Annotated in this window: 62 protein-coding genes (2 of these 62 only partly in view); 49 read left to right on the top strand and 13 right to left on the bottom strand. The window is 46.1% G+C overall.

Annotation, left to right across the window (positions count from 1 at the left end; translation table 11 throughout):
- Nucleotides 1–188 carry the 5' portion of an ABC transporter permease gene (locus OC538_RS09690; protein WP_251693140.1) on the bottom strand. 166 nt of this gene lie to the left of the window's left edge, so only the first 188 of its 354 coding nucleotides appear in the window; the start codon lies at nucleotides 186–188; its stop codon lies off the left edge, out of view.
- Nucleotides 189–388: 200 nt separating this feature from the next.
- Here OC538_RS09690 and OC538_RS09685 point away from each other — a divergent pair, with 200 nt between their 5' ends.
- From OC538_RS09685 to OC538_RS09635, 11 genes are all read left to right on the top strand, one after another.
- A complete protein-coding gene (locus OC538_RS09685) occupies nucleotides 389–1,537 on the top strand; it encodes a thiolase family protein (RefSeq protein ID WP_262174786.1) in 1,149 nt (382 codons plus the stop codon).
- Nucleotides 1,538–1,561: 24 nt separating this feature from the next.
- The gene (locus OC538_RS09680) at nucleotides 1,562–2,332 is read left to right on the top strand and encodes an SDR family NAD(P)-dependent oxidoreductase (RefSeq protein ID WP_262174782.1); all 771 of its coding nucleotides are present in this window, start codon (nucleotides 1,562–1,564) and stop codon (nucleotides 2,330–2,332) included.
- Nucleotides 2,333–2,344: 12 nt separating this feature from the next.
- Nucleotides 2,345–3,493 carry an acyl-CoA dehydrogenase family protein gene (locus OC538_RS09675; protein ID WP_262174780.1) on the top strand — a complete coding sequence of 383 codons (1,149 nt, stop codon included), beginning with the start codon at nucleotides 2,345–2,347 and terminating at the stop codon, nucleotides 3,491–3,493.
- 108 nt (nucleotides 3,494–3,601) lie between these two features.
- The gene (locus OC538_RS09670) at nucleotides 3,602–5,224 is read left to right on the top strand and encodes a long-chain fatty acid--CoA ligase (protein WP_262174777.1); all 1,623 of its coding nucleotides are present in this window, start codon (nucleotides 3,602–3,604) and stop codon (nucleotides 5,222–5,224) included.
- Between the two features lie 514 nt (nucleotides 5,225–5,738).
- The gene (locus tag OC538_RS09665) at nucleotides 5,739–7,022 is read left to right on the top strand and encodes a DUF4139 domain-containing protein (protein ID WP_262174776.1); all 1,284 of its coding nucleotides are present in this window, start codon (nucleotides 5,739–5,741) and stop codon (nucleotides 7,020–7,022) included.
- 322 nt (nucleotides 7,023–7,344) lie between these two features.
- Nucleotides 7,345–7,956, top strand: coding sequence for a DedA family protein (locus OC538_RS09660; RefSeq protein WP_262174774.1), 612 nt, complete (start codon nucleotides 7,345–7,347; stop codon nucleotides 7,954–7,956).
- Nucleotides 7,957–7,959: 3 nt separating this feature from the next.
- Nucleotides 7,960–8,787 (top strand): undecaprenyl-diphosphate phosphatase, encoded by an 828-nt coding sequence (locus OC538_RS09655; protein ID WP_251693153.1) that lies wholly within the window; start codon nucleotides 7,960–7,962, stop codon nucleotides 8,785–8,787.
- Nucleotides 8,788–8,874: 87 nt separating this feature from the next.
- On the top strand, nucleotides 8,875–9,576 hold the full coding sequence (locus OC538_RS09650; RefSeq protein ID WP_262174771.1) for a response regulator transcription factor: 702 nt from the start codon (nucleotides 8,875–8,877) through the stop codon (nucleotides 9,574–9,576).
- Nucleotides 9,566–10,930, top strand: coding sequence for a HAMP domain-containing histidine kinase (locus OC538_RS09645; protein ID WP_262174768.1), 1,365 nt, complete (start codon nucleotides 9,566–9,568; stop codon nucleotides 10,928–10,930). The genes OC538_RS09650 and OC538_RS09645 overlap by 11 nt, the downstream gene beginning before the upstream one ends.
- A 39-nt stretch (nucleotides 10,931–10,969) precedes the next feature.
- Nucleotides 10,970–11,683: a PepSY domain-containing protein gene (locus OC538_RS09640; protein ID WP_262174766.1), complete on the top strand. Its 714-nt coding sequence runs from the start codon at nucleotides 10,970–10,972 to the stop codon at nucleotides 11,681–11,683.
- A gap of 96 nt (nucleotides 11,684–11,779) precedes the next feature.
- On the top strand, nucleotides 11,780–12,598 hold the full coding sequence (locus OC538_RS09635; protein WP_262174764.1) for a PepSY domain-containing protein: 819 nt from the start codon (nucleotides 11,780–11,782) through the stop codon (nucleotides 12,596–12,598).
- 147 nt (nucleotides 12,599–12,745) lie between these two features.
- On the opposite strand, the gene OC538_RS09630 is transcribed toward OC538_RS09635, so the two are convergent.
- Nucleotides 12,746–13,762 carry an AI-2E family transporter gene (locus tag OC538_RS09630; RefSeq protein WP_262174761.1) on the bottom strand — a complete coding sequence of 339 codons (1,017 nt, stop codon included), beginning with the start codon at nucleotides 13,760–13,762 and terminating at the stop codon, nucleotides 12,746–12,748.
- A gap of 142 nt (nucleotides 13,763–13,904) precedes the next feature.
- On the bottom strand, nucleotides 13,905–14,639 hold the full coding sequence (locus OC538_RS09625) for an MBL fold metallo-hydrolase (protein ID WP_262174759.1): 735 nt from the start codon (nucleotides 14,637–14,639) through the stop codon (nucleotides 13,905–13,907).
- 95 nt (nucleotides 14,640–14,734) lie between these two features.
- On the opposite strand from OC538_RS09625, the gene OC538_RS09620 reads away from it, so the two are divergent.
- The 15 genes from OC538_RS09620 (at nucleotide 14,735) to OC538_RS09550 (ending at nucleotide 26,913) form a co-directional block, all read left to right on the top strand.
- A complete protein-coding gene (locus OC538_RS09620) occupies nucleotides 14,735–14,971 on the top strand; it encodes a glutaredoxin family protein (protein ID WP_251693168.1) in 237 nt (78 codons plus the stop codon).
- A gap of 441 nt (nucleotides 14,972–15,412) precedes the next feature.
- Nucleotides 15,413–16,750: a vWA domain-containing protein gene (locus tag OC538_RS09615; RefSeq protein WP_262174757.1), complete on the top strand. Its 1,338-nt coding sequence runs from the start codon at nucleotides 15,413–15,415 to the stop codon at nucleotides 16,748–16,750.
- Between the two features lie 6 nt (nucleotides 16,751–16,756).
- A complete protein-coding gene (locus OC538_RS09610; protein ID WP_251693171.1) occupies nucleotides 16,757–17,461 on the top strand; it encodes a hypothetical protein in 705 nt (234 codons plus the stop codon).
- Between the two features lie 24 nt (nucleotides 17,462–17,485).
- Nucleotides 17,486–18,244, top strand: coding sequence for a hypothetical protein (locus tag OC538_RS09605; RefSeq protein WP_262174755.1), 759 nt, complete (start codon nucleotides 17,486–17,488; stop codon nucleotides 18,242–18,244).
- A gap of 27 nt (nucleotides 18,245–18,271) precedes the next feature.
- Nucleotides 18,272–19,399 carry a CpaE family protein gene (locus OC538_RS09600; protein ID WP_262174753.1) on the top strand — a complete coding sequence of 376 codons (1,128 nt, stop codon included), beginning with the start codon at nucleotides 18,272–18,274 and terminating at the stop codon, nucleotides 19,397–19,399.
- Between the two features lie 5 nt (nucleotides 19,400–19,404).
- Nucleotides 19,405–20,730, top strand: coding sequence for a CpaF family protein (locus OC538_RS09595; protein WP_262174750.1), 1,326 nt, complete (start codon nucleotides 19,405–19,407; stop codon nucleotides 20,728–20,730).
- Entirely contained in the window at nucleotides 20,727–21,659 is a 933-nt protein-coding gene (locus tag OC538_RS09590) for a type II secretion system F family protein (RefSeq protein WP_262174747.1), read from the top strand. The genes OC538_RS09595 and OC538_RS09590 overlap by 4 nt, the downstream gene beginning before the upstream one ends.
- Before the next feature lie 3 nt (nucleotides 21,660–21,662).
- Entirely contained in the window at nucleotides 21,663–22,598 is a 936-nt protein-coding gene (locus OC538_RS09585; protein WP_262174745.1) for a type II secretion system F family protein, read from the top strand.
- A 27-nt stretch (nucleotides 22,599–22,625) separates the two neighbouring features.
- Nucleotides 22,626–22,832 (top strand): hypothetical protein, encoded by a 207-nt coding sequence (locus OC538_RS09580; protein ID WP_251693183.1) that lies wholly within the window; start codon nucleotides 22,626–22,628, stop codon nucleotides 22,830–22,832.
- 20 nt (nucleotides 22,833–22,852) lie between these two features.
- On the top strand, nucleotides 22,853–23,230 hold the full coding sequence (locus OC538_RS09575; RefSeq protein ID WP_262174743.1) for a TadE/TadG family type IV pilus assembly protein: 378 nt from the start codon (nucleotides 22,853–22,855) through the stop codon (nucleotides 23,228–23,230).
- Nucleotides 23,231–23,232: 2 nt separating this feature from the next.
- Nucleotides 23,233–23,952 (top strand): pilus assembly protein TadG-related protein, encoded by a 720-nt coding sequence (locus tag OC538_RS09570; protein ID WP_262174741.1) that lies wholly within the window; start codon nucleotides 23,233–23,235, stop codon nucleotides 23,950–23,952.
- A 78-nt stretch (nucleotides 23,953–24,030) separates the two neighbouring features.
- On the top strand, nucleotides 24,031–25,725 hold the full coding sequence (locus OC538_RS09565; protein WP_262174739.1) for a hypothetical protein: 1,695 nt from the start codon (nucleotides 24,031–24,033) through the stop codon (nucleotides 25,723–25,725).
- Nucleotides 25,726–25,743: 18 nt separating this feature from the next.
- A complete protein-coding gene (locus tag OC538_RS09560) occupies nucleotides 25,744–26,034 on the top strand; it encodes a hypothetical protein (RefSeq protein ID WP_251693191.1) in 291 nt (96 codons plus the stop codon).
- Between the two features lie 160 nt (nucleotides 26,035–26,194).
- Nucleotides 26,195–26,485, top strand: a complete 291-nt coding sequence (locus OC538_RS09555; protein ID WP_251693193.1) for a hypothetical protein — start codon at nucleotides 26,195–26,197, stop codon at nucleotides 26,483–26,485.
- Between the two features lie 149 nt (nucleotides 26,486–26,634).
- On the top strand, nucleotides 26,635–26,913 hold the full coding sequence (locus tag OC538_RS09550; RefSeq protein WP_262174735.1) for a hypothetical protein: 279 nt from the start codon (nucleotides 26,635–26,637) through the stop codon (nucleotides 26,911–26,913).
- Between the two features lie 278 nt (nucleotides 26,914–27,191).
- On the opposite strand, the gene OC538_RS09545 is transcribed toward OC538_RS09550, so the two are convergent.
- Nucleotides 27,192–28,274: a CdaR family transcriptional regulator gene (locus tag OC538_RS09545; RefSeq protein WP_262174733.1), complete on the bottom strand. Its 1,083-nt coding sequence runs from the start codon at nucleotides 28,272–28,274 to the stop codon at nucleotides 27,192–27,194.
- Between the two features lie 130 nt (nucleotides 28,275–28,404).
- Here OC538_RS09545 and OC538_RS09540 point away from each other — a divergent pair, with 130 nt between their 5' ends.
- From OC538_RS09540 to OC538_RS09480, 13 genes are all read left to right on the top strand, one after another.
- Complete coding sequence (locus tag OC538_RS09540; RefSeq protein ID WP_262174731.1) at nucleotides 28,405–29,541, top strand: glycerate kinase; 1,137 nt, start codon at nucleotides 28,405–28,407, stop codon at nucleotides 29,539–29,541.
- 3 nt (nucleotides 29,542–29,544) lie between these two features.
- Nucleotides 29,545–30,891, top strand: a complete 1,347-nt coding sequence (locus tag OC538_RS09535; protein WP_262174729.1) for a GntP family permease — start codon at nucleotides 29,545–29,547, stop codon at nucleotides 30,889–30,891.
- 279 nt (nucleotides 30,892–31,170) lie between these two features.
- Nucleotides 31,171–31,638, top strand: coding sequence for a flavin reductase family protein (locus tag OC538_RS09530; RefSeq protein ID WP_316044292.1), 468 nt, complete (start codon nucleotides 31,171–31,173; stop codon nucleotides 31,636–31,638).
- A 155-nt stretch (nucleotides 31,639–31,793) separates the two neighbouring features.
- Nucleotides 31,794–33,341, top strand: coding sequence for a 4-hydroxyphenylacetate 3-hydroxylase family protein (locus OC538_RS09525; RefSeq protein WP_262174727.1), 1,548 nt, complete (start codon nucleotides 31,794–31,796; stop codon nucleotides 33,339–33,341).
- Nucleotides 33,338–34,189, top strand: coding sequence for an alpha/beta fold hydrolase (locus tag OC538_RS09520; protein ID WP_262174724.1), 852 nt, complete (start codon nucleotides 33,338–33,340; stop codon nucleotides 34,187–34,189). The genes OC538_RS09525 and OC538_RS09520 overlap by 4 nt, the downstream gene beginning before the upstream one ends.
- The gene (locus tag OC538_RS09515; RefSeq protein ID WP_262174722.1) at nucleotides 34,182–34,907 is read left to right on the top strand and encodes a carboxymuconolactone decarboxylase family protein; all 726 of its coding nucleotides are present in this window, start codon (nucleotides 34,182–34,184) and stop codon (nucleotides 34,905–34,907) included. Before OC538_RS09520 ends, OC538_RS09515 begins: the two co-directional genes overlap by 8 nt.
- Nucleotides 34,891–35,616 carry a CoA transferase subunit A gene (locus tag OC538_RS09510; protein WP_262174719.1) on the top strand — a complete coding sequence of 242 codons (726 nt, stop codon included), beginning with the start codon at nucleotides 34,891–34,893 and terminating at the stop codon, nucleotides 35,614–35,616. Before OC538_RS09515 ends, OC538_RS09510 begins: the two co-directional genes overlap by 17 nt.
- On the top strand, nucleotides 35,570–36,205 hold the full coding sequence (locus tag OC538_RS09505) for a 3-oxoacid CoA-transferase subunit B (RefSeq protein WP_316044299.1): 636 nt from the start codon (nucleotides 35,570–35,572) through the stop codon (nucleotides 36,203–36,205). The genes OC538_RS09510 and OC538_RS09505 overlap by 47 nt, the downstream gene beginning before the upstream one ends.
- Nucleotides 36,202–37,317, top strand: a complete 1,116-nt coding sequence (locus tag OC538_RS09500) for a muconate/chloromuconate family cycloisomerase (protein WP_262174713.1) — start codon at nucleotides 36,202–36,204, stop codon at nucleotides 37,315–37,317. Before OC538_RS09505 ends, OC538_RS09500 begins: the two co-directional genes overlap by 4 nt.
- Before the next feature lie 27 nt (nucleotides 37,318–37,344).
- On the top strand, nucleotides 37,345–38,136 hold the full coding sequence (locus OC538_RS09495; RefSeq protein ID WP_262174710.1) for a dioxygenase: 792 nt from the start codon (nucleotides 37,345–37,347) through the stop codon (nucleotides 38,134–38,136).
- A 254-nt stretch (nucleotides 38,137–38,390) separates the two neighbouring features.
- A complete protein-coding gene (locus OC538_RS09490; RefSeq protein WP_262174707.1) occupies nucleotides 38,391–38,678 on the top strand; it encodes a YciI family protein in 288 nt (95 codons plus the stop codon).
- A gap of 88 nt (nucleotides 38,679–38,766) precedes the next feature.
- Entirely contained in the window at nucleotides 38,767–39,090 is a 324-nt protein-coding gene (locus tag OC538_RS09485; RefSeq protein WP_262174704.1) for an ArsR/SmtB family transcription factor, read from the top strand.
- Entirely contained in the window at nucleotides 39,074–39,784 is a 711-nt protein-coding gene (locus tag OC538_RS09480) for an SRPBCC domain-containing protein (protein ID WP_262174701.1), read from the top strand. Before OC538_RS09485 ends, OC538_RS09480 begins: the two co-directional genes overlap by 17 nt.
- A 556-nt stretch (nucleotides 39,785–40,340) precedes the next feature.
- On the opposite strand, the gene OC538_RS09475 is transcribed toward OC538_RS09480, so the two are convergent.
- The 4 genes from OC538_RS09475 to OC538_RS09460 all read right to left on the bottom strand — a co-directional run bounded on the left by OC538_RS09475 (nucleotide 40,341) and on the right by OC538_RS09460 (nucleotide 42,302).
- Nucleotides 40,341–40,706, bottom strand: a complete 366-nt coding sequence (locus OC538_RS09475; protein WP_262174698.1) for a hypothetical protein — start codon at nucleotides 40,704–40,706, stop codon at nucleotides 40,341–40,343.
- Nucleotides 40,707–40,845: 139 nt separating this feature from the next.
- The gene (locus OC538_RS09470) at nucleotides 40,846–41,025 is read right to left on the bottom strand and encodes a SoxR reducing system RseC family protein (protein WP_262174695.1); all 180 of its coding nucleotides are present in this window, start codon (nucleotides 41,023–41,025) and stop codon (nucleotides 40,846–40,848) included.
- A gap of 98 nt (nucleotides 41,026–41,123) precedes the next feature.
- Nucleotides 41,124–41,867 (bottom strand): class I SAM-dependent methyltransferase, encoded by a 744-nt coding sequence (locus OC538_RS09465; protein WP_251693230.1) that lies wholly within the window; start codon nucleotides 41,865–41,867, stop codon nucleotides 41,124–41,126.
- A 72-nt stretch (nucleotides 41,868–41,939) separates the two neighbouring features.
- Nucleotides 41,940–42,302 (bottom strand): hypothetical protein, encoded by a 363-nt coding sequence (locus tag OC538_RS09460; RefSeq protein ID WP_251693232.1) that lies wholly within the window; start codon nucleotides 42,300–42,302, stop codon nucleotides 41,940–41,942.
- Between the two features lie 634 nt (nucleotides 42,303–42,936).
- Here OC538_RS09460 and OC538_RS09450 point away from each other — a divergent pair.
- From OC538_RS09450 to OC538_RS09440, 3 genes are all read left to right on the top strand, one after another.
- Nucleotides 42,937–43,404 carry a GrpB family protein gene (locus tag OC538_RS09450; protein ID WP_262174692.1) on the top strand — a complete coding sequence of 156 codons (468 nt, stop codon included), beginning with the start codon at nucleotides 42,937–42,939 and terminating at the stop codon, nucleotides 43,402–43,404.
- Nucleotides 43,405–43,466: 62 nt separating this feature from the next.
- Entirely contained in the window at nucleotides 43,467–43,982 is a 516-nt protein-coding gene (locus tag OC538_RS09445) for a hypothetical protein (RefSeq protein ID WP_262174690.1), read from the top strand.
- Nucleotides 43,979–44,749, top strand: coding sequence for a class I SAM-dependent methyltransferase (locus OC538_RS09440; RefSeq protein ID WP_262174688.1), 771 nt, complete (start codon nucleotides 43,979–43,981; stop codon nucleotides 44,747–44,749). Before OC538_RS09445 ends, OC538_RS09440 begins: the two co-directional genes overlap by 4 nt.
- 359 nt (nucleotides 44,750–45,108) lie before the next feature.
- Here the strand turns inward: OC538_RS09440 and OC538_RS09435 are convergent, their stop codons facing one another.
- From OC538_RS09435 to OC538_RS09420, 4 genes are all read right to left on the bottom strand, one after another.
- On the bottom strand, nucleotides 45,109–45,285 hold the full coding sequence (locus OC538_RS09435) for a hypothetical protein (protein ID WP_251693241.1): 177 nt from the start codon (nucleotides 45,283–45,285) through the stop codon (nucleotides 45,109–45,111).
- 17 nt (nucleotides 45,286–45,302) lie between these two features.
- Complete coding sequence (locus OC538_RS09430) at nucleotides 45,303–45,809, bottom strand: SRPBCC family protein (protein ID WP_262174686.1); 507 nt, start codon at nucleotides 45,807–45,809, stop codon at nucleotides 45,303–45,305.
- 173 nt (nucleotides 45,810–45,982) lie between these two features.
- Nucleotides 45,983–47,503 (bottom strand): CoA-acylating methylmalonate-semialdehyde dehydrogenase, encoded by a 1,521-nt coding sequence (locus OC538_RS09425; protein WP_262174683.1) that lies wholly within the window; start codon nucleotides 47,501–47,503, stop codon nucleotides 45,983–45,985.
- Between the two features lie 4 nt (nucleotides 47,504–47,507).
- Nucleotides 47,508–48,875 carry an aspartate aminotransferase family protein gene (locus tag OC538_RS09420; protein ID WP_262174681.1) on the bottom strand — a complete coding sequence of 456 codons (1,368 nt, stop codon included), beginning with the start codon at nucleotides 48,873–48,875 and terminating at the stop codon, nucleotides 47,508–47,510.
- Between the two features lie 222 nt (nucleotides 48,876–49,097).
- Between OC538_RS09420 and OC538_RS09415 the strand changes: the two genes are divergently transcribed.
- The 6 genes from OC538_RS09415 (at nucleotide 49,098) to OC538_RS09390 (ending at nucleotide 56,251) form a co-directional block, all read left to right on the top strand.
- Nucleotides 49,098–50,336, top strand: coding sequence for a Zn-dependent hydrolase (locus OC538_RS09415; protein WP_262174678.1), 1,239 nt, complete (start codon nucleotides 49,098–49,100; stop codon nucleotides 50,334–50,336).
- 76 nt (nucleotides 50,337–50,412) lie between these two features.
- Complete coding sequence (gene hydA, locus OC538_RS09410) at nucleotides 50,413–51,816, top strand: dihydropyrimidinase (protein ID WP_262174675.1); 1,404 nt, start codon at nucleotides 50,413–50,415, stop codon at nucleotides 51,814–51,816.
- Between the two features lie 28 nt (nucleotides 51,817–51,844).
- Nucleotides 51,845–53,188 carry an NAD(P)-dependent oxidoreductase gene (locus tag OC538_RS09405; RefSeq protein ID WP_262174672.1) on the top strand — a complete coding sequence of 448 codons (1,344 nt, stop codon included), beginning with the start codon at nucleotides 51,845–51,847 and terminating at the stop codon, nucleotides 53,186–53,188.
- Nucleotides 53,189–53,200: 12 nt separating this feature from the next.
- On the top strand, nucleotides 53,201–54,463 hold the full coding sequence (preA, locus tag OC538_RS09400; RefSeq protein ID WP_262174670.1) for an NAD-dependent dihydropyrimidine dehydrogenase subunit PreA: 1,263 nt from the start codon (nucleotides 53,201–53,203) through the stop codon (nucleotides 54,461–54,463).
- 88 nt (nucleotides 54,464–54,551) lie between these two features.
- Entirely contained in the window at nucleotides 54,552–56,009 is a 1,458-nt protein-coding gene (locus OC538_RS09395; protein WP_262174666.1) for an NCS1 family transporter, read from the top strand.
- A 17-nt stretch (nucleotides 56,010–56,026) separates the two neighbouring features.
- Nucleotides 56,027–56,251, top strand: a complete 225-nt coding sequence (locus tag OC538_RS09390) for a hypothetical protein (protein WP_262174664.1) — start codon at nucleotides 56,027–56,029, stop codon at nucleotides 56,249–56,251.
- An 81-nt stretch (nucleotides 56,252–56,332) separates the two neighbouring features.
- Here the strand turns inward: OC538_RS09390 and OC538_RS09385 are convergent, their stop codons facing one another.
- Nucleotides 56,333–56,902: a uracil-DNA glycosylase gene (locus tag OC538_RS09385; RefSeq protein ID WP_262174660.1), complete on the bottom strand. Its 570-nt coding sequence runs from the start codon at nucleotides 56,900–56,902 to the stop codon at nucleotides 56,333–56,335.
- Nucleotides 56,903–57,058: 156 nt separating this feature from the next.
- Here OC538_RS09385 and OC538_RS09380 point away from each other — a divergent pair, with 156 nt between their 5' ends.
- Nucleotides 57,059–57,151 carry the start of an S-layer homology domain-containing protein gene (locus tag OC538_RS09380; RefSeq protein WP_262174657.1) on the top strand. Its footprint extends 1,533 nt past the window's final position, so 93 of the gene's 1,626 nt are visible here — the first part of the coding sequence; its start codon is at nucleotides 57,059–57,061; its stop codon lies off the right edge, out of view.

Genomic DNA, 57,151 nt, shown 5'->3' with positions numbered 1-57,151 from the left:
GTCACCAAACCGATGAGCAACACCATTCCCCAGAACAGCTTCAGGAATGTCGAATCACTCTTCCTGTAATAGTGGAACCCTGCAAAAGCGATCGCACCTGAAATGGCAAGTGCCAGAATCGACCCTAAGTTTGCGAGAACAACGATTGCCGCCACTATGCCGAGAATCGCAAGACCAAATTTTTTCATATTGTTGTTCCTCCTTTCGTTGTATCTACATCTTACAATGGGCACCGACTCTCCCAAACGGCCGCAAAGCGGATTTCCATCTACGACTTGAGACCGATTCTGTTCTAGGGACACCGAAAAATGCTATGGATATTGGGAGCGCTTTCAGGTAAGCTGTAACTATATGAACTATCAATTAATTCAGAGAATGAGGTGCCGATATGAGAGAAGTAGTCATTGTCGAAGGGGTACGGACCGCTGTCGCAAGACGAAAAGGTGGTTTTTCGGAATATCGACCGGACGAGCTGGCGGCTGTTGTCCTTGAAGAGCTGGTAACACGTGCAGGAATCGATAATAGCGATATAGAGGACGTCATTTTAGGCTGCGTCACTCAGTCGGGTGAACAAGGGGGCAATATTGCGCGGACGGCGGCCTTGATCGCAGGTTTTCCGGTCCATGTGCCGGGAGTCACAATCGATCGGCAATGCGGGTCGAGTCAGCAGGCAGTCCACTTCGCCTCGCAAGCGATTGCGTCAGGCGATATGGCCATTGTCATTGCCGGCGGCGTCGAAAGCATGACGAGGGCGCCGATGTTCTCGAATATGGGGGATGCCAAACCAAGTCCCAAGCTGATGGAAAAACATGAAATCATCAACCAAGGCCTTTCCGCGGAACGCATCGCCGCGCAATGGGGACTGTCCCGTGAAGAACTCGACCGTTTCGCATACGAAAGCCATCAGAAAGCGATCCGGGCCATCGAAGAAGGCAAATTCGATGACGAAATCGTGCCGGTTGCTGTGAATCGCGTCGATGGTGAAGTGGAAACCGTTGCAAGGGATGAAGGCCCGCGTCCAGATTCAACACCTGAAGTACTTGCCGGCCTCAAAACAGTGTTCGATGAAAATGGCGTCATCACCGCTGGAAACGCCAGTCAAATGAGTGATGGCGCATCCGCTGTCCTGCTAATGTCTAAGGAAAAAGCAGAGGAACTCGGCTTAAAGCCGCTTGCGAGGATTGTGGCGCGTACAGTTGTCGGCTCCGATCCAACATTGATGTTGACCGGTCCGATTGAAGCGACTCGGAAAGTCTTGTTGAAGGCGGGACTATCTATAGAGGATATGGACGTCTATGAAGTGAATGAAGCATTCGCCCCTGTGCCGCTCGCCTGGTTGAAGGATACTGGAGCGGATCGAGAGAAGCTGAACCCGAACGGAGGCGCAATTGCACTCGGTCATCCACTCGGAGCGACGGGCACGAAATTGCTCGTGTCGATGGTGAAGGAACTGCAGCGTACGGGTGGAAGATACGGACTGCTCGCCATTTGCGAAGGGATGGGAATGGCAAACGCGACGATTATTGAAAGATTATAACGTTACATACAGGGGGACAGACAGATGGAAATGCATGAAATCATAGCGATTGTCACGGGAGGAGCATCCGGTTTAGGGGAGGCGACGACTCGAAGGATTGTGGAGGCCGGTGGTAAAGTCGCTGTTTTTGATATGAATGAAGAACGTGGCAAGATGTTGGTCGATGAGTTAGGGAAAGATCATGTTTTATTCCTGAAAACGGATGTGGCGAACGCTGAAAATGTCGAGGTGAACGTAGCTGAAGCTGTATCGGTGTTCGGAAAGGTGAATGCCGTCGTAAATTGCGCAGGGATTGCAACCCCTGGGAAAGTCGTTTCAAAAGGCGGCCCAATGATCCTCGACCGTTTTGAGCAAGTGATCCGCGTCAATTTGACAGGAACTTTCAATGTCATCCGGGTGGCGGCCGCCGCCATGATGGGCAATGAGCCGAATGCGGAAGGAGAGCGGGGCGTCATCGTGAACACCGCATCTGTTGCGGCATTCGAAGGGCAGATCGGACAGGCGGCGTACAGTGCTTCAAAAGGAGGTGTCGTCGGAATGACATTGCCGATTGCCCGTGAATTTGCCGGATTCGGCATCCGCGTCATGACGATTGCGCCCGGCCTCGTGGAAACGCCACTATTCGCGGGACTCCCGGATCCTGCGCGCAATGCGCTTGAGGAGTTGACGCTATTTCCTAAGCGGCTCGGACGTCCGGAAGAATATGCGAAGCTTGTGGAAAGCATCTTCACGAATCCGCTATTGAATGGGGAGACGATCAGGTTGGATGGAGCGATAAGGATGCAACCGAAATGAGGGGGGTTACGTATGACGCGTTATCGATTTGAAACAGATGAACATGTCCTATTCCGGGAGACGCTACGAAAATTCCTAGCGAAGGAAGCGGTGCCCCACTACGAACAATGGGAAAAAGACCGGCTCATTCCCGTCAGTTTTTGGCGGAAGCTTGGGGAAATGGGGTTCCTTTGTCCGCAAGTGGAAGAGCAGTATGGCGGTCTCGGGCTCGACTTCAGCTATGGGGTCATCATCGGGGAAGAGATGGAACGGGTCGGAGCAGGCTTAACGGGGGTCGGCCTGCATAATGACATCGTCGTTCCGTACATCGAATCATATGGGACGGACGAGCAGAAGAAGCGTTGGCTGCCGGGATGCATCACCGCCGATTTCATTACAGGCGTTGCGATGACGGAGCCTGGAACCGGTTCGGACCTCGCCAACATCCGGACGACTGCCATAAAGGACGGCGATCATTATGTCGTGAATGGACAAAAGACATTCATTACAAACGGTGTGAATGGCAATCTGTTCCTTGTCGTCGTGAAGACGAATCCGCAGGCGGAACCGAAGCATAGGGGAATCAGCTTGCTCATGATTGAGGAAGGCACACCTGGATTTACGAAAGGCCGGAAGCTCGATAAGGTCGGCATGCATTCGCAAGACACCGCTGAACTGTACTTCGAGGATTGCCGGGTGCCTGTTGGCAACTTAATCGGCGGCGAAGGAAAGGGCTTCAGCTGTCTGATGGAAAAGCTTCAGCAGGAAAGGCTGCTCGTCGCATTGTCCGCACAAACAGCTTCAGAGGATATGCTCGAAATGACGCTTGATTATGTGAAATCACGGGAGGCGTTCGGCAAGCCGATCGGTTCATTCCAAAACACGCAGTTCAAGCTTGCGGAAATCGCGACGAAGGTGGAGCTCGGCAAAGCGTTTCTTGAATCGCTCATTGAGGACCATTTGTCCGGTAAGGACGTCGTGACGAAAGTGTCCATGGCGAAATATTGGATCACCGAAACGGCACGTGAAATCTCCGCGGAATGCATGCAGCTGCATGGAGGATACGGCTATATGGAGGAGTACAAGATTGCACGAAGGTACCGCGATATTCCGGTTGCATCGATTTACGCGGGGACGAATGAAGTCATGAAGATGATCATCGCGAAGAATATGGGGTTGTAAATAGAATAGCAGGAAGCTTGTCCGCATAGGATTGTGGAGGCGTAAGTGAATACTGGGGATGGTTGTACATGTTTCACACTATAAAAGCGCAAAAGGGGAGCGATTCAAATGATGCAAACACCATTACTACTATCATCGTTCATAAAAAGGGCCGAGCAGTTTTTTCCGAACAAACTGATCATCTCGCGCACAGGACCAGACATGATTCATCGAATTTCCTATCGGGAATGGGCGAAGCGGACGAGGAAGCTGTCGAACGCCTTGACGAAGCTCGGGATGAAACACGGAACGAAAGTGGGGACTTTCGGATGGAACCATCACCGGCATTTGGAAGCGTATTTCGGAGTGCCAAGTACGGGCGCAATCCTTCATATGGTGAATATCCGCTTGGCACCGGAGCATATCGCGTATGTCATCAATCATGCAGAAGATGAGATTTTACTAGTGGATGATAACCTTTTCCCGCATCTTGAAAAGCTGGCACCGTTCTTGAAGACGGTAAAGCATTACGTAATCATGGGCGACAGCACTGATGTGCCGGAAACAACGCTTGCAAATGTCCATTCCTATGAAGCATTGCTGGCAGAGGCATCAGATCAGTATGACTATCCGGAGGACCTGGATGAAAACACACCTGCCGGAATGTGCTATACATCCGCAACGACGGGCAATCCGAAAGGGGTCGTCTACACGCATCGAGGTATAGTCCTTCATAGTTTCGCGCTCGGATTGGCGGACGCGATGGGACTGCGTGAAAGTGATGTAATTATGCCGATTGTCCCGATGTTCCATGTCAATGCGTGGGGCATGCCATTTGCTGCTGTTTTCTATGGTTCTACGCAAGTCCTGCCAGGACCAGGTTTCAATCCGCAACTTATCCTTGATTTGATTGAACAGGAAAAAGTGACCCTGACGGCAGGGGTGCCGACGATTTGGCTGGCGGTTCTGAAGGAGCAACAGCAAAATCCGCGTGATCTATCATCGCTTCGAGGAATTGTAAGCGGCGGCTCTGCATCTCCGAAAGGATTAATTCGTGCGTTCGAAGAGGGGCTCGGCGTGCCGTTCTACGTCGGATATGGGATGACAGAAACATCCCCGCTCGTCAGCTTATCGGTCTATACGTCCGGCATGGAGGACTTGCCGATGGACGAACGGATCGATATCCGGGCGCTGCAAGGGTTGATCATGCCAGGGCTTGAAGTGAAGATTGTGAATGAAGACGGCGAGGTGCCGTGGGATGGCAAGACGATGGGTGAACTTGCGGTCCGCGGTCCTTGGATTGCGAGCGAATATTATAAGGACGACCGGACGGCAGAGGCGTTCAAAGACGGTTGGCTTTACACGGGCGATATCGCCGTCATGACGGATATCGGCTACTTGAAACTGATGGATCGGACGAAGGATTTGATTAAGAGCGGCGGGGAATGGATTTCATCCGTTGACCTCGAAAATGCGTTGATGACACACGAAGCTGTATTCGAGGCGGCCGTCATCGCTGTTCCGCACGAAAAATGGGTGGAACGCCCGCTTGCCTGCGTTGTCTTGAAAGAGGGAAAAACTGCCGATGATGCGCTAAAAGCCGAACTGCTCAACTACTTGGAAGGCCAATTCGCGAAGTTATGGGTTCCGGACGACGTCGTGTTCTTGGATGAAATCCCGAAAACATCCGTCGGCAAGTTCCTGAAAGCCGCCCTGCGTGAAAAATTGAAGGGGCATGTGTTGGAAGTGTGATAAGGTGCCACTCGCTTTTGACAGCGAGTGGTTTTTTGATGGTGTTTTCTAGCGGAATCCCCATATTTATGACGAATCGGTGGTAACGTCGGGAGAATCGGTTGTAAATGCGGGAGCAGCGGTGGTAAAGTACTTTGCATCGGTGGTAAATACCCTCGAATCGGTGGTAACTATGGCTGAGCGGTGATAAACCTCTTCTGAGTGGTGATAAACTCTGTCTAAGTGGTGATAAAGAGGTCGCGAACGGTGATAACTCAGTTCTAAGTGGTGATAAAGGATTTGACTATTAAAATCAATCTTGAACTAACTGTTTTAAACTTGAATTGTAGTCAAACGGTGATAAACTCCTCCGTTTCGGTGGTAAACGTCCGCGAGTCGGTGATATCGCCCTGCAAATCGGTGATAAACTTTATTCCACCCCACCGCATTAATTCGACCAGAAAAGGGAATAGCGTATAGGGAGCATAATTATGGAACGCCCAGAGGAATGTTCAATCACATAGGAGGTTTTAATATGCTGAACAGAATTCCGAAATCCGAGACGACAGCTTGTTCCCTTACTGTTTACAATGATGGTTTTGCGCTGGTGAAAGATACACGTTCCATTCCGCAGTTTGCGGAAAATGACGAGGTCCATTTTGTCGGGGTGGCAAGGAAGCTGAAGCCCGATTCCATCATCGTTGAAGGGGTGGATGTATCGGAGCTTGTGTATGAATATGACCTGATGGATGAGTTGAGGATTTTTGAAAAATATCTCGGCCGTCAATTAATTATCAAAGATCCGTACACCAAACAAGATCGGGCGTACACGCTGCTGCGCGGTAATGGGCCGGTTGTTATGCAAGACGTTGAAACGAAGGAAATGATCATCAACCCGAAAGGTGAGCTGCGATTCCCGGAAATTGAAGGCGGGAATCATGTGGAGCCGACACTCGTCTGGAAAGTAGCCGAGCAGCGAAGCAATGAAGTTTGTGTATCGTATTTGACGGGTGGTGTTACATGGGAAGCGGATTATGTCATATCCATGCATGGCGATCGTTTTGACATGTCGGGTTGGCTGGCGATGAAGAATTATTCCGGCGTCTCTTTCAAAGATGCGAAACTTCGCCTTATTTCCGGGACACTAAACAAAGCGGGCAATGAAAACGAAGAGAAGAGCGCTGAGCTTTCGAGGCGAGAAAAGAAGAAGACAGAAGCGTTTTCCGATTTCCATACGTACACATTCCCGAAGGCAATCGACTTGGAAGACCGTCAACAGAAACAGCTGCGGCTTCTGTCATCCTCCAATTCAAAAGCGCGTATTATCTATGAAATCAATGAGCAGACTTCGAATCCTGATATCTTCATCGAATTCGATAATACGGCGGAGAACGGTCTCGGCATTCCGTTGCCGGCGGGCGTTTTTAAGATGTACCGGACGAACCCGGATGATGGCAGTGCTGAATTCATCGGTGAATACGCAATTAAGCATACGAAAGTGAATGAAAAAGTCCGTTTAAAATCGGGAGAAGCTTGCGACATCGAAGTGAAAGCGAAAAAAACGGGCAAATACAAAGAAGGCGGATACGAGTATACCGAATACGAATACAGCATTTGCAATACGAAAAGCACTCCGGTCGAAGCGGTCATCCGCCAACCGGTACCCGGCCACTTATGGACTGTGGATGAATCGACGCATGAATGGCAGAAGAAACGAGATAAGATTCTGCTGCCTGTCCATGTTCCTGTGAATGTCGAGGAGAAAGTGAAGTTCACAATCCGACACGACCGATCCGCGAGAAGAACAATTGGTTTCTAACGAATAGCAATTCGTGCTATGCTTATATGTGGAAAAGCACCCGGAGCTGGGGATAAGACTAGCATTCGGGTGTTTTTTTATTCACATGTGGATAATATTCATTCAAAAACGCCATTTTTTCAGAAATTATAAACATATAAACAATCTTACCCACAATTTTCGGTGCATAAGTCGATTTTTACGGACTTATCCACTACATTCACATTCATACTCTGCATTTTTCTAACGTACAATCCATCAGGGCAGGTTGGAACCTATAAGTGGATGTCAGCGTCAGATACAATTGACATATGTATGAATTTTTACAATCAGGGAGAGTGCCATGGAAAATTGGATAACGGAGTTCATAGGGGAGAACGGCTATTTTGGAGTGTTCTTTCTATTGTTCATAGAAAATATATTCCCTCCGATTCCTTCTGAGATCATTTTGACCTTCAGTGGTTTCGCAACGGGTTTTACAATGATGACGAAAACAGGCGTAATTATCGCCGCTACAATTGGCTCGGTCGTGGGGGCGATGGTTCTATACAGCATCGGCTTGCTTATTGATGTGGAGCGACTTGAGAAATTTGTGGAGCGGCGGGGACGCTGGCTGCGCCTATCGAAGAAAGATTTGAGGAGAGCTGATGCTTGGTTTGATAAATACGGTCCTTGGACAGTATTCTTTTGCCGACTCGTCCCGCTCGTCCGTAGTCTGATTTCGGTGCCTGCAGGGATGTCGCATATGAATTTTCCGCTGTTTCTATTATTGACAACTCTCGGGAGCTTCATTTGGAACACCATTCTTGTTACAATAGGGTTTAAGGTCGGTGAAAACTGGGAATCGATTGTCCATTATATGGACTTCTATTCAAACATTGTATATGTGATATTAGCAATTGGCGGAATTGCGGTTTGTATTGGATACATCCGGTTCCGCAGAAAGAGGGCTTAGTGGATGGATTTATTTGAATTAGTAAAGGCGTTGATCCTCGGTTTTGTGGAAGGGATGACGGAATTTGCACCGGTCTCCTCGACAGGCCATCTCATTATTGTTGACGATATGTGGTTGAAGACGGAAGAGTTCCTTGGAAAATATCCCGCCAACACCTTTAAAATCGTTATCCAACTCGGATCGATTTTAGCGGTTGTCGTCGTGTTCTGGAAAAGGTTGCTCAGCTTGGTTGGCCTGTATAAGATCGATGGAAAGAAAATGACAAGCCGTTTCAATCTGATGCACGTCATCGTCGGCATGCTGCCAGCAGTCGTTCTTGGATTTGCATTTAAAGACTTGATCGATGATTATTTATTCAGAACAGAAACTGTTATTGTCGCACTTGTCGCGGGAGCCATTCTCATGATTGCGGCAGACAAATTCGGTCCAAAAAGACCGAAAGTCCAAACGTTAGACCAGATTACATATCGTCAGGCATTCACTGTGGGGCTTGTTCAATGTTTATCGTTATGGCCAGGATTTTCACGTTCAGGCGCAACGATCTCGGGCGGGGTTTTGTTTGGAATGAACCACAGGACCGCAGCGGACTTCACGTTCATTATGGCGGTGCCAATCATGGCGGGTGCGAGCCTTGTCTCGGTTCTGAAAAACTGGGAAGATATGTCGATGGATTACCTATCGTTTTATATCGTCGGGTTTATAAGCGCATTTGTCTTCGCACTCATTTCGATTCGCTTCTTCCTAAAGCTTGTTTCGAAAATCAAACTTGTACCGTTTGCGATCTATAGAATTTTCCTAGCAATCGTCTTAGCAGCAATCGTATTTTTATAAGAACGTTTACGACTCTTCCACGGGTCGTTTTTTTATTCTCTAAAACAGTCTTCTGCTACACTAAAGATAAAAACGGCGGTGAGGAACTTGAGTGAGCAAGTATTAATTATTGAAGATGAAGAAGCAATCGCGCGCGTTCTTCAATTGGAGCTTGAGTTTGAAGGATATTTGGTTGGCGTCGCGCATACGGGGACGGACGGCCTTATCAAGTTCAGAGAGCAAGAGTGGGATCTAGTGTTGTTGGATCTCATGTTGCCTGGCATGAATGGATTGGACGTGCTGCGGAGGATCCGAGCGGCGGAAGATGGCACGCCCGTTATTTTATTGACAGCGAAAAGCGATGTGGAAGATAAAGTGACGGGACTCGACTTGGGAGCGAATGATTATGTCACGAAGCCTTTTGAAATTGATGAATTACTTGCTCGCATCCGTTCGGCGATTCGTACTTCCCAAAAGAAGGTTGTCGGGAAAGATGAATTCCTTCATGAGTTCGCCGGATTATCAATCCATGAGCAGTCCCGTGAAGTGAAGCGGAACGGTGAATCCATCGATTTAACGCCGAGGGAATATGATTTATTGCTTCATTTGATACGGCATCCGAATCAAGTGCTATCACGGGAACAGCTGCTTGATGCGGTGTGGGGCTTTGACTATTACGGCGATACGAACGTAGTGGACGTCTATATCCGATATGTCCGGAAGAAAATCGAACAACGGAATGAACCTTCCCTTATTCAAACGGTCCGTGGCGTCGGGTATGCATTGAAGGAACCAGTCCATGAAACTTAAGCAGAAGATTCATGTCTTTTCGACCTTGTTAATGTTCATTCTTCTCATGCTGGCGACAATCCTCATCTATTTTCTTTTCGAAAGGATGTCGCATAATACGGAATATGAACAGCTGCTCGGCCGGGCGAAAGAGCTTACCGCGGAGTTGAGCAAATTGGAGACGGAAACGGATGCTGGCATGGTGTTGCGGGCATTCATACCAGCGAATGGCGCAATCTCTATCATTGACAATAACAACAAACCGCTCATCAATGTTCAATCTTTAGCTGGACTCGGGAAGGTCGATGGCCATGTGAATCCGGGCAATTCATTTACAATCGACCAATTCGAGGGTACTGAAGCATTATCCATCTCGATGCCGATTGTATGGCCGACAGGTGAAGTCGTCACAATGAAGATGACGCAATTGCTGGCAGATGTCGAGGAAAATATGCGAGTCCTGAAGTATGTCCTGATTGGTGTCACAACATTTGCGATGATTCCGATCACCCTCTCCAGTATGACGCTCGGCAGAATTGTCACCCAGCCTATAGAGAATCTCATAATTGCGATGAACAGGAGCCGGCAATCGGGTACATATGAAAAGCTGACCGGAGTTGTGAATGGAAATGATGAGCTTGCGCAAATGGAGCGGACGTTCAATGAGATGATGGAGCAATTGGAACAGAACTATATGAAGCAGGAGCAGTTTGTCTCGAACGCTTCCCATGAATTAAAAACGCCTTTGACTGTTATTGAGAGCTACTCCCGGTTGTTGGTAAGGCGAGGGTTTGAAAACCGGGAAGTCGTCGATGAGGCGTTGAATGCGATTATCTCTGAGACGGGCAGGATGAAGGAGATGATTGCTCAGATGCTCGACTTGGCGAAAAGCAGCGGTTCTCAAGCGTTTGAATTCGGACAAGTCGATTTGACTCCTTTGCTGGAGGCGGCGGTCAAGCCGTTGAGGCAAGCATACGGCCGGGAAATCATCATTGAAGCGGATGGTCCGGCAATCGTCGAAACGGATGGAAAGTTTGTGAAGCAGCTATTGTTCATTCTCCTCGACAATGCACGTAAATATAGCGACGGGGAAATTTTCACTTCCATTAATGACCTGCAGGACGAAGTGGAAATCACCGTGAAGGATTATGGTAAAGGGATTCCTCAATCAGACTTGCCGCATATTTTTGACCGTTTTTACAGGGTGGAGTCTGACCGAAGCCGTAAGACGGGCGGCACCGGGTTGGGACTCTCCATTGCTAAGGAGATTGCCGACGGACTTGGTGCAACCTTGACAATTGAAAGTGTCGTCGACATGGGAACTGTCATCCGGGTGTTAATTCCGAAAAACAGAAAAGTTCTCAGGGAGTTTTAATGTTGGGGCAGTAAGATGTAAGAAAGGAGGATTTATTACATGAACATATGGAAAAAACCTTGGTTCATCCCGATTGTCTTGACGATCATCATTGTCGTAGCAGGACAGCTGTACACATCAGGAAAGCTGACGAAGGCTGAAGCTTTGCCGGAACAGGAAATCCGTTCCCAATTGGCGATGATCTATGATGGAGAAGTCAAAGATCTTATGTTGGATGGATCTGTATATAAAGCGAGAGTATCGAGATTAGGAGCAGAATACGCTGTGGAAGTTGACGCAGGATCAGGTAAGGTTCTTTCGCTCATCCAGACGAAAGAGTCGTCTGAAACTGATACGGTGGTAGGGACAGGCGAAGGTGAGCATCCTCCAGTTGTTGAAACATCACCAAATGAATCGAATATAGGGGATAGCGATGTGAAGGAAGAGGTGGATGACAAAGCGGATGCTAAGGCGGATAGTAAGACGGAAGTGCCAAAGCCGAATAACAAGGCACCTGAGCAATCCAAGCCAACTAAGCAGGAGAAACCGCAGAAGACAGTCCTCATCTCTGAACAGCAGGCGATGAAAATCGGCTTAGGTCAATTGCCGGCCGGCACGATTGGCGAAGTCGATGATGTGGATTTTGTTAATTCATCAGAAGGCGGCTATTATTTAGTGCAAATTGAAATTGATACAGAGGATGACATGGATGAAGTCACGTATCAAATCCATGCGATTTCAGGCAAAGTATTGACTGTCACTTGGGATGATTAAGCAATTGATTCTCTCATCAAACTCTAATATTCCTCTCAATGTCCTCTCATCTTCACGAGGTAGTATGAAGGTAGAACATAAAGGAGGAAAACAAACATGAAAAAATGGATGTTGATTCCTGCAGTGGCAGGAGTATTAGCTATCGGCGGTGTTGCGTTAGCGGAGGACTCGGTTCCAAGTGTTGCGAAGCAGGCAGAGAAGCTAATTTCATTGCAAGAAGCGAAGCAGGTTGCTACGGAAAAAGTGAAAGGCGGCATCGTGACGGAAATCGAATTGGATAAAGACGATGGCCGGTATCATTTCGATGTCGACTTGAAAGATGGAAAGTATGAGTACGATCTAGAAGTTGACGCAGTAACGGGCGAAATCATCAAGTTTGAAAAAGAATCGGATAAGAACCACAAGCAAGAGAAATCCGATAAACTGCTGACGAAAGAGGAAGCGATCGCCATCGTGAAAAAGAAGGCAGTCGGCACAGTGAAAGAATTTGAGTTGGATACGGACGACGGTCGTAAAGTATACGACATTGAAATGAAAGACGATCAATTTAAATACGAAATTGAAATTGATGCTGTGACAGGCGAGTTCTTGAAATCCGAAAAAGAACGGTACAGTAACCTGAAAAATGAAGTAAAGGTCCAATCGGAAAAGGTTGCAGCTTCTACTTTGAAAGTAGCTGAACCGGCAAAACAGGCTGTGAAATTGGTTGACAACAAGAAATCAAACCAGAAGACGATGCTTACGAAAGAGCAAGTGATTGCAATCGCTAAGCAACATGCAAGCGGCGTTGTAACTGACTTCGAGCTGGATGACAATGTCTATGAAATTGAGATGGAAGACGGCGACATTGAGTACGAGTTGGATATCGATGCCTTCACAGGCGCCATCCTTTCCTTTGAACGGGATGATGACTGAATAACTGAGTAAATTTGTCGAAAACATTAAACATAAAAACATAAAAACAAGCCGGTAGCTGCCATACTACCGGCTTTTTGGTGCTTGTAGAACCTGTGATCATGTCCATCAATGTAAATTGCGAACAGCAGAACTTGCCTATTTACATTAGGGTAGCTGTTCCGGTTCTTTGTCTGTCACGTCGAGTATATCCAGCAGGAAGACAAACACTGGAATCCCGATGATCAACCCCCAGACGCCGAAGAAGTTCTGCGAAAAGATGAGGACGATGAATGTATAAAATACCGGTAAATCCGTTTTCGAAGACATCAACTTCGGATTTAAAATATACGCTTCAATGGCATGAATGACCATGATTGCGATAAGCAAATAGACGACCGTTAGAATACCGCCAATCGTAAAACCGATAATCGTCAGAGGTACCAGTGAAATGATAACGCCCGCGACAGGAATGAGCCCTAAGAAAAAAATCATGATAGCCAATCCGATAATTTGGGGGAATCCAAGAATCATCAAGACGATGACGGACAAAAACGTATTGACGAGGGCAATGATGAACTGTGCTTCGATCACTTTTCCGAAGGTACGTGAAAATTTCTTTCCGAAAAATTCGATTTCATAATAAAAAGGGGCAATCTTGCTGTTTTTAAACTTACCCGTGAACTCGATCAGCCGAGGTTTTTCAAGAAGGAAAAACAAACTTAAAATGATTGCAAGAAGTACTTGGATACTTGTTTTACTAATATCGGTAAACGATTTAAGTAAAAATGAGAAACCGTTTTCTATATAACTCTTAATTTGTTCGCTGGAAATAACAGACTCAAGAAAACCGAGCAAAGGATTGTCAGGTGACTGTGTGGAGAAATTTGTTATCTGCTTAATTAGCTGGCTGATTTCAAGTGTGATAATCGGCAAATACTTGACGAGGCTGACAGTCAGCAAACCGACAATCACTGTGTAGAGGAGTATGACAATCAATTTATGATTCAACCGAACATATTTGGTTGTAAAACCGACCAGTCGATTCATTAAAAATGAAAAGATAAAGGTTAACAAAATCAAGTTCATCATGCTTCTAACACTAAACAGAATAATGATGATCAAAGCAAAAATAATAAACCGTTTAACTCCTTTTTTCTGAAATAAACCTGCTATCGAATCCATATAAACGAGTACCTCACATATCCAATTAGTATTAAATAATAGTAACATACTGTTAGTGTCCAAGTGGCAAACTTAGAATACAAGCGGGAGCTCTTCGATAAGAAAATACCGCGGCTCCTGCGAATAGGGACTTACCCTACAATCAAATCTCATACGCCTTGCCGACGACCGCCAATTCAGCATCACCTTCAAAAACTTCCTTTGATGCATCCAAAATTTTAGTCAGATCTCCGTGCAAAGGCAGATGCGTCAGCACTAACCGTTTTGCGCCAGCCAATTTCGCAAGTTTCCCCGCCTCGCTGCCCGCCATATGCCCGGGTGCTTTGCCGAGATGCTCCTCGTACAAATTCGCTTCGCTAATTAAGAGATCCGTCCCGCGGGCAAATTCCACAAGCTTGTCATTCCATTCCGTATCCGCAGTCAACGTGACAGAACGGCCGTCCACCGTGAATTTAATTGCCAAACAATAGACAGGGTGAACCGTTTCGCAGAAAGTCACTTCAAAAGGTCCGATATGGACAATATCCGTTTCCTGAATAGCTACGCCGATCGTCTGCTCTTTATACGACAGCTTTACAAAATTCTCCTCGTCCCGATCATGGCCGTAAATCGGCAATGCCGGCGACGGTTCTCCTAGATAATAATTGATGAGTCGGCTATATTGCAGGCTGCCGATGTCTGCGATGTGATCTGCATGATAATGGCTGATCACAACGGCATCCAACTTTTCGAGTGGCACATAGTTTTGCAGGGAAGAGAGCACACCGCTTCCGCAGTCGAGAAGGCAATGAAACCCGTCATGCTCAATTAAAAATGACGACGTGGCTCCATTCGCTTTCGGATAGCCACCCCAAATCCCGATCGGAATTACTTTCATATGTACCTTACCTCCATCTAATTATATATGTTTGCTATTATACCACACGGGGTATATTATAAATGTATTATCTAATTACTAAAGGAGAGAAAAAAATGACAGCTACAGCTACAGTGTACACTACGAACACATGCCCATACTGCACAATGATGAAAAATTATTTGGATGAACAAAATATCCCATACCGTGAAGTGAACGTGCAAGAGGACGAAGCAGCAGGTCGGAAGCTCGTGGAAACGACAGGACAAATGGGAGTTCCGCAAACCGAATTGAACGGAAAGTGGATTTTAGGCTTTGACACGGCGGCTGTGCAGGCAGCATTGAAAGGATAAGCTTCTTGTGAACATGGAACTATTGAACTAAATCTGCCCTCATTGACTGAAAAAAAGTCAATGAGGGTTTTTTTTGAATGATTGAGGTATAAAAGTCTTACTAAATTAATTAAATGAAAATTCGACGAGTAGATTCCCAATAGTCTTAGTTCAAGATATTTAGGCGGACAATTGAAAAAAAGAATACAAAGACCCACCTAAAGATGCTCTGTTCCTTATTAGTATGAGATTACTCACGCTTTTTTACTTGGGATTTTAAGTTAAGTCATCAATAGTTGTGCATACATGGATAGTGGTGTCTTTGTGCCTAATGCTTATTATCCTGCTTTATATACCAAGTGCTCATCCCTTTTTTGACAACGGAAATATGGGATGGTAAACATATACATATAGTGTAAAAAATCTATTAATCTTGCAGGATGAAGTTGGAGGTAACTCACCATGAAAAAGTTATTAGTAACTGCAATGGCTTCTTTATTTTTACTGATTGCAGGATGCAATAGTGACGACAAGTCATTAAAGGATATCGAAGGATCTGCGGATGAGATAAATTCACCGGAGAGTGAGGATATTGGAGCCGAGGAGACGAAAAGTGCACCGGATTTCCCTCCGGCACCTACTGAGGCAAAAGATATCATCGCTTCAGGGGCTGGAGAAAAGATGAAGGAACTCCAAGGGGCTGCAGAGGGGAAATTAACGACAGAAGACTTTGCGGAGATGGATGACTTCCCGGCTGAGAATATGACAGTTGATGAAATATTTAACGGCATCGTTGAATGGTATGCAATGGATTATTCAGTTGTCCATGATCCGCTCTTTAACTTTGAACCGGATTATGGAGAATATGGAATCGATAAGAAGGAAACAAAGCAATTGAATATATCAGTTTTGATCGACGCGAGCGGAAGCATGAAAGCCTATGTTGGCGGAGAGCAAATGATGGCACTGGCAAAGGATGCGGTCAAACGTTTCGGTGCGGGCCTTCCGGAAGAATCCATCGTCTCTCTTCGTGTGTATGGGCATGAGGGAACGGGTTCTACCGCAGACAAAGAAATGTCATGTGCAAGCAATGAGCTTTTTTACAGCCCGGATTTTTACGAGGAGAGTTCATTTAATGAAGCTTTGACCCAATTCGATGCTGCTGGATGGACGCCGCTTGCTGCTGCCATTAAAGCCGGCGGTGAAGATTTACGGGTAAAGGCGTCTTCCGATACACAGAACATGATTTTTGTAGTCAGTGACGGTGTGGAGACGTGCGGCGGAAATCCAGTGGAGGAAGCTAAAAAAGTAGCGAATTCCGACCTGAATGCCGAAGTGAACGTATTAGGCTTCAATTTGGATAGCGAAGGTCAAAAGCAATTGAAGAAAGTTGCAGAAGAGGGCAACGGAAAATATGCCAACGTAAAATCGAGAGTCGACTTTCAAAAAACATTCCAATCGATGCTAGCCGAAGCGAATGCGGTCGTTCGCGAATTGAACCAAAAGGCAGTGCATGGAATCAATATTAACAATCATACAACTCGCCTTTATGAGCAAATTAATAAACTTCATTCTAGCTTAGGTGAGTTTGCATCTGAGGAAGGCAGCATTTTGAGTATGGCTGTAAAAAGACTACGTGACGAGGATAGAATCGACAACGAGACGCAGTTCGCCTTATCGGATTTGATCGATGAACGCCGTGACACGATAAGAACGTATGGGGAATCTCTCAGAAGAGAGAAACTTGACCTCGTTGAAAATACGAGACAGGAAATATTTAAAGCCCTGAATGAGGAGTGATGGACGTTGCATGTTCTAATTGATCAAACATTAGGAATCCCCGTCCCTACGGGCATTTCTGCAAGTACAAGGAAAATCAAAATGAAAAAGGGGCGGGAGTTAAAGGAATTCCTGTCCAAGAAAGAAAATAGCCTGATCAAATCAAACTTACCTTTTATTAAGCGGAACCTCGAAGTCGAGGTGGAAGAAATAGGAGCTTACCTTAAACAACACGAAAGTGTACTATACATCTTTGACGGCAATTCAACGGACGGACAATTCCTGAAGCGTGTGCGAAATTGGTATCTGCCCGAATATGTTCTTCAATTGGTGGACGGAGCGGAACATCGGGCATATGCCTACTATTTGATGAAACTGCTAAATGAGGGGTATTCATTGTCTTCCTCCCTGCCTCCGCCGAATGGCTATGTCATCAGTGGTAAAGGCAAGGTCGGACAATCTTCCTATTATAAGGTTGGAAGAAAATCTAAGGAGAAGAACTTTTACTTTCTTAACCCGACTACAAAGAAATTGCATAAAGCGCCTTCTCCGGAAGTGCTGATAAATAACTTGGTGAACCATCATCCTGATACGGAGTTTGTTGCTGTCGGAAACGTGGACATTAAAGACAATACAAATATCAGTTACCAGCACCTGCAAAAATGGGCTTTACCGAATTCTGTAAGCTATCTTTCCATCTTTCCACTCCCGGAAAGATCAGATGATAAATAGATTGATAATTGGAGTGGGCGATTGATGATTGATTCAAAAAGAAAAGCCATCATATTTTTAACGATTTCATTCATATTGGCGATTGTGACGGCGGGTGTCGTGCTTGTGCAAATCAGCCAGGCGCAGGACCGGTTAGGGGAAATGATCGAAGTGGCGGCGGTTAAAGAAGACGTAACATCCTATACAGAATTAAATGAGAGTCTTATTGAGTGGGTGAAGTTTCCAAGAGCCAATGTGTATAGTTCATTAATTACCGATCCAGAAGAATTGGAAGATGTCATTACTGTCGTCAATTTGGAATCTGGAGATATATTGACGAGTAATCTTGTCCGTAAAAAGTTAGACATCCCTGCAAATGAGCGGGTCGTCTGGTTGGATGCAACCGAAATTGTCCTGATTGACCAGAAAGTAACGGAGGGAGACCTCGTAGATGTAATTGTCTCAAGGGAAATTGAGAAAAACGTGGAAACGAAGCGATTACTCTCGAATGTAAAGGTTGTCCAAATTGAGAAAGGTAAAATAGAAGATACCGAAAGGGTCAAGATTTCCTTGCCGATTACAGAGGCAGAGCAATTGATCCATTATCAAAACTTTGCAAAGCAGATCCGGGTTCTCCGTGTCAATCAAGTCGGGGATGATGTGGAAGTCGACGAGAAATCGACCCCGATCGTAGAGGAAAAGCCTGTTGAAAAGGATGCAGGGAAAAAGGAAACTGTCACAGATGTCGAGGTTGAAAAAAGCAAGGGTGAAAAGAAAGAGTCCGAAAAGGGCAAGGACGAATGATCATTGGTGAAAGAAGGTTAGAAGCGGATGTTCCAAGTGAATTCACTTTTACTGACAGGCGATGAGGAATGGCAAGCGTGGTTTTCGGAACATGCGAAAATAAATGAGCTGAATATGACAATTACGCAGGACATTCGGAAACTGACAGGGCAGCAAAACTACAATTTGTATTTCATTGACGTAGATGAAATACCTCTTGAACAAGTCGGGCCTAAAATTACATCAAAAAGTGTAGTGGTCGGTTTAACAAGGACGGAAGACTTCAGTAGATCGAGGGAATGGCTAGTGAACGGGGCAAAAGATATCATCGTGTTCCCGGCTGAGGAGATGCGAGTTGAAAGTCTTATCCAAGACGTCGTCCGTCAGTATAAAATTCAAAGGGAAACGGACATGGGGTTCGGCACAGGTGAAGTGCATGCTTTTTACAGCGCAAAAGGTGGAAGCGGTTGTACGGTATTGGCAGCAATGATGAGCCAATCCTTGAGTGTCCATCAGTCGAAAAAAGTGTTGCTCATTGACTTGAACGCACAATATGGGGTGACGGATACCCTCTTTTCCATTCAACCGCAGCGAACTTATTACGATTTGCTTCCTGTCGTGAATGAAATGGAATTACGTCATTTGCAAAACATTGCAAATGAACATCCCGAAACAGGTGTCTTTATTATTTCCAGTCCATCCGACCCGGAAAAGACCGAAGAAATTACAGATGAGCTGATCTCAAAACTAATTCGAGTAGGTCGTAAGCATTTCGATCATGTCATCATCGATCTTCCTTCGGCAATGAACTCCATAACATTCACTGCGTTGAATACAGCAACGAACCTGCATTATATATTGACGCCGGACAGCCTTGGATTACGCTCCTATAAATACGCAGATGAATTGTTCAAACGTTTTTCCATCGGCAACGGCATTTCCAAAACATTATTGTTGAATAAAGTTCACCCGAAAAATGAAATGACATCGTCGGATATTGAGAAGATAATCGGGGAGAAAGTTGACGCAACATTTACGGATGACTACTACGGAATGCAGCCCAATATCAATATGGGCACGGGTTTTTTCAGAAGCAGGAAGCATAGGGGAGATTCCAAGGCAGCCCGGGACATGAAGAAATATATAGATTCCTTTGTCATGAAATCGAAGGAGTGATAAACATGTCATGGATCGAAAAGGCAACAGTAAAAAAGCAGGACCATACATGGTCCGTATCCCAATCGCAGGTTGATATATGGGTCCGCCATTATAAAGGCCGTTTAATAAAAGAGGCTAACCTGGAGAGTATCATTGTCCTACAGCCGACAGAGCGTAAACAAACGATTGAAAGACTTGTATTGCAGATGATTAATGAGGAAAAAGTAATTATCCCAAGTGAGCAGATAGAAGAAATCATCCAGCAGTTGATCAATGAATCCGTCGGATATGGACCTCTCGAGGAACTGCTGAAAGATGATGCCATTACGGAAATTATGGTGAATAGCCCGTCTGAGGTGTTCATCGAGAAAAATGGAAAGTTGGAAAAGTCACCTGTCCGTTTTAATAATGAAGAGCATATCCGGCACATTATCGATCGTATCATTGCGCCATTGGGCAGAAGGATTGACGAAAGCTCTCCGATGGTGGATGCGCGGCTTTTGGACGGCAGCCGTGTAAATGCCATCATTCCTCCGATTAGTCTGGATGGCCCGTCGATCTCAATCCGTAAATTCAAGAAAGACCCTTACACTCTTGATGATTTGATGGCGTTTGACAGCTTCTCTGAAGAGATGGGGTTGTTCCTTAAAGCGGCTGTCATGGCGAAAGCGAATATCCTCGTTTCGGGCGGAACTGGCAGTGGGAAAACGACTCTTCTGAACGTGTTGTCCGACTCTATTCCGCCGGGCGAGAGAATTGTAACAATTGAGGATATGGCGGAGCTTCGTTTTTCATATGAAAACCTTGTCCGATTGGAGGCGCGCCCCCCAAACATGGAGGGTACCGGGGAAGTGAAAATCCGTCACCTGGTACGAAATGCACTTCGGATGCGTCCAGATCGGATCATCGTCGGGGAGGTAAGGGGGTCGGAAGCAATTGACATGCTCCAAGCAATGAACACCGGACATGAAGGTTCTTTGACGACGGTTCACGCAAACACCCCAAAAGATGCTTTAGGGAGGCTGGAGGCCATGGTGATCATGTCGGGCCTGCCGTTGACAGTCGATGTTATCCGAGGGTACTTTGTCGGAGCGTTGGATTTAATCGTCCAAACTTCAAGGTTCACAGATGGAAGGCGAAGAATCGTCAACATTTCAGAACTCGTTGAAGAAGACGGCAACATCAAAGTGAAGGATATATTCGAATTCAATAGGACCGCAACGTTAGCGGATGGAAGAATCGAAGGCAACTTCCGTTCAACGGGTTATATCCCTAATATGTTGGATCGCTTTAAAAGCTTCGGAATCGCTTTTGATGAAAAGGTCTTTAAGGAAGGTATGTACGTATGAGCTGGACACTGCCTTTATTGACTTTGACCATATTTACGTTCTGTATTTCCATCTACTATATAGCAAAAAGCAAAGGGCAGAAAAACGCTAAAAAGAGGGTCGATGACTGGTTCGATGTAGAGCTGGAGAAGGAGAGGAAGAGTGTCATCCTCCTACTTGGCGGACTTTACGACCGCTCTGAGCTCTCTCAAGACCTACACAACAAGTTAAAGCAAGCCAACCTCTCCCTCATGCCGTCGGAGTATATGGGAATCTATGTATTGCTAATAGCTTTACTAACTTTTATCAATAAATTTGTACTTGGTCTTTACTTCACGATGGCCATTCTGATTGCTTACTTGATTGTAATGGGCAGCTCCAAAGCTTTTCTCAGTACGAGGAAGAACAAACGCACCGAGTCGTTTAACAATCAATTACCGGAAATCTGCCGGACGATGTCCAATGGAATAAAAGCCGGACAAACGATTCCGCAGGCGATTGAAATGGTCGCTCATTCAGTCAAAGCGCCTAACGGTCCTGAATTCCAACGATTCAACCAGCGACTGAAGTTAGGCGACAGTCTTGAAAAAGTATTGAATGAATTTCGTGAACGTGTGCCGAGCAATGATGTATCCATATTTGTCAGTACGATACTCATCCAGCAAAAAGTCGGCGGCAATCTGTCCCAAGTTTTATCAAACATGGCCGAAACGCTTGAGGAGCGGAGCCGCGTCCATAAGGAAATCTCAACAGTCACCGCGGAAAGCCGCTCGATTGCATATATCCTCGTCGTCATGCCATTTCTGATGGCCCTTATGATGAACTTGTTCATAAAAGGATTTCTGAATGTCCTATTTACGCCGTTTGGGCTCATCTTGTTCGTGATTTTTACGGCAATTGTCCTATGCGGTTTCGTCTTGATTAGAAGAATTACGGATATAAGGGTGTAGTGTATGCAAATTATCGGTTTTTTCGCCATGTTGATGTTTAGTCTCATTTTGATCTTTCTGTTTATCAGCTTTATTTATTTTTACTTGTATATCGCAAAAAAGGAAAACTTACTGAATGCCCAAGGATATATGAGAAGCAAAAAGAAGAAATCTTCGCTTCGGAATCGGATTTTAAATCCGTTAGTGGGGTGGGGAAAAAAAGCGGGACCGGTCGGTATGAAATATCCGCTCTTCCTGAACGCGGAGAAGCATGAGAAATGGCTCAAGGAAGCGGGCAGACCATTAGGAATGACATTGGAGTCCTTTTTCGGTTTCCGGTTCGTCCTTATTCTGATCGGTTTGGGTTTTGGTAGCATCTATACATTCCTTGGCATGCCATTCGCTCTTCCCGTCCTTCTTATTTCCATATTATCGGGTGTAATGGGACCGTCGGCATGGCTTTATTTATCGGCGAAAAGACGGCAAGAGGCAATAAGCATGATGATGCCGGATTTCCTTGATACGGTCAGCGTCACGCTGCAGGCAGGTGTAAGCCTTGATGGTGCGCTCATCCATGTCACGAATCAATTCGATGGACCGCTCAGTGAAGAAATCGATCGGTTCAACAAGGAAATCGAACTGGGCGTACAAAGGAAAACGGCTTATTTGAACTTGATTGACCGCAATTCCTCGAAAGAATTGCAAACATTGGTGAATGCCCTTATACAAGGCTCTTCTCTTGGAGTCGCAGTGGCGAGGACGTTCAAGCTTCAGGCGGAAGATTTACGTTTGACCCGCGGTTTCAAAGCGAAAGAAAAAGCGGCCAAAGCGAATCCTCAAGTGACGCTTGTTACAACATTCTTTATTGCACCGGCTGTCTTTGGCTTCATTATGGGGTTGATAGTCTTAAATATCATTTACAATCCTAAAGCTTTTGGATTGGATGCGTTTTTTAAATAAACTATAAAATTTATGGAGGTAAGGAAAATGATGAAGAAGATCTGGTGGAATTTTAATGCGAAGTATTTGACGTATGTGAAAAATGAAAGAGGAGCACAAGCATTGGAATGGGTGGCACTTGGTCTCGTCGTTATTGCGATCATGTCTGCCATTGCAATGGGAATCCAAGGATCCAGCATCGGTTCGACAATCGTTTCGAAATTGGAAGAGATGATTGAAGGAATCGGTGGTTAAGTGAGCTTGGGGTGATGAAAGTGCTAACTAGATGGTATTCCTATGTTAACAATGAAAGGGGATCACAGGCCCTGCAATTTTTAGGGCTGTTCCCCTTGATATTACTCTCCATGCTGATCATTTGGCAGGTCGGTTTGATTTCCTATTCGGTCGTCGTTGCAGAAGCGGCGGCACGTGACGGTGCAAGGGCCGCTTCCGCTCATGATGCTAATTGGGAGGAAATTGCAAGGAACTCAGCATACGGTCTCGAAGTGGTAGTGACGGGCGGACCTGGGGAAGATGTAGCTACTGTCAAAGTGAAGGCGAAAGCTCCCATCATCAGTTTGCCTTGGATAAAAAACATGGAATTTGATTTTACTGCGGACGCCGTCATGCCAATGGAGAAAAAGAGGGAATGACGATGAAAGAAATGAAGCGGTACTTGAAGAATGAACGTGGAGATGGACTAATGATCGTCATCATCGGCATGCTTTTTGTTTCCATCTTCATTTGTTTTCTCTTCTTTGACTTCTCAAATGTATTCATCAGTAAAAGAGTGAGCCAAACAGGTGCTGATGCCGCCGCACTTGCCGGGGCCAGAAGCTCATCGGATTATATGAGCGAAGTGCTGAAAGAGAAAGTGGAGGACGAGCTGGAGAGTTTGGCGGATGCATGGGAAGCCATTAAGGAAGCGCTTGGAAGTTCCAGCAGCGATGGTGAGGAAGGCGAAACACGGACGATCGAGGAAATTTTTGATGAGTTTATTAGAGGGATTGAAAGTAGCAAAGGTAAATCGATGCCTGGTGATATAAGAAGCTTTATTTGGAACGGATCTGGGGAAGTGAAAGGGACGCCGGCGCTCATCTTTTTATTCAAGGATCCCCAAATAAGTGAAATGGCCTGCAAGGCGGTCCGTGATCATCTACATACATCACGCCAAGAGGCGGTTTCATTTACGGAGAAGAACCAAAATGATCGCCTTGTCGACTATCAATTTTTGGAAGAAGAATTCAAAATCTATGCAAAAACGGAACGGGATGGCAAGTATATAACTGTACCCGATTCGTCGCTCAGTGGAATTAGCGCATCGGCCGCCGTGCAAATCGGCTCGCCTAAGGGTGTTAAAATCAGCTGCTCTTAATTGGCAAGCTACTCATTTTATTTGAAGAAAAAAGGGAATGAATTCGAGTCACGGTAGTTCCGAAAGGGCGTGAAAGTTTTGAGGGGCAAGCTGAAAATAGGGGTCATCTTTACAGTCTTTTTGACTTTCTTTCTATTTGACTATTCAAAGCTAGCCATTGCCAATGTCTCTGATATTGAGTATGACTCTCCTTCGTTTATAGATACGGAATATGACGGGGAAGGCAACAATGACTCTGAAGATACAGGGGACTCGCGTAATTGGTTTGAAAAACTGTTAGATGATTTAAAAGGATGGGGCGGCGACGCCAAAGATTATGCTATTGATCAATGGGGAAAATTCGAGGAATGGTCTTCTGATAGATGGGGCGAATTCACAGAATGGGCTCCGGGTGCATGGGATACTGCGATGGATTGGCTCGGGGATCGCCTGACGGATATAGGAGACTTCTTCGTATGGGTGTGGGAACATGAATGGGTGCAAGTTGTTGTCGGGGCAGTCATTTCAACTGGTGTCATCATCGGTGGGCTCCTATTATTCGGTACGCCAGTCGGCTGGGGGATTCTTGCCGTTGTTGGTGTAGGTTCTCTCATCGGCGGAGGGATTTACTGGCTGATGTCAGGTGATGACTTCAGCTTCTGGGGTTCCTTAGGATCTTCCTTCTTAGGTGGGTTGGCAGGATTAGGAATCTACGCAGGCGTGACATCTGGTCTGTTTGTGACTGCATGGAGACTTACAAGTACATTTGCCACGAAGGCGTTTGTTGCTTCTAGGGCCTTTATTTCAACACAGTACAGTGCCGCGGTTGCATGGACAGGACGCGCACTAACTAAAGCAGGTACTTTTATATCGACAAGATTCACGGCCATGGTTGGAGCGATAAAGAGTGCATTCACTGCTGCAGTTACATGGGTAGGAAAAGCACTGAGTAGTGCAGGAACTTATTTATCAACAAAGTTTGCCAGTATCGCTTGGAAGAGCGTCCTTACGAAAGCGGCGTGGGGTGCTGGAGGCGGAGTTGTATTCAATACATTATCTTACCTCATTGGAACACCTGTTGATGAAATCGTTTGGCGAGAGCTCTTTATAGAAGCGGCAATTGGTGGAATATCAGGAGCAATTTTAAGTCCGTTTCTGGCAGTTCAGCACATCTCGAAGTGGGGAGTCGGGTTCGTTACAGCGTATGCTGGTTTCGAAAACTTCTGGATGGAAGGATGGAAAGACGGCGAGTGGAAGTGGGAGAATATCCTGACCGGAGCTGCGGCAGCGGCCGTTCTTGGTGGAATTATGAAGTTTGTGGATATCGGAAAGTATTATGGAAAATTGAAAGATGCAATAATGGGTGGAAACACGCCACTTGAACTTGTTGATGAAGTGATACTTGATAATATTACAAACCCAATTGAAGATAAAATCAAAGACGTATTTGATGATTTTGTAGATACGGATTCACCTAAAGATACAAACCTATCAGATCCGCAGCCAGAACCGAAGCCGGAACCGCAGCCAGAACCGCAGCAGGAACCGAAACCGGAACCGGAACCGAAGCCGGAACCGCAGCCGCAGCCGGAACCGCAGCCGCAGCCGGAACTGCAGCCAGAACCGCAACCTGATCTAGATACAGAGCCGAACTCTGGCCAGGATTCTTCGAATGTTACCGATAAAGCGAGCGATTCAGAGGTTCAAGATAGAAAGAGTATAAAGGATCAAATAAAATCGAAAAGTGGTAGAATCATTTATAATGAAACAAATCCATCCTTTTTAGATTTATGAGAATGAGAGGTACCTACAATGAACTACTCAACCGCTAAATGGCTGATAGGCATACTATCTATTATCGGTTTTATCACGATTGCAACTTTGTATTTTTTTGATCAAAATGGGGGCGCGCCGCCCCTTTTTGTCAGTATGTTTAAACCGATTGTTTTTATTACTCTGTTCCCAACGCTTTTCTTGATCATTGGTCTGTTGATTGCAAAGGGAAAGAAGGAAGAAAAAATTTCTTCTAGTAGTCTCGGTCGGTCGGTCATCATTGTCGCAGCCCTATTCGCATTTCGATGGATGACAGGATATTTCGATTAATGGAAACGGTATTGATACGAATGAAGTTTTGATTGAAGCAATGCACAGATTATCTGGCGCATTGCTTTTCCTTTTAAAAGGTAAAGTGACAGTGTGAAATCATTTACAATGAAAAAATTCATTCCTTTTTTAGATAGGCGAGAATGAGAGGTTTTCTATAATGAACTACTCAACTGCAAAATGGCTGATAGGCATACTAGTTTTCATCGCATTAGCGACGGGTGCATTAATATTTTATTCCGATCACATAGGGGTTACGTATCCCCTTTTAGAAGCCTTATATAAACCGATAATATTAATTACTGCGGTACCGGCGCTTTTATTGGCCATTGGTCATGTGATTGGAAAAGGAAGGAAAGAAGAAAAAATTTCTTCTAAAAGTCTTGGTCGGTCTGCCATCGTTGTCGTAGCCCTTTTCGCATATCGATGGATGACGGGATACTTCGATTAACTGATTATGTAATGATTGAAGCAATGCACCGATTTTCGGACGCATTGCTTTTCTTTTTTTTGAAGGTTAATTGTCAAATGGTGTTAAAAAATCACTTTTAAGAATCAAATCCATCATTTTTAGATTTATGAGAATGAGAGGTACCTACAATGAACTACTCAACTGCAAAATGGCTTATAGGCATACTAGCTGTTATCGGTTTCGTGACGATTACATTTGATCAAAATGGGGACGTACCATCTCCTTTTGTCTTCCTAGTTACACCCATTGTTATTGTTACATTGTTACCAGCGGCTTTGTTGGTTATTGGTCTATTGATCGCGCGGGGAAAGAAGGAAGAAAAGATTTCAACTAAAAGTCTCGGTCGGTCTGCCGTCGTAATAGCTGCCATTTTCACATTCCGATGGATGACGGGATATTTTGATTAACGGAAGCGGTAATGATGAATGTTTTGATTTAAGCAATGCACCGATTATCGGGCATTGCTTTTCCTTTTAAAGGTTAATTGTAGTCAAACGGTGATAAATTCATCCGAGTCGGTGGTAAACCCTGCAGAGTCGATCAAACGTCGGACTGCAGTTGCAAATAATGACCGAGTGGTGATAAAGTCGGCCCAAGCGGTGATAAACATGGGTTGAGCGGTGATAAAGTCAGCATGAACGGTGATAAACCCTTATTGAGCGGTGATAACCTTGAAAAAACCCTTTCACTCACTCCCCACTAGCAGCGCCATATGAAATAGAACCGCATCGCGAAATCGGGTTGGATCTAATGCCGTCAGTTCTTTCACTTTTCGCAATCGATACGTCAATGTATGGCGATGGATAGCGAGTGCAGCAGCTGTTTCGCCGACTACTTGGTCGTGTTCGAAAAATGCTTCCAACGTTTCAATGAGCTGCTCATTCAATCCGGCAAGGATCCGCCTTGCAAAGCGTTCTTTCAATTGGGTTGGGCTGCTAGTCAAGAGGGCGATCAGTTCAATGTCATCATAGTAGTAATGGATTTGCTCATTCGAATGCCCGTACTGGATTGCGTACTTTGCTGTTTCATACGAATGGGAGATGCCTTCCAAGTTTTTGACAGGCAACCCGACGCCGATTTCGACGGAGGAATCCTTTTGAAATAAAGCAAGGATTTTCTGCAGCTTTAACTCAAGCACGGACATGTTCACGTCGGATAGAACGATGAACAACTCATTCAACTGAGAGTGTCCGATTAGAGCTGTGTTTCTCTCGAACTGCTCTTCCATCGTTTCAATTAATCGCTGAGGAGATGCAGGCAAATTATTAGTTTGCACTAATAGCGTCACATAAGGTCCGGTCATGTTGAATTCCAATAAGACAAGCCGGTCGATGACAATCGGTGAAAGAGGGCCGCTGTCGACCAGCTCTTCAAAAACGAGTTCCTTGATTTTCCGTTTCCATTCATCCTCCGACGTAATGAGTGCTTGATGGACCATCATCTCGGTCGTCAATTGTACGAGCGTTGCAATATCTTTTAATTCTTCAGGATTGCCGGTAATGCCGATGACGCCGATCAATCGGTCCTTATAATAGATGGGCATGTTCACGCCAGGCTTTGCACCTTGCCAATCCGATGTATTCCCATCATCAATCCAAAGCGGTCGTCTCGTTTTAGCGACATGCGCTGCGCCTTCATGGATGCGATCAATGCGTTCTTTTTCCCCGGAAGCCAAAATCATTCCATTCGTATCCATTACATTCAAATTCCTGTCCAACCTGAACATCGTCTGTTCGACAATTTCCTCTGCCAGTTTCTTTGTAATCAAGAAATCACCCCCGTGTATAAAAAGAACCTTTATTCCTTCATAAAACTTATACATCAAGTATAATGTATTTTGGTTTTCAAAATATATAATTAAATGAAAGCGTTTTATTAATTTGAAGGAGGTGCTTCCTATGAAGGTGATTTTGGCACCTGATTCATTTAAAGGAAGTTTGACAGCGATCGAAGCGGCCGAGGCAATGGCTGCAGGTATACGTGACGTCGATCCGGGCATCCAGACGGTCCTGCTGCCTGCGGCGGACGGCGGCGAAGGAACGATGAGAAGTTTGGTCGACGCGACAAAAGGAGAGTACGTGTCTGTGAGCGTGGAAGACCCGCTTGGCAGACCGATTGAAGCGACATATGGCATTCTGGGCGACGGAGAGACGTGCGCCATCGAAATTGCTGAGGCTTCAGGACTTATGAGGCTAAAGGGATACGAAAAAAATCCACTTGTGGCATCTTCTTATGGGACTGGTGAATTGATTGTCCATGCATTGGATAACGGTTATCGGAAATTCATCATCGGCCTCGGAGGAAGCGCGACGAATGACGGAGGAGCTGGAATCCTCCAAGCGCTTGGCATGCGTTTGTTGAATAAAGAAGGGGTTGAACTGCCGAAAGGGGGAGGCGGACTCGAGCATATTTACTCGATAGACAGTGGGAATTGGGATGCTCGCATTTCGAAAAGTGAATTCTTGATTGCGAGTGATGTGAAAAATCCGTTTGTCGGCAGCGAGGGTGCATCGGCTATTTTTGGACCGCAGAAGGGAGCGACGCCGGCTGACGTGGACAGTCTTGACCGGAATTTGCACAAATTCGCCGACGCGATTGAAAGAGAAACGGGAATTGCCCTTCATTTTAAGGAAGGCGCAGGTGCCGCCGGAGGAGCGGGAGGCGCGTTCCAAGCGTTCTTCAATTGCGAAATGAGGCAAGGAATCGATGTCGTGCTGGAAGCTATCGATTTTGAACGACACTCGAAAGATGCCGATTTGATCATCACTGGCGAAGGGAAAACGGATATGCAGACGCTTTCCGGTAAAACGCCATTCGGCATTGCAAAGGCGGCGCATCGGGAAGGAAAGCCGGTTATTCTTATATCGGGGGCTGTGGATGAAGAAAGCCGTGATGTACTGACACCGCTATTTACGGAAGTCCACGCGATCCTGGATGAACATGTGTCCGTGGAGGATGCGATTGCAAATGCTATCGATCATTTGCGCAAAAAGACGAAGAAGGTAATGGAATCCATTACAGAAAAAGGAGTGTAGGGAATGTTATTTGCAATGATTGTGTTGAGTGTTATCCTCATCGTTGTGTTGACGGCGGTGTTTAAGGTCCATCCGTTTTTGTCATTATTAGCAGGTGCGTTTTTTGTCGGTATCACGTCCGGCATGCCGTTGTTGACAGTCGTTGATAATGTTAACGAAGGCTTCGGAGGATTAATGAAGGGAATCGGGCTCGTCATTGTGGCGGGTACGATCATCGGTGTCATACTGGAGAAATCGGGAGCTGCGTACCGGATGGCGGAAGTTGTGTTGCGCCTGATCGGGGAGAAGCGTCCGCAATTGGCGATGTCCATTATCGGGTATATCGTATCGATTCCAGTATTTTGTGATTCAGGATTCATTATTTTATCGAGCTTGAAGAAAGCGTTGGCGAAGCGGGCGAAAGTTGCGATTGCATCGATGTCTGTTGCGCTTGCGACTGGTTTATACGCCACTCATACATTAGTGCCGCCGACGCCAGGACCGATTGCTGCGGCAGGGAATATCGATGCGGAAAACTTCTTAGGAACAATTATCTTGATCGGCCTTATCGTTGCGATTCCGGCAGTGGTTGTCGGCTATTTATGGGCAGTGAGGGTCGGAACGAAAATTTCCGTGCCTGAAGATGTTGAGGATAATGGCCTTGATTATGATGAAATCGTAAAGTCGTTCGGGCAAATGCCGTCGACGTTCAAAGCATTCTTGCCAATCGTTTTGCCGATCGTCCTGATCGGTGTTGGATCTGTCGCGAAATTGACAATGGCGGAAGGCGGATTTAACAACTTCCTTCAATTTTTAGGGGCGCCTTCAGTAGCGCTGTTATTCGGTGTCTTGGCGGCGTTCTTATTGCTGCCGAAATGGAATGAAGAGACATTGACGAAGTGGATTGGTGAAGGATTAAAGGAAGCGGCTCCGATTTTGCTCATCACAGGAGCAGGCGGTGCGTTCGGAAGAGTCATCTCGAATTCGGGTGTCGCTGAATTGATCGGCGAAATGAATTTTGAGGCATTAGCTGGCGGCGCATTCTTCCTTCTCGTTCCATTCTTCATCGCAGCAGCGTTGAAAACGGCACAAGGTTCGTCTACTGCCGCCTTGGTCATCACTTCCACATTGGTTGCTCCGTTGCTGCCTGCGATGGGAGTCGAGGGAGCAATTCCACTCGCCCTCGTAGTTATGGCAGTCGGTGCGGGCGCAATGACGGTGAGCCACGTGAACGACAGCTTCTTCTGGGTCGTCACGGAGTTCAGCGGCATGAAAGTGACGGATGCGTATAAGGCGCAGACGATGGCGACTTTGCTGCAAGGTGTGACGACAATCGTTGTTACGATGGTTCTTTGGATGATATTAGTTTAATGGATAGCGCTGATTCCTTTCGGGGAATCAGCGTTTTTGCATGGGGAAGTGGTGGAATCGGTGGTAACGTGCTGAGTAACGGTGGTAAACTCGTCCGAATCGGTGGTAAACCTAAAAGAATCGGTGATAACCCCCCGAGAATCGGTGATAAACTAGCTCAAATCGGTGATAACGCAAACCGCGGCATATGCCACCCTTCACGATGCATATAGTAAACTGTTTATATAGTTGTCCATTTTAATAAACTGATATAAAAAGTACTTGAAAGGAGATGGGTGAATGGGTGAATCAACGATGGATGTCCGGGAGCTGCGCAATTGCTTCGGGCGGTTTGCGACGGGTGTGACGGTCGTGACGTGTGCACATGAGCAAGGGAAGCATGGGTTGACGGCGAATTCCTTCACATCGGTATCGCTGGATCCGCCACTTGTCCTCGTATCGGTGGATCGAAGGACGAAAGCATTGCCTTATTTGAAAAATAATCACTTCACGGTCAATATTTTACGGGAGAGCCAGCAGGATACGGCGATGCATTTTGCCGGCAGGCCTCAAGATCCAGCACCGTTTGAATGGGATGACACGCGGATCAAAGAGTCGCTCGCCTATATGGAGTGCGAACCGTGGGCGGAGTATGATGGCGGTGACCATGTCCTGTTTGTCGGCAAGGTGGTTCGGTTTACTTATGAAGATGGGGACCCGCTCGCCTTTTATAGTGGGAAGTTCACGAAAGTGGCACCGCAACAATAATGTGAATGGCTAGTTTCAGGTGGCAATATCCGCCGTGAGCTAGCCGTTTTTTTATTTATTGAAGTTGCGTGGAACCAGTCATTTTATTCACTTCGGCATTTTTCCTGTGAGACAGGCATACGTATAGGTGTAATGGGACAAGGAGGAGTGAATTCATGCCAGTTGAACAGGAGAAGAAAACGGTATTGCCTTTAACGGGCAAAGAGTATTTAGAAAGTTTGAAGGATGGGCGGGAAATTTGGCTGCATGGCGAGAAGGTGAAGGATGTGACGACGCATCCGGCCTTCCGGAATGCGGCGAGGTCGATCGCCCGGCTGTATGATGCGCTGCATGACGAGAAGACGAAGGAAGTTCTGACAGTCGAGACGGATACGGGGAATGGCGGCTTCACGCAGAAGTATTTCCGCGTGGACAAGAGTGCGCAGGACTTGTTGGAGTCGAGGGACGCAATTGCGCAATGGGCACGACTGACGTACGGCCAAATGGGTAGGTCGCCGGATTACAAGGCGGCATTCCTCGCAACACTCGGGGCGGACCCTGATTACTACGGGAAGTACGCGGACAATGCGCGCCGGTGGTACAAAGAGGCGCAGGAGCGGAATTGGTTCTTTAACCATGCGATCATCAATCCGCCGGTGGACAGGCATAAGCCGCTCGACGCGGTTGCCGACATTTTTGTCCGGGCTGTCGGGGAGACGGAGCAAGGGGTTATTGTTAGCGGCGCGAAGATGGTCGCGACGGGATCTGCTTTGACGAACTATAATTTTGTCGCCCATTATGGCGCTGCGCCGATTACGAAGGAGGAATTCGCGCTCGTTTTCGTGGCGGCGATGGATACGCCTGGCGTGAAGCTTGTCAGCCGTGCATCGTATGAAATGAATGCCGCCGTCATGGGAAGTCCGTTCGACTATCCATTGAGCAGCCGGTTCGATGAAAACGACTCGGTCCTCATTTTCGACAACGCGCTCATCCCTTGGGAGAACATCATCATTTACAAAGATGTGGAGAAAGCGAACAGCTTTTTCGCGGACAGCGGCTTCTTGCATAGATTCACTTTCCACGGTGTAACGAGGCTCGCGGTCAAGCTTGACTTCGTTTCGGGTTTATTGCTGAAAGCGGTCAAGATGAACGGTTCAGACCAATTCCGAGGCGTCCAAGTGAATGTCGGCGAGGTGCTTGCCTGGAAGAACATGTTCTGGGCACTAAGCGACGCGATGGCGTTGAACCCGGATGAAGGACGGAATGGGACGAAGCTTCCGAATTTGAATTACGGGCTCGCCTACAGGATGTTCATGTCCGAAGGGTGGCCGAGAGTGAAAGAAATTATCGAGAATGTCGTCGCGGGCAGCCTGATTGCACAGCCGTCCAGCTCAAGGGACTTCCAAAATCCTGAACTGCGTCCGCTGTTGGATAAACTATATCGCGGTTCATACGGCGTAGGGGCAGAAGAAAAGATCAAGCTCATCAAACTGCTATGGGATGCCATCGGGACGGAATATGGCGGCAGACACGAACTATATGAGCGCAATTATTCCGGCAACCACGAAAACATCCGGCTCGAAAATTTGGTCGTCGCCAATATGAGCGGGCAAGCCGACCAGTTCGAAAAGTTCGCCGAGGAGTGCTTGAATGACTACGACTTGAACGGTTGGACGAATAATACGTGGATCAACCCGGACGATGTGAGCTATTTTAAAGAATGACAAAACGAATATACAAAGTGGAACTGGAAGGCCGTTATTTGCAAATCGTCGATTACCCCGGTGCAAAGGGGACGATCATTGCGCTTCACGGTCTTACCGGGACACATAAGAACATGCTTCATTATGCGCAAAGCTTGCAGGGTGACTATCGAGTCATCGCCTGTGATTTACGGGGGAGGGGCGACAGTTCGGAGATGGGTGACGTTCCCTCCATCTTCTCCCATGCCGAGGACATAAAGGAATTAATGGCGGTTATGGGAATTAAAGACCCAATATTGCTCGGCCATTCTATGGGTGCCTTCATTTCCGCAATTGTGGCAAGCGAATTGCCGTCAGTGAAGGGTCTCGTCTTGCTTGACGGCGCCGCGCGGATGTCGGGTCGCCAGCATGATATTGTCAAACCGTCGCTCGGGAGGCTCCGCAAGACGTATGAATCGAAGCGAGCGTATATCGAGGAGCTTCGCCAGTTATACAAACGGCTAGGAATCAAGTGGACCGATGCCGTCCAGGAAATTGTGGAGTATGAAATCCATGGGACAGGCAACGGGTGGATGCACAAGTCTGCGAATGAAAATATCGAAGACGACTTTGCCAGCTTTGACTTTTTCAATCCGATTGAAGTGATGGGGAAAATATCTTGTAAGACTTTGCTCATTCAAGCGGACGGTGGAATCGGGCAGTTTCCGCCATTCTTCACGGATGCGGATTACGAAGAGACGAAAAAACATACATCGAAACTGACAACGTTCAATTCGGATAGCAATCATTACACGATGGTCTTCGAGAAACAGGAAGATATTTTGGATGAAATCCGGAAGTTCTTGGATGGGGTGATCTTGGATGAGTAACGGATTGGACTATTTCAAGGAAGTGTATGGCGCTGTTCCTGGTTGGGTGGAAAAAATGCATGGCTATCGGCCGGATGCGCTTGATCATTACACAAGCCTGCGCAGCGCCATCATGGGGGACGGGTTTTTATCCGGAAAGGAAAAGGACCTCCTTCTCGTCGGAATCAATGCTGCAAGATGCTATGAGCGGAGCATGGTCTACCATACGAAAGGCGCAATTGATGGGGGCGCCACAATTCCGGAGCTGATCGAGTACTTGCTTGTTGCGTACCGATATGGCGGGCTGTTGGCGATGCAAACTAGCATTCAATCCGTGAAGAATGCACTTTCTTTAAAAGGGCTGCCGGAGGGACAGATGCCTTACGGAGTATGCAACGAGCATGTGTTAAGTTATTTTCTCTCCATCTTAGATGAAGAAGAAACATGGTTTATATCAAACATATTGAAGGCACCGGAGGAACTGCAGGACGACTTGCTATTGGTGAGTGGAGTCGTCAGTGCGAAGATGAAATCCCTCCTCATGGTTGGCATCCATAGTACTTCCCTTCAAGGAACGGAAGCAGGGAAATGGATGGAGAAAGCCCGAGTCAATGGGGCGACTGAAGGCGAGTTGGCCGAGGTCGGTCTTATCTGTCTGTTGACAGCGGGCATTCCGGCGTGGTTTGAGGCGAGCGACTCTTTGCACGAAGGGGGTCATTGCCGTGGCCATCGTCTATGAAAAGGTCGAAAATGCCCTTTCTGCAATCAAAAGCGGGATGACGATTATGGTAGGGGGATTCGGACTCGTCGGTGCGCCGCTTACATTGATTGAAGGTCTGACGGGGAAAGACGTCGATGGGCTGACAATTATCAGCAATAATCTCGGCGAAGCGGGGAAAGGACTTGGCGTGCTGCTCCGTCAAAGAAAGATCCGAAAAGCGATCGGGTCCTATTTTACGAGCAACCGGGAAGTTGGAGAAGCGTTTCAGCGCGGGGAAATCGATCTGCAGCTTCTGCCCCAAGGGACGTTGGCGGAAGCAATGCGTGCGGGTGGCGCGGGAATCGGCGGTTTCTATACGAAGACCGGAGTCGGAACGGAGCTCGTCCAGGGGAAAGAAGTGCGGGAAATCAACGGGGAGCCGTATGTTTTCGAACAGGCATTGAAAGCGGATGTCGCGATTATCCGCGCGCATAAGGCGGACACGCTTGGCAACCTCGTCTACTATAAGACCGCCCGGAATTTCAACCCTGTCATGGCGACCGCCGCGAATCTCGTCATTGCCGAGGTGGATGAAATTGTGGCAGCCGGAGAGCTGTCTGCGGAAGAAATCGTCACACCCCATCTATTCGTCGACAGGCTTATCGTTGCGAAGAAAATCCTGACGAAGGAAGGTGTCGTCCATCGAAAACAATGTTCAAGAGTTGATTGCGAAGCGTGCTGCCAGTGAACTGAAAGGCCCTTCCGTTGTGAACTTGGGCATCGGCATCCCAACACTCGTCGCGAAGTACGTTGACGATGAACTAATCCACTTTCATACGGAAAACGGTTTGTTAGGCGTAACTGAAGTGGAGGAAGAGGATCCGAACTTAGTGAACGCAGGGAAATTGCCGATCGGCGAACGGGTAGGTGCTTCGTTTTTCAGCAGTGCAGAATCGTTCGGGATGATCCGCGGCGGGCATGTCGATGTTGCGATCCTCGGCGCCCTGCAAGTCGATGAAACCGGACGAATCGCCAACTGGGCCATCCCGGGGAAGAACATTATCGGAGTCGGCGGTGCGATGGACTTGCTTGTCGGTGCCAAGAAAGTGATCGTGACGACTTCTCATTTGACGAAGGGTGGAAATAGCAAGCTGATGAAAAAGTGCACGTTCCCTCTCACATCAACCCGCAGCGTCGATATGATCATTACGGAATTAGCTGTTTTCACTGTCGTGAATGAACAGCTGGTCCTGACAGAACTCATGCCGGGTGCCACGCTCGAGCAAGTTCGGGAAAGCACGGAGGCCGATTTCGTCGAGGGAGGGTTCGGGCAATGAACATTCAGACGGTCGATGTCCTCATTGTTGACCTTCCGACAATCCGGCCGCATCAGCTTGCGATGCATACGATTGTCATGCAGACGATCATCCTCGTCCGGGTGACCGGGGAGGGGGGCTTGGAAGGCTGGGGCGAAGTCGCGACGATCGGCGGTGCTTCGTATTGCGCGGAAACGCCGGAAGCAATCAAGATGAATATTGAGAAGTATATAAAGCCTCTCGTCATCGGACGGAATGCAGCCCATTTCGACGCGATTTCGCATACTGTCAATAAGCATGTCGTCGGCAATACGTTCGCCAAGGCGGCGGTGGAAGCAGCGGTCGTCGAGCTTGCGGCGAAGGAAAAGGGAATCCCTGTCCATGAGTTGTTCGGCGGGCAAATCCATGCTTCTTTGCCTGTCGCATGGACGCTCGCGAGCGGGGAGACACGAAGGGATATTGAAGAGGCGAAGGAATGTTTACATGCGAATCGGCATAATATTTTCAAGTTGAAAATCGGCATGGGCGATCCGCAACGGAATGTCGCCCATGTGTTGAAGATAAAGGAAGCTGTCGGTGATGCGGCGAGTGTCCGGGTCGATGTCAATCAAGCGTGGGACGAGACGACAGCGATGTATTGCATCGAAGCGTTGGAGTATGGCGGCATCGATTTGATTGAACAGCCATTGCCCGCTTGGAATAAAGAAGGGATGGCACGCTTGACGAAAAGGTTCAAGGTGCCGATCATGGCGGATGAGTCGCTAAGTTCGTTGGAAGAGGTGTACCAAGTGGCGAAGCATCGTGCGGGGAATGTGTTTTCCATCAAGCCCGCAAACGTGGGAGGCCTTACCGCGACGAAAAAGGTGGCGGCCATTGCGGAAGCGGCAGGAATTTCGCTTTACGGCGGAACGATGATCGAATCGTCGCTCGGCACAGCCATTTCCGCGCATCTCTATTCGACAATCCCTGAAATGAAGTATGGAACGGAGCTGTTCGGCCCGCTTTTATTCACAGATACGGTTACGACGAATGCGATTATGTACGAAGATTTTCAGTTGAAAGTCCCGAGCGGCCCTGGCTATGGCATGGAGATGGACGTAGAAAAGATCTTCCATTACGCAAGGGAATACTAATAAAACACATAGTGAAAGGATGAAGAGATGAATCAAAAAGTGGTGGATGTTTATAATGGAATGGTCGTTAAATTTAAGGAATTAATTCGGGAGCATGAGCTCGATCATAACGACTACCAGGCACTCGTCAACTGGGCGGATGAACTTGGCAGGTCGGGTGAAATTCCGCTTTTCATGGACGTGTTTTTCGAAACGCACGCGCTTCAGGAAATGTATAAAAATGTGGAGGGGACAGAGCCGACAATCCTCGGACCGTTCTATCTTGAAAACGCGACTGAAATCGAAAATCCGGGCGTTATGCCGATGCGCGATGATGAGAAGGGCGACGTGTTTTTCTTTAGCGGCACGGTCACAGACGTAGACGGCAACCCGCTAGCGAATACGAAAGTGGACGTTTGGCAGGCAGATTCGAATGGGGAGTACTCTGGATTTGCAGAAGGAAGCCCGGCAGAAAACTTGCGCGCGGTGCTATTCACAGACGAGAACGGAAAGTTCGAAGTGCAGACGGTCGTACCGGGCGACTATTCGATTCCAACTGGCGGCCCGACTGGCAAATTCCTGACGTGGATCGACTCCCATCCATTCCGCCCGGCCCATCTCCATTTCCTATTCAGGCCGCAAAACGGCGACCCGTTAATATCCCAAGTATTCTTCGAAGGCAATCAATACTTGGACAACGATGTCGCAAATGGCGTGCGGGGAACGCTTATCACAAAGTTGGAGAAGCATGAAGGAACCGACAAGGGACTGGCGGCGGATTACTACACAGCCCAGTTGGATTTCAAGCTGCGCTTACAGGATAAGCCTGTTTATAGTTGATAGATTGAAAGGTGATGCACACAGCGGGGGTGGCTGTGTGCATTTTTTTGATTGGTGAAGGGCATTTGGCGCGAGTTCGTTTGCCCTTTGCTACTATTATTTAGGGAACCAAAAAAAGGCTGAGGAGCTGGCAAGGTGCACAGTTGAAAGACTCCACAACATGCCACATTCCTCTTTTTATCATTTCGCACGCGAGGTATTGTCCAAGGTGATGTCGAAGTAGAATGGTAACGAATGAAAAGGGGTGTACTTGTATGAAATTTGTCATTCATTTCACAACAGGTAAGGCATGGAAAAAAGGGAAGCCGCATTGGGAGCAAGGGCTTGTCCCGCATCGGGAGTATGTGAGGGAAGAGGCGTTGGCAAAAGGGATTTTGATTGCAGGCGGGCCATTCATGGATCATACGGGTGGGTTGATTATTCTAGAAGTTGAAAGCTTGGAAGAGGCGCAGCATTTTGCTGACAATGATCCCGCAGTGATTGAAGAGAAATTCGAAGCAACCATCTATCCGTGGGAGCCGTTGGAAGGAATTTTTAATTAATAGTCAGATTTTTATTGACATTCAGATGCGCGATTTGCTATGTTTTATGTATAACCAAATGGTTATATAATATGGAGGCTTATACGACATGACGGATATTTATCGGGCAATTGCAGATCCCACTCGTAGAAAAATACTAACCTTATTGTCTCAGAATAAATATACGCAATCCGAATTGGTTGATCGATTTACCATTTCCCAACCTGCCATAAAAAAGCATCTTGCAATTTTGGAGGAAGAGGATTTGGTATCGGAAAGGAGAGAAGGCCGTTATCGTATCTACAGCTTGAAGAGGGACAATTTTACGCATCATTATGAAAAGCTTCAGCAGGAAATGGAGTTTATTTTAGACAACAAGCTGGCGAAGTTGAAAACCTATTTAGAGGGGGAGAACGATGGAGAAGGTCATTAATTCGGTAAAACGGGAGATTTTTGTGAACGTGCCGCCTGAAAAGGTGTGGAAAGCGCTGACGGTACCGGAAGAACGGAATCGTTGGGAAACGCGAAATTGTGAGCTCGACATTCGTGTTGGCGGAACGGTTAGCCTTGATTATGGTTGGGGCGTCAACTATGTCGGCACGATTATTGAGCTAGAGGAAAATCGAAAGCTTGTTCTTGAAGGGGAAGACGAGGGGTTGACGACTTGGAAGATCACGCCACAAGATGGCGGATCTGCTGTGGCGATTGAATACACGGGCATGTGGTCGGGTGATTTTGAAATGATGCAAGCCGATAATATGGCGTTCGGCACGTATCAATTCATGAGGAACTTGAAAAGTGTATATGAGGGGAAAGAAGATTTGCGCGCCCGTTTTTGGAGAAGCTGGATTGGCGTGTTGCATCGAACGAATCCAAGCGGTATTCCTGGCGCTAAAGTGGTCAAAACCCAACCGAATACTCCTGCAGTCGGGTTAGTTGAAGTTGGAGATGTTATCACTCATGTCAACAGAATCAAAACTACCTCTTATGACGTTCTGGAAACCATCGTTTCAGAAACAGAACCTAACAAAAAGATTATACTTACCGTAATGAGGGATGGCCGGCAGCTTGAAGTTGAGATGATGACTGTTCCTTATGGACAGACGATTGGTAGCAGTGATGAATAAAAAGACAACCTCGACAATCGTTTTTTGATCCACAACTGATAATCACGGATAAATGCAGCTGTTAACAGGGCCTCTGCACTTGCGATTGACGAAAAATGAAAACAGATGAAAGTGAGTAGTAATAAAATACGGGTTTTCAACGTCAATCCCTCCTAAAAGATTTAAGTCTTATTTTGCCCACATTGCTAACAGCTATCCTTAATAAAAATAGGCGCAAATCCATGTATGGATATGCGCCAGTTATCTTTAATTCTTCTTCAATCTACTCTTCCTTCTATGATGAATAAACAGAAGAGCCACTAGTATAAGTATTGGAATGAGTATAGAAAAGTCAATGCTGAAGCCGAAATCGCCTTGAGACAAAGTGCTTTTCAATGATTCCGTTTCCTTGACCCTAATTTTTCCGCTAGCTCGGCTTTTGCTTTTTCAGTAAGTTCATCTTGCATTTCAATCTCTCCCATAGATAGAATCCATTGTGCTTCATGAATGAATATGGCAGCTCAAAGATGTTTTCGGACTAAAGTGTTTAGTACTATTAAATTTATTAAGAATTCGATTAAGCAGTTTTCATCTTCTTATACTGCTTTGCAATATCAAAAAATGTAATCAATAGAACAATCCATAGGAAAGGGTTGGACAGTGATATTCCTACCTGTGATTCGCCGCCAAGTAAGGTATACGCTATGATTAAGAGCAATAAATAAAATGTTAGTATAACTTGCCATAGCAAATCGGATTTCAGAGAAGCTTTTTGGAAACGGTTAATAAAGAATCCGGAAAACAAGAAAATTAGAATTAGCCCAATGAGAAGTGGTTTTGAAAGTTGTAAGAATCCGTTCAGCTCTGGAAAAAAATCATAAGCCATTAACAAGGTGATGGGAAGCAGGATGAAACCCGAAAGTATCCAATTCTTATGTTTCATTTTAATCTCCTCCTCTTAGTTAATACACGGATGACTGTATGAACTGGTTTCATTGCATATGACTCCGTTACTAAATTCACAAAACTGATCCAATAAATGAATCATCTTATGCCTTTAAAGAGCTCGATTATGGCACAAATCATGATATATTTCTTTTCGTGTTTCTCTTTTCGACATATATCCAGCTGTAATAGATTATCCAAAAAGCAATTGGCGCTAAAAATACATATGCTCTATCTTCTGTTGGAAGGTAATACAACAAAATAATTCCTATAATCAGTGCTGGAGGTAGCAATATAAAGTATTTCTTTTTATGCATTTTCTTCCCCCTTACCTTATTTCTAAATGCGCTATACAACCATCTGGCCGATTTGTTGAAAACTATGCAGCGTCAACCACACGTTAATGCGGCTACCCTTACTTTCCGCACTTAATAATTAAAGTGGTAGGCATCAACTTCGCTTTCTCATACGAATACCACCTATTCGCATGTCTTTCCCGGTCTTCCTCCGTCAATGAAACATCCTCAATGACCTTCTCAATTTCAAACCCGCATTCAATCAACATATTGATATATGTACTCACTTTATACTGCTGCATGATTGCAGGGGCATGCCAAGCTTCGTGATCATAAGCACCTTCTTCTTGATAAGATTTATTGAAATGAAGAACTTTATCCAACAAGGTTGCACGGCTGTGCAATGGATGCTCCCAGCTGAAAACGAAAATACCGCCCGGTTTCAAATAGTTGTGCACATTCGTGAGCGTCTGTCGTAAATCGGTCGTCCAACCTAACGCATAAATGGAATAGACGATATCAAAATATGCGAGAGGCAGCCCAGGGTTTTCCTCCATTGGCGACTCAAATAAATGAACAGGCACTTTGCTGTCCTTTAGCAACTCCTTCGCTGTTTCAATTTGTGTCTTTGAAAGGTCCACTCCCCATAGTTCCGCTGCACCTCGAGAATCCATATATTGCAAGGAATGTCCGCTGCCGCAACCGATATCCAACACCTTCAAACCATCCACATCACCTAGTAAATTCAAATCCTCTTCCCGAGGCGCAAGCGGCCCGTACTCAGGCAACGGATTCCGCCCGAAGAACCGCGGCGCCACCTCATCCCAGCTTTTTTTGTTTAACAATAGTGAATCATTTCCCATGTTCATCCCTCCATGGGAATATACATTCGACGTTGAAGGCTTCTTCTCCTTTATATGAAAGTATTTGAATATCTACTCACTAAGCATATAACCAATAACCTTATATGTATCACTGTCAATTAGTATTAAAGGTGTACCGATAACACTATTCTCTTTATCTTTAAAGGAAACAGATAGCGCTTCTTTTCCTTCATATGTTTGATTTAATAAATCATAGTTTTTACCAACAACCACTTTTGTTACCTCTGCACTCTGCCAATTTTCAATTGCAGTTTCAGCCCAGCCCTTCTCCTTGACGAAATTCCAAGCGATTTCTCTGACCTCCGTATAACTATCTGATTGGTTATGATTTTCCTCGGTTTGCTTATCAGTACAGCCAACCAACAACAATACAGAGAAGACTGATATCGCAAAGTATAAAAAGTTTTTTCTCATAATATTCACGCCCTCGTTTTCAGATTAGTGGTTTAATATCCATAATAGTTTCAATTTGAAATAAAGGAATTGGCCCTCCGTTTAGAGAATTCATAGGTATGGGGTGATTGGATGAATAAATATGAAATTCTACTTCAAAGGTTTCATGTGTTTGAGGATGAATTGAATCACCGGGGGCAAATTCGGTTGATTAAGAAATTGATGCGTGCTTCGGAAAAATAAGTACGTGACAATGGAGGAGCTAACAATTATTCAATCTGTTAGCCTTTTTGCGATAATCGATAGATAGGTGGGTGGATTTTTATAAATGCCATTGTAATCATCATCTTGTTATTCACTTTTATAGCTTCAACGTATCTATGCCTTTTGATGCCTAGGAAATTGAGTAGGGCACGGTTAGTCGTTTTTTCTTTCGTACTAAATGCAGTCGTGTTGGGTTCGGCATTTTTAATGCTATATAAAATTGATGCACAGACTTTTCTTAAAGACGTTCGAGGAGGTTTTTTTGACAGTTTAGGGATTACGGTGTTATTCATATTCATTCCAATCAATACGTGGATGAATATGATTGCTATTCAACTAAGAAACTACGGCATGAAAAAACGGACAATAAGCAGATGAACGGAGATGTGTTATGCGGAAAGTGGAAGTGATGCCTTTTTCCGAAAGGTGGAGTCTTGAGTTCGAAAAAGAAGCGGCTGTATTACAGGAGATATTGGGCACGGAAATTATTGAAATCCACCATATTGGCAGCACATCGGTACGTGGATTGTCCGCAAAACCGATCATCGACATTATGCCTGTCGTGAAGGACATATCGCGAATCGATCAGTATAACGGAATGATGGCGGGAATTGGGTACGAAGCGAAGGGCGAGAATGGAATCGCGGGTCGTCGTTATTTTCAAAAAGGCGGAGATGAGCGGACGCATCACATCCATATTTACGAGGATGGCTCGCAGGAAATCTTTCGCCATCTTGCATTTCGTGACTTCCTGCGAGCGCATCCCGAGAAGGCGAAGGCATATGGGAATTTGAAAGAGAAGCTAGCGCAGCAATTTCTTTATGATATTGAATCATACATAAATGGAAAGGCGAATTAGCGGCTCACATTGAACAGGAAGCAATTGAATGGGATGAGAACCCAAAACGGGGTTGAGGAGAAATGAAGATTTTCATCATGGGGATTGTTGCAAGCGGGAAAACGACCTACGCAAAGGAATTGTCGAAGCAAATGGATTTGCGTTTTCTTGAGTTAGATTCAGTTGTTTACCATGACGTGGATGGCGTGCGGATTAAGCGGACGCCTGAAGAGCCAGTGCAGGTCATTCACCAAATGGATGCAAAGGGTAGCTGGATTGCAGAGGGGGTATACCGACCGTCTTATCACCTCCTTTTGGACTTGGCTGACATCATCATTTGGCTGGATCCACCTTTATGGAAACGAAAAATCCGGATTTTGAGCAGGCACGTGAGGCAAGTGATTGGTGTAGAAGAGTGTGCGTATAGACCGGATTTTCAAATGCTACAGAACATGTATAAATGGACGAAACAGTTTGAAGGGAAACGTGAAGAGCTGGACGGGATCCTTCAACCTTATTTGGATAAGTTGATTGTTGTGCGGGATGATCCGGCCAAGAATCAATTGCTTGTTAGCAATCTATTAGGAGGAAATTTATGACCCAAAATATATTTGAAGGAAACCTCGAAAAATATGCCGATCCTGATATGTATGATCATTTATATGACAAGTACCAGAAGGACTTGAGCCTGATCTTAAAATGGGCGAGCCAGGACTATACAATAATTGAATTGGCTTGCGGCACGGGTAGATTGACGATTCCGATGGCGCAACGCGGATTCCGAATGATTGGTATAGATCTGCATGAAGGGATGTTGGAAAGGGCTCGACGGAAAGCTGAACAAGCGGAAGTAACAATTGAATTTGCGCAGCAAGATTGCACGAAATTGAACTTGCCGGTGAAAAGTTCGCTCGCTTATATGACGGGAAATTCCTTTCAGCACTTTCTAACGAATGAATCGCAAGACGCTTTATTCCAATCTGTCCACGAGCACTTAGTGGATGGAGGAGTTTTCATTTTCGATACACGAAATCCGGTATTGAAGGGGCTTTCTGCTGTTGATGAATACGTAGAAAAGTATGTCGATAAAAATGGCAATCAGGTGATTGAAAATCATCGCGATATATATAATCATTTGACACAGATCTCGGATTGCCGGACCCATCGCCGGATTTATCGGGATAATACGTTAATCGCGGAGGAGCAGGATGGCATTTCCCTCCGCTATTCATTCCCACAAGAAATGGAACGATTAGTAGCGGCAAATGGTTTTGAAATTGTGCAAGTCTATGGCGATTGGGATGAGAATGACTTGCATGCGGAGAGCGTTTCGATGGTGTATGTATGTAGGATGAAAACGGCTTGATTTTTTACGATAAGCGCCTATAAACCCCGGTGAGTGATCATAAATCCCGGCGAGTGATCATAACCCCCGGCGAGTGATCATATATCCCGATGAGTGATCATAAACCCCGGCGAGTGATCATAAACCCCGGCGAGTGATCATAAACCCCGGCGAGTGATCATAAACCCCGGCGAGTGATCATAAACCCCGGCGAGTGATCATAAACCCCGGCGAGTGATCATAAACCCCGGTGAGTGATCATAACCCCCGGTGAGTGATCATAAACCTCGTTGAGTGATCATAAAACCAGGCAAGTGATCATAGTCGTTACAAAAACCAAGCCGCTTGCTGTGATTCTCAAGCAGCTTGGCTTTTTAAGTTCAGCCTTTGTATTTATCTCTCTCTGCCGTCTCCCGATGGTTCGGTGTCATCTTCTCATGATTCGGTTGAAGATTACCAAGCTCAGCCAATTCCATCGAAATCTCCTCTTTTACTTCTGTCCGATTTCCCGGCGTTTTCGGATTGGAATATAAATTGCTGTGCGCACCTTGTTTCATTTCGAAAACCTCCCATATCATTTTGCATTTACTGTCTTAATATGGTCTAGTTTGCTCGTTTTGATGTGCCCCTGATTTCTTTCAGCAATCTTCTTCAACTCTTTGGCCCGATCGGCAATGAAATTTTTCATATATTGTTCTAAAAATAAACGATCTGCCATTTTCCCAAGAAAGCCAAAAGGGGATTTATATGAAAAGGTATCTTTCATAACCGTTCCCGCATCGCTTTCAATGAATTCATGTGTGTGCGTAAAAGAATGGAATGCGCCTTTCACCATGACATCAGTGAAATTATAAGGTCGATCCATCGCGATAATCTTTGCAGTCAATTTCTGTTTAATTCCCAAATGGACGGCTTCCCAAGTGACCGTATCACCGTTTTCCATTAGTCCAGTCGTCACTCCGGCGATAGCTCTTTCCTTCGTCTTTGCCGTTGTCTCCGTATGGACATCCACATTTCTGGCAAGGTCAAAACAGATATGGATAGGTGCATTAATGTGAATTTCGTGTTTGATGATTGGCATAATCTTATCCTTTCGATTATTGGAATTTGACTTCTCGCTCCCAATTTACTCTTCTGTAGAAGGCAAGTCCATTAATTCTTTATGACAATCTATATGTAAGATTAAGATGCTATATGAGGGTAGAAAAACAGACCCTAGGCATCTGGCCTAATGGGTCTGTTTATAGGGCATCATCAGCCGTCATTACTCGGAAAAGCAAAGGTTGACGCAGATTTGCTGTTTTCTTCAAACCACTTTTCTGAAATGATTTTGGTTTTGGTGAAGAAACGGACTTGGTCGGGCCCAAACATATGCCCCTCGCCGAATCTTGATCGTTTCCAGCCGGCAAAGTTATGATAACCGACAGGAATGGGGATGGGGACGTTTACCCCGACCATGCCGACGTCGATTTCTGTTGTGAATTTGCGGGCGGCCGCCCCGTTATTCGTGAAAATTGTCACACCATTGCCGAGCTCATGCGCATTGATCAGGTCGATTGCTTCCTCTAAAGAATCTACCCGGACGACATTGCGTGCAGGACCAAATACTTCTTGCTCATAAATTTCCATGCCGGGTTTGACGTTGTCGAGTAGAGTAGGCCCCAGATAGAAGCCGTTCGAGTTTTTAGCGATGTCCGGGTTGCGGCCATCGCATACGAGCGTAGCGCCTTCTTCTAGGCTACGGTCGATATAGCCAATGATTGCGTCCTTTGACTGCTTTGTAATAACAGGACCGAAGTCAACGTCTGCATCTGTGTAAGGCCCCACTTTTAACTTTGCAATTTTTCCAGCCAGTACGTCTACAAGCTTATTCGCTGTTTCTTCGCCAACGGGGATGATTGTCGAAATGGCCATACAGCGTTGGGAAGCGGCCCCATAAGCCGCGCCTAAAAATGCGTTTGCGGCCTGTTCCAGATCTGCATCGGGCATGACAATCATATTGTTTTTACCGCCGCCTAATGCCGTAACACGCTTGCCGTATTTTGAGCCGGTTTTGTAAATATACTCGGCGACTGGCGTGGATCCGACAAACGAAATGGCTTCAATAGCCGGGTTTTCCAATAGTTCATTGACCGCATCCTTATCGCCATTGATGACTGTCCAGACACCATCGGGCAAGCCCGCTTCTTTCCACAGCTCCGAAAAAAACAATGCGGAGCAGGGGACACGCTCGGAAGGCTTCAGTATGACGGAATTGCCGACAGCGACCGCCATACTTGTCATGGCAAGTGGCACCATCACTGGAAAGTTGAATGGGGAAATCGCTGCAACGACACCAAGTGGAACTTTTGCAGAATAAGCATTAATATCCCCGCCGACATTGACGGAGTACTCGCCTTTTAATAAGTGGGGGGCATTGATGGCTAAATCTACTGATTCCAGACCACGTGTAATTTCACCCCTCGCATCCTCGACCGTTTTCCCGCTTTCGGTACAAATGATATCGATGAGCTCATCCATACGTTCGGTCATTAATTGACGAAACTTCATCACAATCTCAATGCGTTTGCCGACTGATAGAGCACGCCATGCTGGAAAGGCTGCTTGAGCAGTTGCAATGGCATCTTGAACTTCCTCTTTCGTTGCAAGAGGGACATGTGCAATCACTTCACCTGTACTTGGATTGAAAACATTTGAAAAGTGACCACTTGTACCAGCTACGATTTCCCCATTAATAAAATGTCCGAGTTCTTTTACCTCTGTATTCGTAACCATTCATTCATTTCCCCCTCTGTGGCAGTAGTTCTTGCAATGCAAGTGTGAGTTTTTCAACAATCAAATCCTTTTCTGCCAACGAAAGTATTAGTGGTGGAGCGAGTGTTAAAACATTGTTGAAACCTGCAACCGTGACACCATTTTTCCCGATGATCAACCCTTGTTCTTTACATAGAGAAATGACTTTGTTGACAGCAGTTACTTCAAGCGGTGCTTTGCTGTTTTTGTCACTTACAAGCTCAATGCCGATCAGTAAGCCTTTCCCGCGGATGTTGCCGACATTTGGATGGTCCTTCAAGCGTTCTTGCAGTTCCGCATGGAGAATAGCGCCCATTTCTTCTGAGCGGGCGAATAAACTTTCCCTTTCCATGATTTCGATATTTTTAAGGGCAACCGCACACGCCGCTGGAGAGCCGCCGAATGTATTGACGTGCCGGAAAAAGTCATACTCCTCGCTTCCGATAAAGGCTTCATAGATTTCTCGGCGCACTGCTGTTGCTGATAACGGCATATATGCGCTTGTTAATCCTTTTGCCATTGTGACAATATCCGGTTGAATGCCATAGTTCTGGAAGCCGAATGCTTTGCCTGTACGACCGAAACCGCAAATGACTTCGTCTACAATGAGCAAGGCCCCATGCTTTTCACAAACAGCTTTTACCCCGCGTAAATAGTCCTCATGCGGCATAATCACACCGCCGCCCGTGATAATGGGCTCGAGAATAACGCCTGCAATCGTATCGGACATTTCCCACGTCATGACATTATCAATCGCCTGAACAGACGGCAGGGCAGTCGGCTCTGTAATATGATCTTCGTTTTCACGGTATGCATCCGGCGGTGCAACATGAATGAAGTTCGGTGCTAACGGTTCGTATTTATATTTGCGCTGGGCTTGCCCTGTTGCCGCTAACGCCCCCATCGTGCTGCCGTGGTAGGCCCGATAGCGGGAGATGAATTTCGAACGATTTGTGTTCCCTCTCTGTTGATGGTATTGACGTGCGATCTTGAAGGCGGCTTCATTCGCCTCTGAACCGCTGTTGGAGTAAAAGACTACATAATCATCACCTAATAATTCGCTGATCTTTTCGCTTAGTTGGATGGCAGGGACGTGCCCGACGGACAGGGGTGTATAGGCATTTTCCAGTAATTGTTCATAAGCGGCCTTGGCGAGTTCTTCCCGACCGTAGCCGACGTTCACACACCATAAACCGGACATGGCATCCAAGTAACGTTTCCCGTCAATATCCGTTACCCAAGCGCCTTCAGATTTCTGAATAATTGACGTAGCATTCGGGTTGTACGGCTTCATGGCATGCCATACATACTGCTCATCTTTTACTTGCCAATTTTGACTTGTTACGTTCGTCATTGAATTTATCACTCCTTCATTTATCCTATGCTATCAATCCACTACTCAATTTCCTTAGAAAAGCAGCGTTATACTCACGGCACCTTATTATATAAATAACATCCCATAAATATGCGCTTGGCCATATTTTTAAGTCTTATATCCGTTTACTCCGAATACACTAGTTTTATAGTTTTTATAAGTGTTGGGTAGTTCAATAATTATGAAAGTGAGGACTTGCATATGTATGCATGTAATCGGAGTCGATTGCAGACATTAGTTGAACAGTTTAGTCAGTTCGGTGCGACTCCCAATGGGGGAGTAACCCGACTGTCCCTGTCAAAAGAGGATATTTTGGCAAGGGACTGCTTTAGTGAAATTTGTAAAGAGCTGGGCATGGATATTAAAACGGATGATATGGGCAATATCTATGCGACGTTGCCGGGGAAAATAGATTGTCCGCCAATCGTAATCGGATCGCATTTGGATTCTGTTGAAAAAGGCGGCAGGTTTGATGGCGTGTTAGGTATTTTAACAGGCATAGAGGCTATACGGACATTAAAGGATAACGACATTGAGCTCGACATTCCATTAATGCTTGTGAATTTTACGAATGAAGAAGGTGCCCGCTTCGATCCGGCGATGATGAGTTCTGGTGTTATTGCATCCAAGTTCAGTAGAGAAAAAATGCTGAGTTCTACCGATAAAAACGGCATTACTTTTCAAGAAGCATTACAGGCGAGTGGCTATGAAGGTGAGCAAGAAAATCGTTTAACAGAAGCCCTTGCTTATATTGAGCTGCATATTGAACAAGGGCCGGTGTTAGATGCTAAGCAATGTGATATTGGAGTGGTCGAAGGCGTTTTAGGCATGGTGTGCTATGAAGTTACCGTTACAGGTGAGTCAAACCATGCTGGCACTACGCCCATGTCGATGCGCAAGGACCCGATGATTGTGGCCTCCCGTTTAATTTCGTTCTTGCACGAGCAGTTGGGCAAAATCGACGAAGAGCTGGTATTCACATTTGGACGTATGAATGTAACGCCCAATATCCATACAGTCATTCCGAACAAAGTAGTGTTTACCATTGATTCGCGTCATCAATCTCCAGAGGTGATGAGTCAAGTTGAGAAAGTATTAACAGGAGTAGCCTCAGAGGAAGTCGGTTGCCTCATTCGACCGGTTAAGCTCTGGGGGCGAGAGACAGTATTCTTTGATGAAGCTATTTGCAATGAAGTGGAAAAATCGTGCGCTGGCTATGGTTATTCCTTTCACAGGATGTTCAGCGGGGCGGGACATGATGCGCAATATATTGCGAGTTTCATCCCTTCTGCAATGATTTTTGTGCCAAGTATCGGCGGGAAAAGTCATTGCGAGGAAGAAGAAACAACATTTGAAGATTGTGCAAAGGGAGCAGACGTGTTATTGGAAACCGTGTTGGCACTACAAACGAAGTTCAGCATGGACACGCTAAATCAATGATGCATGTGACTCGCCATGGTAATACCCACAATTGGAAAATAAAACGTACAGTCATTAATCGAAAGGTGAGGATAGTATGAAAAAAATAATTACAGGCGGACTCATTGCAACAGCGTCAGATTTGTATGAGGCAGATATCTTGATCGAAAACGGCAAGATTGTCCAAATCGGCAAAAACATATCAGCTGAAGGAGCGGAAATTGTAGATGCTACGGGCAAATACGTGATGCCTGGAGGAATTGATCCGCATACGCATTTGGATATGCCGTTCAACAACACGGTGACAGATGATGATTGGAAGTCGGGTACAATTGCCGCTGCCTTCGGAGGGACGACTACCATTTTAGATTTCTGTTTATCAGCGGGTGAAAAGAAACTTGCTGATGCTGTGGAAAAGTGGCATGAAAAGGCAAAGGGGAATGCAGCCATTGACTACGGCTTTCATTTAATGATTACTGATTTAACGCCTGAAACAGAGGTGGAGTTGCCTTTGTTGTTAGAACGGGAAGGGATCACATCTGTCAAAGTGTTCATGGCGTATGCGAAAGAATTCCAGGCGTCAGATCGTACGCTGTTCAAAGCCTTTAAAATCGCAAAAGACATAGGTGCTGTTGTGATGGTGCACTGTGAAAATGGTTCAGTCATTGATGAATTAGTAGAGGAGGCGAGGCAAGCCGGCCAGACAGCTCCGATTTACCACGCACTGACACGTCCTGCGGAAGTGGAAGGCGAGGCGACGAAACGGGCCATTGAACTGGCGCATATAGCAGGTGCCAAGCTTTATGTTGTCCATGTGACGTGTAAAGAAGCGCTAGATGAAATTATTACAGCGCGAGAAAAAGGCTATGACGTGTATGGGGAAACATGCCCACCTTACTTGACACTCGATCAGTCAGCGTTAGCCCAGCCAGGCTTCGAAGGGGCGAAATATGTGTGGTCACCGCCACTTCGCCCGAAATATCATCAAGAGCATTTATGGAATGCGCTAAAAGCAAAGCAGCTGCAAACAATCGGCTCGGATCAATGTTCTTTCAGCTTCAACGGAAAAAAGCAATTAGGACTGAATGACTTTTCAAAAATTCCAAATGGCGGACCTTTTATCGAAGATCGTTTCAGTATTTTATATTCTGAAGGCGTTGCGAAAGGGCGGATTTCCATCCATGACTTCGTCGATATGATTTCGACAAGTGCCGCGAAAATTTTCGGTTTATACCCGCAAAAAGGAACGATTGCTATAGGATCTGATGCAGATATCGTGATTTTTGATCCTGCGGTAAAACGTGAAATATCCGCGGACACCCACCATATGAATGTCGATTACAATCCGTACGAGGGATGGGAAGTGACCGGAGAACCCATCAGTGTACTTGTACGTGGTGAATACGTCATTAAAAACAGACAATTTGTAGGTGCATTAGGTAGTGGCCGTTATATCAAGCGCGCCGCACAGAAGACGATTGCAGAACGAATCAACGTCTGAACATCAATCCATTAGGGGGAATGGTTTAATGAGTTCGCAACTCGAACGTAATTTTTCGGAAATGACTGGCAGAATGACGAAAAATGAAGCGATAGAAGAAGCTAATCGCTGTCTGTACTGTTACGACGCACCTTGCATCACAGCTTGTCCAACAAGTATTCAAGTTCCAAATTTCATCAAGAAAATTGCTTCAGGCAATATGAAAGGTTCGGCCATGACGATTATGGAGGCCAATCCGATTGGTGCAAGCTGTGCGCGGGTATGCCCGACCGAGATACTATGTGAAGGTGCATGTGTGCTGAATTCTTCGACCAAGCCTATCAAGATAGGACAACTGCAACGTTATGCAACTGACTGGGCGATGGAAACAGATGTAGAACTATTTAAAAAAGGTGAAGCCAATGGAAAAAGGATCGCGATTGTGGGCTCTGGTCCTGCGGGCTTGTCGGCGGCACGAGAGCTTAGTCGATTCGGTTATAGTGTCACGATTTTCGAAGCGGAGGCAAAGGCGGGTGGCTTGAACACTTATGGCATCGTGTCTTTCAGATTGCCGAATGAGGTAGCGGATTGGGAAGTGGCTCAAGTTGCAAGGCTTGGTGTGGAAATCAAAACAAACACAAGAGTGGGCGTGGATATTTCTGCCGAGGAAATTTTAACGCAATATGACAGTGTTATTTTAGCGGTTGGGATGGGGTCCGTACCAAACCTCGGCATCGAAGGTGAAGAACTCGAAGGCGTCCATGATGCCATTGAGTTTGTAAAGCGCACGAAAATGGGTGTACTGACAGAGGACTTGATCGGGAAACGTGTTGCTGTCATCGGTGCTGGAAACACAGCTATAGATGGGGCGACTTGTGCTGTGCGGCTAGGTGCTGAACAGGTTGACATCCTTTATAGAAGAACGGAAAAAGAGATGACTGCCTACCAATATGAATATGAATTTGCCAAGCAGGATGGCGTTGGATTCAAGTGGCTGACAGCGCCGAAGCGAATTATTGGTGATGTGGCAGGGAAAGTGGTGGGCCTTGAGTGCGTCAAGATGAAGCTTGGAGAGGCAGGAGCAGACGGCAGGCAACGACCTGAAGCAATCGAGGGTTCTGAGCTTGTCATTGAGGTTGACGCAGTCATTAAAGCAATTGGACAAACGCGTTTTGTCCCGCTCATTGAAGCGTTTGGATTGCAGCATACGAACGGGGTTGTAGACATTGATGAAACGACTATGCAAACGTCGAATGACAAAGTGTTTGCATGCGGGGATGTCGTGTTCGGCAACGGCCAAGGTGAGGCGATGGTCGTAACAGCTGCACAGCAAGGTAAAGATGCTGCGAAAATCATTCATAAGCGTTTCAGAAAACCGAGCGAGATCGCATAGGGGGGATCATATATGGCAGACTTACGAATTGACTTAGCGGGAATTAAATCACCGAATCCATTTTGGTTAGCATCAGCACCACCGACTAATTCGGGCTATCAAGTGCAACGTGCATTTGAAGCGGGCTGGGGCGGCGCAGTATGGAAAACGCTGGGCGAACCGATTTTGAATGTGTCATCGCGCTTTGCGGCTGTCAGCTTCAATGGACAAAGAGTAGCGGGCTTCAATAATATTGAGTTGATTACAGACCGTCCATTAGAGGTTAATCTGAAAGAAATTCAGGAAACGAAGAAAAGGTTTCCAAATCACGCCATTATCGCTTCCTTAATGGTCGAGCCACAGCAGGAAAAGTGGCATGAGATTGTCAAGAAAGTAGAAGCTGTTGGAGTTGATGGCCTAGAGCTGAATTTCGGTTGTCCGCATGGGATGGCGGAACGCGGAATGGGATCAGCTTCCGGTCAAGTCCCTGAATTGGTTGAAAAGCAGACGTACTGGGTGAAGGAAGTTGCACGCACACCTGTTATCGTCAAGCTGACACCGAACATAACGGATATTACGATGACGGCAGAAGCGGCAGTGCGCGGCGGGGCAGATGCTGTCAGTATGATCAATACGATCAACAGTTTAGCTGGAGTCGATCTGGATACATGGAATACGGTGCCGCATGTTGGCGGGAAAGGGGCACATGGCGGATATTGTGGGCCGGCCGTCAAGCCGATTGCACTGAATATGGTCGCGGAATGTGCGCGGAATCCCCTCGTCAATGTTCCCATTTCGGGTATTGGTGGGATTTCAAACTGGCAGGATGCTGCAGAATTCTTGCTGATGGGTGCAACAGGCGTACAAGTTTGTACAGCGGCGATGCACCACGGATTCAGTATTGTCGAAGATATGATAGATGGACTGAATAATTATTTGGACGGGAAAGGTATTGCCTCAGTGATGGATTTGGTTGGTCAGTCCGTACCGCGCTATTCAAACTGGGGCGACTTGGATCTGAACTATAATATTGTCGCTCAAATCAATAATGATGTCTGCATCAACTGCAATAAGTGCCATATCGCGTGTGAAGATACGTCGCATCAATGCATTGACCTATACACAGAGAGCGGTCGTCCAATGTTGAAAGTGCGTGAACAGGATTGTGTGGGCTGTAATTTATGTGCGATTGTATGCCCGGTGGATGGTGCAATTTCGATGATTGAAAGAAAGTCTACGATTCCGCCGATGACATGGAACGAACGTCAATCACTTATCAGCAATTTCACCCGCTGAAAAAAACAGCCCGAATTCTGGTGCGAAGTGAGAAAGAAGAGAATTGATTGTGCGTTAACTGGAAATCTACTAAAAGGGAGAGAAATGTATGGCGAGTGGCGGAGATTATTTAAAATCCCCGGATTTACTTCCAGTGACACATCAAAATAGAAGCGTTGGCACATTTGGTTTTGCTGTTATCTGGGTAGGAATGGCGATTGTTTTAGCCGCCTTTGCAATTGGCGGCTCAGCTATTATGAGTTTGTCATTGCCGATGGTGATTTTAGCGACGTTAGCCGGTTCCGCATTAATCGGTGTATTCATGACATTAATCGGTGATATTGGTGTTGAGCACGGCTTGTCCTTCCCGGTGTATATGCGAGCCCCGTTTGGAACAATCGGTACGCATATACCTTCACTCGTCCGCGGAGTGACAGCAGCTTGCTGGTTCGGACTTAACACTTATTTTGGCGCGATGGCCATCAACGGGATTTTGAATTTATTATTCGACTTCAATAATTGGTTTTTATGTTTCCTTGTGTTTGCGGCATTACAGTTATTCAACACATCGCTCGGCATTAAATCCATTGAGCGATTTGCGGATTTTGCAGCGCCGGTTATTATTCTAATATCGTGCTGGATGTATATTACGCTTGCCGATAAAGCGACGGTTCAAGGGAAAGATGTGTGGACTTGGGTGGAATCCCCGACAACAGGAATAGCGGCTTTTACAGCCTTCATGGTTGTGATGATGGCGAACATGGGGTTCTGGGCGACATTGGCAGCTGATATGCCGACACTATCACGATTCTTTAAAGCACCAAAAAATGAACGCAATTGGTTCAAGCGTAATAAAACACAGTTAGTCGGCTCTTTGATCGTGATGCCGATTACGAATACATTTATCGTGACGATTGGCGCAGTGGCTTACATGGCAACGGCCTCTGCTGATCCGATAAATGCCTTGATGAATAGCGCAAGTGGAATTATACTCGGGGTTTTATTGCTGATGATCGTGTTGGCGCAATGGTCAACAAACACTTCCGCAAACGTTATTCCTGCAGCAACGATTTTCTCGAACATCGGCGGACCGAAAGTGCCATTCTGGGCTGCTGTCATTATTGCGGGGGTAATCGGGGTTTTAGCACAGCCCTGGAATCTGTTTGCCGTGTTGGTCAACGTCCTATTAATCATTGGTGGTATTTTAACAGCCATTGTGGGAATATTGTTCGCAGACTATTATTTGATCCGTAAACGTCGTGTGAACGTAAAAGATCTGTACGAATTAGACGGCCAATATAAGTTTCTGAAGGGCTTTAATTTAGCAGGGCTATTTGCTTGGGTGATAGGTGGAGCGTTAGCGAATATGTTCCCAACGTATTCTTCATTGGTCGGCTTTTTCGTTGGGGCGATTGTCTACTACGTGCTGGCAAAATATTGGTGGTTTAAGAAGTACCCGCAAGCTGAACTGGATAATCCAAGTGATGAGGAGTATTTAGGGATTACAGTTGGCCACGACTGGGACGATATCGTCATGCAGGAGATGGAAGGAAAAGGTACTGAATAGGAAAGCGGGGTGTTTGTATGTCCGATCATTTGTTAAGTTTGGATGAAATGAAACAAGTTGACGGTTATGTAGCCAATGGCTTTAAGGTCCATTCTGTACGTGAAAACTTAAGTGGCACATTTGTCGAGTTTAAACGGCAGGAAGAAGAAGTTTGTTTGCAGATTATGACTGCCGAAGCGCGTAAATATTTTGCAGCAAAGCTCCTGGAACAAACGCTGAAACAAGAAGATATGTCAATTTAATAGAAAGCGGTGAGACTCTATTCTGGTACTGGAATAGAGTCTTAATTATGAAGCTTGATTGGCCATACATCCCGAGAAGTTTTATTGAATTGCAGCCTTTACTAACGCTAAATCTTCCACTAATAACCTATACAAATTAGGCCGGCGTCTGACGGCTAGCGGGTGGTAGGCGACAGTTGTCCGAAATCCCTTCGCATCATGCCAGCTGCCGCGCAACCCTTTCACATCGACTTCCGCATCTTCGAAAAAGGATTGCACGGCCACATTGCCCATGCATATGATGAGTTCGGGTTTCTGCAGTTTGAGCTGTTCATCCAGATGGCGGTGCATGCAGATGTCCCGTGTTTGTTCTTTATCGTATTTTCGAATGGGCCTTCTTTTTAGAATGTAGGTTACGTAGATTAGGTTTTTATCCAACCCCACTTCATAAACAGCTTGCTGCAATGTCTGCCGTGTGCCGCAGATCATCGGATTCCCTTCACGATCATCACGGGCGCCTGGATTATCCAGAATCACCATGATCGGTGCCTGTGGATTCCCTTCTCCCCAAACCATTCGTGTTCCTTGCTTATAAAGACCACATTCCTCGCAATTAATCTGGCTCGCCGGCGTCGGATCTTCCGGCCATATTTCTGGGCAAAATGACGTCATTTTGATTCACTCTCCTAACAGATTAGAATACCCTTTGTCGGATGGTTCATGCATGTCGGTTTAATGGTTGAAACTTACAATTGCTTATTAGTATATATGTTATATACTATGAAAAGAAAATCTATGAAAATACGTCGGTTGGAAGAGGGAAACATCTTGAAGAAATTCACTATTTTAATCATCGCTCTATTACTATTATTGTCGGGAACTAAAGGAATAACAGTCGTTCATGCGGATACAATACTACCA

The organism is Saccharococcus sp. Marseille-Q5394, from assembly GCF_946901335.1.
Classification (GTDB): Bacteria; Bacillota; Bacilli; order Bacillales_A; family Planococcaceae; genus Sporosarcina; species Sporosarcina luteola_C.
This window is presented reverse-complemented; position numbering and strand designations above follow the sequence as displayed.

Excerpts from the sequence above, each read along its gene's own strand:
- OC538_RS09450 (WP_262174692.1), top strand. The coding sequence starts at position 42,937 with ATGCGGAAAGTGGAAGTGATGCCTTTTTCCGAAAGGTGGAGTCTTGAG.
- OC538_RS09630 (WP_262174761.1), bottom strand. The coding sequence starts at position 13,762 with ATGGATTCGATAGCAGGTTTATTTCAGAAAAAAGGAGTTAAACGGTTT.
- OC538_RS09500 (WP_262174713.1), top strand. The coding sequence starts at position 36,202 with ATGAACATTCAGACGGTCGATGTCCTCATTGTTGACCTTCCGACAATC.
- OC538_RS09660 (WP_262174774.1), top strand. The coding sequence starts at position 7,345 with ATGGAAAATTGGATAACGGAGTTCATAGGGGAGAACGGCTATTTTGGA.
- OC538_RS09550 (WP_262174735.1), top strand. The coding sequence starts at position 26,635 with ATGAACTACTCAACTGCAAAATGGCTTATAGGCATACTAGCTGTTATC.
- OC538_RS09480 (WP_262174701.1), top strand. The coding sequence starts at position 39,074 with ATGGAGAAGGTCATTAATTCGGTAAAACGGGAGATTTTTGTGAACGTG.
- OC538_RS09555 (WP_251693193.1), top strand. The coding sequence starts at position 26,195 with ATGAACTACTCAACTGCAAAATGGCTGATAGGCATACTAGTTTTCATC.
- OC538_RS09395 (WP_262174666.1), top strand. The coding sequence starts at position 54,552 with ATGGCGAGTGGCGGAGATTATTTAAAATCCCCGGATTTACTTCCAGTG.
- OC538_RS09530 (WP_316044292.1), top strand. The coding sequence starts at position 31,171 with ATGGGTGAATCAACGATGGATGTCCGGGAGCTGCGCAATTGCTTCGGG.
- OC538_RS09580 (WP_251693183.1), top strand. The coding sequence starts at position 22,626 with ATGATGAAGAAGATCTGGTGGAATTTTAATGCGAAGTATTTGACGTAT.
- OC538_RS09520 (WP_262174724.1), top strand. The coding sequence starts at position 33,338 with ATGACAAAACGAATATACAAAGTGGAACTGGAAGGCCGTTATTTGCAA.
- OC538_RS09675 (WP_262174780.1), top strand. The coding sequence starts at position 2,345 with ATGACGCGTTATCGATTTGAAACAGATGAACATGTCCTATTCCGGGAG.
- OC538_RS09665 (WP_262174776.1), top strand. The coding sequence starts at position 5,739 with ATGCTGAACAGAATTCCGAAATCCGAGACGACAGCTTGTTCCCTTACT.
- OC538_RS09635 (WP_262174764.1), top strand. The coding sequence starts at position 11,780 with ATGAAAAAATGGATGTTGATTCCTGCAGTGGCAGGAGTATTAGCTATC.
- OC538_RS09685 (WP_262174786.1), top strand. The coding sequence starts at position 389 with ATGAGAGAAGTAGTCATTGTCGAAGGGGTACGGACCGCTGTCGCAAGA.
- OC538_RS09585 (WP_262174745.1), top strand. The coding sequence starts at position 21,663 with ATGCAAATTATCGGTTTTTTCGCCATGTTGATGTTTAGTCTCATTTTG.
- OC538_RS09430 (WP_262174686.1), bottom strand. The coding sequence starts at position 45,809 with ATGCCAATCATCAAACACGAAATTCACATTAATGCACCTATCCATATC.
- OC538_RS09535 (WP_262174729.1), top strand. The coding sequence starts at position 29,545 with ATGTTATTTGCAATGATTGTGTTGAGTGTTATCCTCATCGTTGTGTTG.
- OC538_RS09475 (WP_262174698.1), bottom strand. The coding sequence starts at position 40,706 with ATGAAACATAAGAATTGGATACTTTCGGGTTTCATCCTGCTTCCCATC.
- OC538_RS09655 (WP_251693153.1), top strand. The coding sequence starts at position 7,960 with ATGGATTTATTTGAATTAGTAAAGGCGTTGATCCTCGGTTTTGTGGAA.
- OC538_RS09645 (WP_262174768.1), top strand. The coding sequence starts at position 9,566 with ATGAAACTTAAGCAGAAGATTCATGTCTTTTCGACCTTGTTAATGTTC.
- OC538_RS09615 (WP_262174757.1), top strand. The coding sequence starts at position 15,413 with ATGAAAAAGTTATTAGTAACTGCAATGGCTTCTTTATTTTTACTGATT.
- OC538_RS09490 (WP_262174707.1), top strand. The coding sequence starts at position 38,391 with ATGAAATTTGTCATTCATTTCACAACAGGTAAGGCATGGAAAAAAGGG.
- OC538_RS09540 (WP_262174731.1), top strand. The coding sequence starts at position 28,405 with ATGAAGGTGATTTTGGCACCTGATTCATTTAAAGGAAGTTTGACAGCG.
- OC538_RS09600 (WP_262174753.1), top strand. The coding sequence starts at position 18,272 with ATGTTCCAAGTGAATTCACTTTTACTGACAGGCGATGAGGAATGGCAA.
- OC538_RS09415 (WP_262174678.1), top strand. The coding sequence starts at position 49,098 with ATGTATGCATGTAATCGGAGTCGATTGCAGACATTAGTTGAACAGTTT.
- OC538_RS09385 (WP_262174660.1), bottom strand. The coding sequence starts at position 56,902 with ATGACGTCATTTTGCCCAGAAATATGGCCGGAAGATCCGACGCCGGCG.
- OC538_RS09620 (WP_251693168.1), top strand. The coding sequence starts at position 14,735 with ATGACAGCTACAGCTACAGTGTACACTACGAACACATGCCCATACTGC.
- OC538_RS09470 (WP_262174695.1), bottom strand. The coding sequence starts at position 41,025 with ATGCATAAAAAGAAATACTTTATATTGCTACCTCCAGCACTGATTATA.
- OC538_RS09595 (WP_262174750.1), top strand. The coding sequence starts at position 19,405 with ATGTCATGGATCGAAAAGGCAACAGTAAAAAAGCAGGACCATACATGG.
- OC538_RS09605 (WP_262174755.1), top strand. The coding sequence starts at position 17,486 with ATGATTGATTCAAAAAGAAAAGCCATCATATTTTTAACGATTTCATTC.
- OC538_RS09515 (WP_262174722.1), top strand. The coding sequence starts at position 34,182 with ATGAGTAACGGATTGGACTATTTCAAGGAAGTGTATGGCGCTGTTCCT.
- OC538_RS09390 (WP_262174664.1), top strand. The coding sequence starts at position 56,027 with ATGTCCGATCATTTGTTAAGTTTGGATGAAATGAAACAAGTTGACGGT.
- OC538_RS09435 (WP_251693241.1), bottom strand. The coding sequence starts at position 45,285 with ATGAAACAAGGTGCGCACAGCAATTTATATTCCAATCCGAAAACGCCG.
- OC538_RS09570 (WP_262174741.1), top strand. The coding sequence starts at position 23,233 with ATGAAAGAAATGAAGCGGTACTTGAAGAATGAACGTGGAGATGGACTA.
- OC538_RS09625 (WP_262174759.1), bottom strand. The coding sequence starts at position 14,639 with ATGAAAGTAATTCCGATCGGGATTTGGGGTGGCTATCCGAAAGCGAAT.
- OC538_RS09640 (WP_262174766.1), top strand. The coding sequence starts at position 10,970 with ATGAACATATGGAAAAAACCTTGGTTCATCCCGATTGTCTTGACGATC.
- OC538_RS09525 (WP_262174727.1), top strand. The coding sequence starts at position 31,794 with ATGCCAGTTGAACAGGAGAAGAAAACGGTATTGCCTTTAACGGGCAAA.
- OC538_RS09440 (WP_262174688.1), top strand. The coding sequence starts at position 43,979 with ATGACCCAAAATATATTTGAAGGAAACCTCGAAAAATATGCCGATCCT.
- OC538_RS09670 (WP_262174777.1), top strand. The coding sequence starts at position 3,602 with ATGATGCAAACACCATTACTACTATCATCGTTCATAAAAAGGGCCGAG.
- OC538_RS09445 (WP_262174690.1), top strand. The coding sequence starts at position 43,467 with ATGAAGATTTTCATCATGGGGATTGTTGCAAGCGGGAAAACGACCTAC.
- OC538_RS09405 (WP_262174672.1), top strand. The coding sequence starts at position 51,845 with ATGAGTTCGCAACTCGAACGTAATTTTTCGGAAATGACTGGCAGAATG.
- OC538_RS09485 (WP_262174704.1), top strand. The coding sequence starts at position 38,767 with ATGACGGATATTTATCGGGCAATTGCAGATCCCACTCGTAGAAAAATA.
- OC538_RS09465 (WP_251693230.1), bottom strand. The coding sequence starts at position 41,867 with ATGGGAAATGATTCACTATTGTTAAACAAAAAAAGCTGGGATGAGGTG.
- OC538_RS09420 (WP_262174681.1), bottom strand. The coding sequence starts at position 48,875 with ATGACGAACGTAACAAGTCAAAATTGGCAAGTAAAAGATGAGCAGTAT.
- OC538_RS09590 (WP_262174747.1), top strand. The coding sequence starts at position 20,727 with ATGAGCTGGACACTGCCTTTATTGACTTTGACCATATTTACGTTCTGT.
- OC538_RS09460 (WP_251693232.1), bottom strand. The coding sequence starts at position 42,302 with ATGAGAAAAAACTTTTTATACTTTGCGATATCAGTCTTCTCTGTATTG.
- preA (WP_262174670.1), top strand. The coding sequence starts at position 53,201 with ATGGCAGACTTACGAATTGACTTAGCGGGAATTAAATCACCGAATCCA.
- OC538_RS09560 (WP_251693191.1), top strand. The coding sequence starts at position 25,744 with ATGAACTACTCAACCGCTAAATGGCTGATAGGCATACTATCTATTATC.
- OC538_RS09680 (WP_262174782.1), top strand. The coding sequence starts at position 1,562 with ATGGAAATGCATGAAATCATAGCGATTGTCACGGGAGGAGCATCCGGT.
- OC538_RS09495 (WP_262174710.1), top strand. The coding sequence starts at position 37,345 with ATGAATCAAAAAGTGGTGGATGTTTATAATGGAATGGTCGTTAAATTT.
- hydA (WP_262174675.1), top strand. The coding sequence starts at position 50,413 with ATGAAAAAAATAATTACAGGCGGACTCATTGCAACAGCGTCAGATTTG.
- OC538_RS09425 (WP_262174683.1), bottom strand. The coding sequence starts at position 47,503 with ATGGTTACGAATACAGAGGTAAAAGAACTCGGACATTTTATTAATGGG.